The organism is Campylobacter concisus (genome assembly GCF_002913745.1).
Classification (GTDB): domain Bacteria; phylum Campylobacterota; class Campylobacteria; order Campylobacterales; family Campylobacteraceae; genus Campylobacter_A; species Campylobacter_A concisus_R.
Window position 1 is genome coordinate 1 of the sequence record NZ_PPCG01000080.1, and the last position, 51,673, is coordinate 51,673.

General features: G+C 40.6%; 47 protein-coding genes and 1 pseudogene. 41 read left to right on the forward strand and 7 right to left on the reverse strand.

What is annotated here, in order from left to right; translation table 11 throughout:
- Positions 1 to 1,795: biotin/lipoyl-containing protein (locus CYO90_RS09825; protein ID WP_103579366.1), on the forward strand; the 1,795-nt coding region annotated here is incomplete at its 5' end.
- 106 nt (positions 1,796 to 1,901) lie between these two features.
- Positions 1,902 to 3,476 (forward strand): phosphoenolpyruvate carboxykinase (ATP), encoded by a 1,575-nt coding sequence (pckA, locus tag CYO90_RS09830; protein ID WP_181000248.1) that lies wholly within the window; start codon positions 1,902 to 1,904, stop codon positions 3,474 to 3,476.
- Between the two features lie 381 nt (positions 3,477 to 3,857).
- Here pckA and CYO90_RS09835 read toward each other — a convergent pair whose 3' ends face one another.
- From CYO90_RS09835 to CYO90_RS09850, 4 genes are all read right to left on the reverse strand, one after another.
- Complete coding sequence (locus tag CYO90_RS09835) at positions 3,858 to 4,550, reverse strand: aspartate/glutamate racemase family protein (protein ID WP_103579368.1); 693 nt, start codon at positions 4,548 to 4,550, stop codon at positions 3,858 to 3,860.
- 164 nt (positions 4,551 to 4,714) lie between these two features.
- The gene (locus CYO90_RS09840) at positions 4,715 to 6,070 is read right to left on the reverse strand and encodes a cation:dicarboxylate symporter family transporter (RefSeq protein WP_021084182.1); all 1,356 of its coding nucleotides are present in this window, start codon (positions 6,068 to 6,070) and stop codon (positions 4,715 to 4,717) included.
- A gap of 11 nt (positions 6,071 to 6,081) precedes the next feature.
- Positions 6,082 to 6,576: a peptidylprolyl isomerase gene (locus tag CYO90_RS09845; protein ID WP_021085768.1), complete on the reverse strand. Its 495-nt coding sequence runs from the start codon at positions 6,574 to 6,576 to the stop codon at positions 6,082 to 6,084.
- An 11-nt stretch (positions 6,577 to 6,587) separates the two neighbouring features.
- Entirely contained in the window at positions 6,588 to 7,295 is a 708-nt protein-coding gene (locus tag CYO90_RS09850) for a YebC/PmpR family DNA-binding transcriptional regulator (protein WP_021093135.1), read from the reverse strand.
- Between the two features lie 149 nt (positions 7,296 to 7,444).
- Here CYO90_RS09850 and CYO90_RS09855 point away from each other — a divergent pair, with 149 nt between their 5' ends.
- From CYO90_RS09855 to CYO90_RS09870, 4 genes are read left to right on the forward strand one after another with little or no spacing between them, the layout of a single operon-like run.
- Complete coding sequence (locus tag CYO90_RS09855; RefSeq protein ID WP_103579369.1) at positions 7,445 to 7,999, forward strand: GNAT family N-acetyltransferase; 555 nt, start codon at positions 7,445 to 7,447, stop codon at positions 7,997 to 7,999.
- The gene (locus CYO90_RS09860) at positions 7,996 to 8,199 is read left to right on the forward strand and encodes a heavy-metal-associated domain-containing protein (RefSeq protein WP_021085807.1); all 204 of its coding nucleotides are present in this window, start codon (positions 7,996 to 7,998) and stop codon (positions 8,197 to 8,199) included. Before CYO90_RS09855 ends, CYO90_RS09860 begins: the two co-directional genes overlap by 4 nt.
- Position 8,200: 1 nt before the next feature.
- Positions 8,201 to 10,378, forward strand: coding sequence for a heavy metal translocating P-type ATPase (locus CYO90_RS09865; protein ID WP_103579370.1), 2,178 nt, complete (start codon positions 8,201 to 8,203; stop codon positions 10,376 to 10,378).
- 2 nt (positions 10,379 to 10,380) lie between these two features.
- Positions 10,381 to 10,920 (forward strand): oxidoreductase, encoded by a 540-nt coding sequence (locus CYO90_RS09870; RefSeq protein ID WP_103579371.1) that lies wholly within the window; start codon positions 10,381 to 10,383, stop codon positions 10,918 to 10,920.
- Between the two features lie 2 nt (positions 10,921 to 10,922).
- Here the strand turns inward: CYO90_RS09870 and CYO90_RS09875 are convergent, their stop codons facing one another.
- A complete protein-coding gene (locus CYO90_RS09875) occupies positions 10,923 to 11,312 on the reverse strand; it encodes a hypothetical protein (protein ID WP_103579372.1) in 390 nt (129 codons plus the stop codon).
- A gap of 193 nt (positions 11,313 to 11,505) precedes the next feature.
- Here CYO90_RS09875 and argH point away from each other — a divergent pair, with 193 nt between their 5' ends.
- From argH to CYO90_RS10825, 3 genes and pseudogenes are all read left to right on the forward strand, one after another.
- Positions 11,506 to 12,906, forward strand: coding sequence for an argininosuccinate lyase (gene argH / locus CYO90_RS09880; RefSeq protein ID WP_103579373.1), 1,401 nt, complete (start codon positions 11,506 to 11,508; stop codon positions 12,904 to 12,906).
- Between the two features lie 457 nt (positions 12,907 to 13,363).
- A pseudogene (locus tag CYO90_RS10820) lies at positions 13,364 to 13,669 on the forward strand (methyl-accepting chemotaxis protein); the annotation flags it as partial.
- A 57-nt stretch (positions 13,670 to 13,726) separates the two neighbouring features.
- Positions 13,727 to 14,035: a CZB domain-containing protein gene (locus CYO90_RS10825; RefSeq protein WP_375338548.1), complete on the forward strand. Its 309-nt coding sequence runs from the start codon at positions 13,727 to 13,729 to the stop codon at positions 14,033 to 14,035.
- A 78-nt stretch (positions 14,036 to 14,113) separates the two neighbouring features.
- Here the strand turns inward: CYO90_RS10825 and CYO90_RS09890 are convergent, their stop codons facing one another.
- Positions 14,114 to 14,467 carry a histidine triad nucleotide-binding protein gene (locus CYO90_RS09890; RefSeq protein ID WP_004317216.1) on the reverse strand — a complete coding sequence of 118 codons (354 nt, stop codon included), beginning with the start codon at positions 14,465 to 14,467 and terminating at the stop codon, positions 14,114 to 14,116.
- A 118-nt stretch (positions 14,468 to 14,585) separates the two neighbouring features.
- On the opposite strand from CYO90_RS09890, the gene pheS reads away from it, so the two are divergent.
- From pheS to CYO90_RS09935, 9 genes are all read left to right on the forward strand, one after another.
- Positions 14,586 to 15,581 (forward strand): phenylalanine--tRNA ligase subunit alpha, encoded by a 996-nt coding sequence (gene pheS, locus CYO90_RS09895; protein ID WP_103579374.1) that lies wholly within the window; start codon positions 14,586 to 14,588, stop codon positions 15,579 to 15,581.
- Entirely contained in the window at positions 15,578 to 17,914 is a 2,337-nt protein-coding gene (pheT, locus tag CYO90_RS09900; RefSeq protein ID WP_103579375.1) for a phenylalanine--tRNA ligase subunit beta, read from the forward strand. Before pheS ends, pheT begins: the two co-directional genes overlap by 4 nt.
- Positions 17,911 to 19,197 carry a 3-phosphoshikimate 1-carboxyvinyltransferase gene (gene aroA, locus CYO90_RS09905; protein ID WP_103579376.1) on the forward strand — a complete coding sequence of 429 codons (1,287 nt, stop codon included), beginning with the start codon at positions 17,911 to 17,913 and terminating at the stop codon, positions 19,195 to 19,197. Before pheT ends, aroA begins: the two co-directional genes overlap by 4 nt.
- Positions 19,178 to 20,002, forward strand: coding sequence for a 4-hydroxy-3-methylbut-2-enyl diphosphate reductase (locus tag CYO90_RS09910; RefSeq protein ID WP_021093116.1), 825 nt, complete (start codon positions 19,178 to 19,180; stop codon positions 20,000 to 20,002). Before aroA ends, CYO90_RS09910 begins: the two co-directional genes overlap by 20 nt.
- Positions 20,003 to 20,082: 80 nt before the next feature.
- Positions 20,083 to 21,759: a 30S ribosomal protein S1 gene (locus tag CYO90_RS09915; protein ID WP_103579377.1), complete on the forward strand. Its 1,677-nt coding sequence runs from the start codon at positions 20,083 to 20,085 to the stop codon at positions 21,757 to 21,759.
- A gap of 5 nt (positions 21,760 to 21,764) precedes the next feature.
- Positions 21,765 to 22,247 (forward strand): hypothetical protein, encoded by a 483-nt coding sequence (locus CYO90_RS09920; protein WP_103558816.1) that lies wholly within the window; start codon positions 21,765 to 21,767, stop codon positions 22,245 to 22,247.
- Complete coding sequence (serA, locus tag CYO90_RS09925) at positions 22,241 to 23,821, forward strand: phosphoglycerate dehydrogenase (RefSeq protein ID WP_223227349.1); 1,581 nt, start codon at positions 22,241 to 22,243, stop codon at positions 23,819 to 23,821. The genes CYO90_RS09920 and serA overlap by 7 nt, the downstream gene beginning before the upstream one ends.
- Positions 23,822 to 23,842: 21 nt before the next feature.
- Complete coding sequence (efp, locus tag CYO90_RS09930; protein WP_004317246.1) at positions 23,843 to 24,409, forward strand: elongation factor P; 567 nt, start codon at positions 23,843 to 23,845, stop codon at positions 24,407 to 24,409.
- Between the two features lie 24 nt (positions 24,410 to 24,433).
- A complete protein-coding gene (locus tag CYO90_RS09935; protein ID WP_103579378.1) occupies positions 24,434 to 25,045 on the forward strand; it encodes a DUF4304 domain-containing protein in 612 nt (203 codons plus the stop codon).
- Between the two features lie 78 nt (positions 25,046 to 25,123).
- Here the strand turns inward: CYO90_RS09935 and CYO90_RS09940 are convergent, their stop codons facing one another.
- Complete coding sequence (locus tag CYO90_RS09940; protein WP_103579379.1) at positions 25,124 to 26,230, reverse strand: FtsW/RodA/SpoVE family cell cycle protein; 1,107 nt, start codon at positions 26,228 to 26,230, stop codon at positions 25,124 to 25,126.
- Between the two features lie 52 nt (positions 26,231 to 26,282).
- Between CYO90_RS09940 and CYO90_RS09945 the strand changes: the two genes are divergently transcribed.
- The 23 genes from CYO90_RS09945 to CYO90_RS10055 all read left to right on the forward strand — a co-directional run bounded on the left by CYO90_RS09945 (position 26,283) and on the right by CYO90_RS10055 (position 51,532).
- A complete protein-coding gene (locus CYO90_RS09945) occupies positions 26,283 to 27,254 on the forward strand; it encodes an RluA family pseudouridine synthase (protein ID WP_103579380.1) in 972 nt (323 codons plus the stop codon).
- Positions 27,187 to 27,861, forward strand: a complete 675-nt coding sequence (locus CYO90_RS09950) for a fibronectin type III domain-containing protein (protein ID WP_181000247.1) — start codon at positions 27,187 to 27,189, stop codon at positions 27,859 to 27,861. Before CYO90_RS09945 ends, CYO90_RS09950 begins: the two co-directional genes overlap by 68 nt.
- A 202-nt stretch (positions 27,862 to 28,063) precedes the next feature.
- Complete coding sequence (locus tag CYO90_RS09955) at positions 28,064 to 28,393, forward strand: hypothetical protein (protein WP_223227429.1); 330 nt, start codon at positions 28,064 to 28,066, stop codon at positions 28,391 to 28,393.
- Complete coding sequence (trmB, locus tag CYO90_RS09960) at positions 28,393 to 29,580, forward strand: tRNA (guanosine(46)-N7)-methyltransferase TrmB (protein WP_103579382.1); 1,188 nt, start codon at positions 28,393 to 28,395, stop codon at positions 29,578 to 29,580. The genes CYO90_RS09955 and trmB overlap by 1 nt, the downstream gene beginning before the upstream one ends.
- Complete coding sequence (locus tag CYO90_RS09965; protein WP_103579383.1) at positions 29,564 to 30,235, forward strand: cell division ATP-binding protein FtsE; 672 nt, start codon at positions 29,564 to 29,566, stop codon at positions 30,233 to 30,235. The genes trmB and CYO90_RS09965 overlap by 17 nt, the downstream gene beginning before the upstream one ends.
- The gene (locus tag CYO90_RS09970) at positions 30,222 to 31,037 is read left to right on the forward strand and encodes a cell division protein FtsX (RefSeq protein ID WP_103579384.1); all 816 of its coding nucleotides are present in this window, start codon (positions 30,222 to 30,224) and stop codon (positions 31,035 to 31,037) included. The genes CYO90_RS09965 and CYO90_RS09970 overlap by 14 nt, the downstream gene beginning before the upstream one ends.
- On the forward strand, positions 31,034 to 32,251 hold the full coding sequence (locus CYO90_RS09975; RefSeq protein ID WP_103579385.1) for a murein hydrolase activator EnvC family protein: 1,218 nt from the start codon (positions 31,034 to 31,036) through the stop codon (positions 32,249 to 32,251). The genes CYO90_RS09970 and CYO90_RS09975 overlap by 4 nt, the downstream gene beginning before the upstream one ends.
- A 73-nt stretch (positions 32,252 to 32,324) precedes the next feature.
- Positions 32,325 to 33,041, forward strand: coding sequence for a UMP kinase (gene pyrH / locus CYO90_RS09980; RefSeq protein WP_009294284.1), 717 nt, complete (start codon positions 32,325 to 32,327; stop codon positions 33,039 to 33,041).
- A gap of 18 nt (positions 33,042 to 33,059) precedes the next feature.
- A complete protein-coding gene (locus CYO90_RS09985; protein ID WP_004317259.1) occupies positions 33,060 to 33,275 on the forward strand; it encodes a DNA-directed RNA polymerase subunit omega in 216 nt (71 codons plus the stop codon).
- Positions 33,262 to 35,451 carry a RelA/SpoT family protein gene (locus CYO90_RS09990; RefSeq protein WP_103579386.1) on the forward strand — a complete coding sequence of 730 codons (2,190 nt, stop codon included), beginning with the start codon at positions 33,262 to 33,264 and terminating at the stop codon, positions 35,449 to 35,451. Before CYO90_RS09985 ends, CYO90_RS09990 begins: the two co-directional genes overlap by 14 nt.
- A gap of 9 nt (positions 35,452 to 35,460) precedes the next feature.
- Positions 35,461 to 36,669 carry a tyrosine--tRNA ligase gene (tyrS, locus tag CYO90_RS09995; RefSeq protein WP_004317207.1) on the forward strand — a complete coding sequence of 403 codons (1,209 nt, stop codon included), beginning with the start codon at positions 35,461 to 35,463 and terminating at the stop codon, positions 36,667 to 36,669.
- Positions 36,670 to 37,761, forward strand: coding sequence for a nitronate monooxygenase (locus tag CYO90_RS10000; protein WP_004317256.1), 1,092 nt, complete (start codon positions 36,670 to 36,672; stop codon positions 37,759 to 37,761).
- Positions 37,758 to 39,203, forward strand: coding sequence for an N-acetylmuramoyl-L-alanine amidase family protein (locus CYO90_RS10005; RefSeq protein WP_103579387.1), 1,446 nt, complete (start codon positions 37,758 to 37,760; stop codon positions 39,201 to 39,203). Before CYO90_RS10000 ends, CYO90_RS10005 begins: the two co-directional genes overlap by 4 nt.
- Positions 39,200 to 41,065 carry a bifunctional tRNA (5-methylaminomethyl-2-thiouridine)(34)-methyltransferase MnmD/FAD-dependent 5-carboxymethylaminomethyl-2-thiouridine(34) oxidoreductase MnmC gene (gene mnmC / locus CYO90_RS10010; protein WP_103579388.1) on the forward strand — a complete coding sequence of 622 codons (1,866 nt, stop codon included), beginning with the start codon at positions 39,200 to 39,202 and terminating at the stop codon, positions 41,063 to 41,065. Before CYO90_RS10005 ends, mnmC begins: the two co-directional genes overlap by 4 nt.
- Positions 41,066 to 41,138: 73 nt before the next feature.
- Positions 41,139 to 41,783, forward strand: coding sequence for a cupin domain-containing protein (locus CYO90_RS10015; RefSeq protein WP_012140225.1), 645 nt, complete (start codon positions 41,139 to 41,141; stop codon positions 41,781 to 41,783).
- Positions 41,784 to 41,893: 110 nt separating this feature from the next.
- Positions 41,894 to 43,054 carry a multidrug effflux MFS transporter gene (locus CYO90_RS10020; RefSeq protein ID WP_021084153.1) on the forward strand — a complete coding sequence of 387 codons (1,161 nt, stop codon included), beginning with the start codon at positions 41,894 to 41,896 and terminating at the stop codon, positions 43,052 to 43,054.
- A complete protein-coding gene (locus CYO90_RS10025; RefSeq protein ID WP_103579389.1) occupies positions 43,047 to 43,685 on the forward strand; it encodes a uroporphyrinogen-III synthase in 639 nt (212 codons plus the stop codon). Before CYO90_RS10020 ends, CYO90_RS10025 begins: the two co-directional genes overlap by 8 nt.
- 232 nt (positions 43,686 to 43,917) lie before the next feature.
- Positions 43,918 to 45,162 carry a phosphoribosylamine--glycine ligase gene (purD, locus tag CYO90_RS10030; RefSeq protein ID WP_103579390.1) on the forward strand — a complete coding sequence of 415 codons (1,245 nt, stop codon included), beginning with the start codon at positions 43,918 to 43,920 and terminating at the stop codon, positions 45,160 to 45,162.
- Positions 45,159 to 45,608, forward strand: coding sequence for an RDD family protein (locus CYO90_RS10035; protein WP_002941696.1), 450 nt, complete (start codon positions 45,159 to 45,161; stop codon positions 45,606 to 45,608). The genes purD and CYO90_RS10035 overlap by 4 nt, the downstream gene beginning before the upstream one ends.
- Positions 45,601 to 47,763, forward strand: coding sequence for an LPS-assembly protein LptD (locus CYO90_RS10040; RefSeq protein ID WP_103579391.1), 2,163 nt, complete (start codon positions 45,601 to 45,603; stop codon positions 47,761 to 47,763). Before CYO90_RS10035 ends, CYO90_RS10040 begins: the two co-directional genes overlap by 8 nt.
- Before the next feature lie 12 nt (positions 47,764 to 47,775).
- Positions 47,776 to 48,474, forward strand: a complete 699-nt coding sequence (locus CYO90_RS10045) for a sodium:proton antiporter (protein WP_002941705.1) — start codon at positions 47,776 to 47,778, stop codon at positions 48,472 to 48,474.
- Entirely contained in the window at positions 48,464 to 50,662 is a 2,199-nt protein-coding gene (locus tag CYO90_RS10050) for a polyribonucleotide nucleotidyltransferase (protein ID WP_103579392.1), read from the forward strand. The genes CYO90_RS10045 and CYO90_RS10050 overlap by 11 nt, the downstream gene beginning before the upstream one ends.
- Before the next feature lie 18 nt (positions 50,663 to 50,680).
- Entirely contained in the window at positions 50,681 to 51,532 is an 852-nt protein-coding gene (locus CYO90_RS10055) for a universal stress protein (RefSeq protein ID WP_103579393.1), read from the forward strand.
- The last annotated feature ends 141 nt before the right edge of the window (positions 51,533 to 51,673 follow it).

Here is a 51,673-nt window from a genome sequence, read left to right on the forward strand (position 1 = left end):
GAAATTTATCGATGTTATGGATACGACCTTTAGAGATGGCTTTCAGTCGGTTTATGGCGCTAGAGTGCTTATGAACGACTTTTTGCCCGCGCTTGAAGCAGCCAAAGAGGCTGGCATAGAACATTTTGAATTTGGCGGAGGAGCGAGATTTCAAAGCCTTTATTTTTACCTAAATGAAGATGCTTTTGCGATGATGGATAAATTTAGAAGCATCGTAGGACCAAAAGCAAACCTTCAAACCCTAAGCAGGGGCGTAAATACCGTCACACTTGACACCGGTAGCCGCGAGCTAATCGACCTTCACGCAAAACTTTTCAAAAAACACGGAACAACTACTATTAGAAATTTTGACGCACTAAATGATGTTGAAAATTTAAAATATTCAGGCGAGAGGATCGCTCATCACGGGCTAAAACACGAAGTCGTCGTTACTATGATGGATCTGCCTAGTGGCTGTGTGGGAGCTCATGACGTTAAATTTTATGAGAAAATTTTAAGAGAAATTTTAGATGCAAATATCCCTTATCACAGCGTTTGCTTTAAAGATGCAAGTGGTACAAGCAGCCCACAAAAGGTCTATGAAACCATAAAAATGGCTAGAAAGCTACTCCCAGAAAAAACTCATATCAGACTTCACACGCATGAAACTGCAGGCGTAAGTGTCGCTTGCTATCTTGCAGCGCTTGAGGCTGGTGTTGATGGTATAGATCTAGCCGCAAGTCCAGTAAGTGGTGGTACAAGCCAGCCAGATATCCTAACCATGCTTCACGCAGTAAAAGGTAAAAACTACGATCTTGGCGGCCTTGACGTGGAGAAAATTTTAAAATACGAGAGCGTTTTGAATGATTGTTTAAAAGAGTATTTCTTGCCGCCTGAAGCTGTGCAAGTAAGCCCTCTAATACCATTTTCACCGATGCCTGGTGGTGCGCTCACCGCAAATACTCAGATGATGAGAGATAACAACATCTTAGATAAATTCCCAGAGGTCATCCTTGCTATGCGCGAAGTGGTGCAAAAGGGCGGATACGGCACTTCAGTAACTCCTGTTAGCCAGTTTTACTTCCAACAAGCATTTAATAATGTAATGTTTGGCAAGTGGAAAAAGATCGCTGAAGGATACGGCAAAATGGTGCTTGGCTACTTTGGCAAGACCCCAGTTACGCCTGATAAAGAGATCATTAAGCTTGCTAGCGAGCAGCTAGGACTAAAACCAACCACAAAACACGCAGTTGATATAGCTGATAAAGATGAGAGCAAGTCACTTGCGCATGTAAAAGAAATTTTAAAACAAAATAAGATCAAAGTTACCGAAGAAAACGTCTTTATAGCAGCGGCTTGTAAAGAAAAGGGCATCGCGTTCTTAAAAGGCGAAGCTAAAGTAAATGTAAGAAAAATCGATCCAAATGCCAAAGTAAACGAGGACAGACAAACTCAAAGTGGCAGATATAGCGTCGTCGTAAATGGTAGCCGCTACAATGTCGAAGTAAGCGAAGGTTTTAACGACAGCATCCAAGTAAAATCAATCACTGAAGTTGAAGGCAAGAGCGTAAAAAATGCCAAAAGTGCAGTAGCAGGCGCAACAGAAAATGACATCGTTGCAAGCTTACCAGGCGCTGTACATAAAATTTTAGTAAGCGCAGGAGATCATGTCAAAAAAGGACAAGCTGTCGTCGTGCTTGAAGCGATGAAGATGGAGATAGAGGTCAAAGCCCCAAAAGACGGCATCATAGGCTCTATCGAGGTTAGCAAAGGTCAAAGTGTCGCAAACAATCAAGTGGTGGCTAAATTTAAATAAATTTGCCCATTTTAAAAAGATAGTGTTAAGCGAAATTTGATTAACATTTTGATGACTTTTAGGTCAGAATTTATAAAGAAACGAAAATTTAAAAGGAAACAACATGATAAATAAACTAGACGAGCTAGGTCTAAAAGAGATCAAAAAGATAAATCATAATCTAAGCTACGACGAGCTTTTTGAGCTTGAAAAGGCAAACAACGAGGGCAGAGTCTCAAGTAACGGCACATTTATGGTTGATACCGGCATTTTTACAGGTAGAAGCCCAAAAGATAAGTACTTTGTCAAGCAAGATCCAAGCCAAAAATACATCGCTTGGGGTAAGATAAATCAGCCTATCACAAAAGAGCTCTTTGACAAGCTTCTTAAAAAAGCAAAAGAGCAGCTAAGTGGTAAAGAAATTTTTATCCAAGACGCATTTTGTGGAGCTAGCAAAAAGAGCCAAAAATCAGTCCGTTTTGTCACTGAAGTAGCGTGGCAAGCGCACTTTGTAAAAAATATGTTCATCCGTCCAAGTGAAGCGGAGCTAGCTAAATTTGAGCCTGATTTTGTAGTATATAACGCTTGCAAGACAAAAAATGAGGACTACAAAGCTGACGGGTTACATTCAGAGGTCTTTGTCATCTTTAACGTCGAGGAAAATGTCGCGGTGATCGGTGGCACATGGTATGGCGGCGAGATGAAAAAGGGCATTTTTTCTATGATGAACTACTGGTTGCCACTTGAGGGCAAGCTAAGCATGCACTGCTCTGCAAACGTAGGCGAGAAGGGTGATACTGCGCTATTTTTTGGCCTATCTGGCACTGGTAAAACGACACTTTCAACCGATCCAAAACGCAAACTAATAGGCGATGACGAGCACGGCTGGGACGATGATGGGGTGTTTAACTTTGAGGGTGGCTGCTATGCAAAATGCATCAACCTTGATCCAAACAGCGAGCCAGAAATTTACGCAGCGATCAGGCGTGATGCACTACTTGAAAACGTCGTGGCTGACGAAAACGGCGTGGTTGATTATAAAGATGGCTCAAAGACTGAAAACACACGCGTGAGCTATCCGATCTATCACATCGACAACTACGAGCCAAGCTCAAGCGCTGGCCATCCAAAAAATATCATCTTTTTAAGCGCTGACGCTTTTGGCGTGCTTCCTCCAGTTGCAAAGCTGACAAAAGAGCAGGCGATGTATTATTTCTTAAGTGGCTACACAGCAAAAGTTGCTGGCACAGAGCGCGGTATCACCGAGCCAGTCGCTACTTTTAGTGCTTGCTTTGGCGAGCCATTTATGCCACTTCACCCAACTGTCTATGCAAAACTGCTTGGCGAGAAGATCGATAAACATGGCGTTAATGTCTATCTTGTAAATACAGGCTGGAGTGGCGGTGCTTACGGCGTTGGCAAGCGTATGAGCATAAAAGCAACACGTGCTTGCATAAATGCGATCCTTGATGGTAGCATCACAAAATGCGAATTTGAAAATTTTGATAAATTTAACTTCGCTATCCCAAAAGAGCTAGATGGTATCGAGACAAAACTGCTAAATCCTATAAACACATGGGCAAATTCAGATGAGTACAACGCTTCACGCGACAAGCTTGCTAAAATGTTTGTTGAAAATTTCAAACGCTACGAAGATGTAAAAGAGGGCGTTGAATACGCCAAAGCTGGTCCAAAAGCTTAAAATTTATAGCCTTGTAGGTAAATCCCCACAAGGCTTTTTTAAATTTAAACAATCAAGTAGTAAAAATTTTAGAGCTGTGAAATATAGCTCTTTTTCAAATTTCTAATATAAAATTTAAAACATTTTTCGAAATAGCTCGATCAAATTTAAATAGATTTTCTAAAATTTTCTCACCAAAAAAATTACTCTTTATAAGCTTGAAAAATTTAATCGCCCGACATCAGAAATTTTAATATAAGTAATCTTTGCAGTTAGAGCTAAAATTTAACCAGAACACTCCAGCTAAATTTGATATCAAATTTCTACTATAAAAGTCGCTGTTGTATTTAGTGTAAGTTGCAGTTAAAACGAAAATTTAGCCAGGTGTCTGGCTAAATTTAATCAAAATACTCTCTTTTCTAGTCCAAATTCTACGCCAGCTTTTGCTAGCTCAAATGTCGCATCTATAAATTTATACTCGCTGCTGATAAATGGTAAAAACATCGGTATCTCGGTGCAGCCTGCGATATAAACGTCAGCTTCAATGTTTGAAAGCACTTCGTAAAACACTGGCACATACTCTTCTAGCTTGCCAGCTTTGACGCCCTTATAGATGCACTCCATGATGACATCTTGCGTCTCTTTGCTAAAACCCACGCTTTTTAGCCCGCGCTCTTTTAAAATTTGATCATAAACGCCAGCCTTTTTTGTGCCACTTGTTGCGATGACAGCGATATTTTTAGCGTGTGGATATTTCTTTTGCAAGGCATCTACTGTAACTTTTGCAATGTGTAAAATTTTCACTCCAGCCTCTTTTTCGATGCTTGGGGCAAAGTAGTGAGCTGTGTTACAAGCCATTAGCATCGCCTCGCATCCTGCATTTTTTAAAAGTTTAGCGCTTTGAATTAGCTTTGGAAGCGGACTTTCTCCCTCGCCCATGATAAATTTCGTCCTATCTTCTATCTGTGCGTATGAGTCGATAACGATGTGTAGGTGCTCTTGATCGCAAGTTGCTGGGGTTATATCGATGATCTTCTTGTATAAATCAGCCGTGGCAAGTGGTCCCATGCCGCCTATGATGCCTAATGTCTTCATAACTCCTCCAAATTAAAATTTTCAATAATTATAATATTAGTTTCTATATTTAAAAATAAAATTTCTAAATTTTCATTGGGTATTGTAAAAATAGGAAGTAAGCACTTTAAGTTTTGAAGTAAATTTTAAGATAAAAAGGGGCGATTTGCCCCTTAAAAATTCTATTATGAGTGGAAGTGAAATTCGTCTGGATGATCTAGCGCGTATCTAAATTTCTCCATATCGACCTTTTTATCCCAGATAGATACGATCATGCAGCCAACGGCATTGCCGCAAAGGTTACCAACAGCACGCATCTCTGACATAAATTTATCAACACCAAGTAGCACAGCCACGGTAACAACTGGTATGCCAGTGCTTGGAAGTGCGCTTAGTGTGCCAGCAAGGACGACAAAGCCAGATCCTGTAACGCCAACAGCGCCTTTGCTTGTGATCATTAGCACGATTAGTATGCTTATTAGATGTTCAAAGCTTAGCGGGATGTTGAAAGCTTGTGCTAAGAAGATAACGCTTAGGCTTAGATAGATGTTGGTGCAGTCAAGGTTAAATGAGTAGCCAGTTGGGATGATAAGGCCAACTGCGCCTCTATTTATGCCAGCTGCTTCTAGCTTTTGCATAAGTGGCGCAAGGGCTGTCTCGCTCGAGCTTGTCGCAAAAACGACCAAGACCTCTTTTGAGATAAAGCGCATAAATTTAAAGACATTGACCTTGGCAAAGTAGCAAATGACGCCAAGTACGACAAAGATGAAAAAGCAGCTTGCAAGCGCCATAACGACAAGAAGCTCCATCATACCAAGAAGCGTTCCGATGCCAAATTTACCGATCAAGTAAGCCATCGCTGAAAAGGCAGCCACTGGGCTAAATAACATAAGCCAAGTAAGTAGTTTTAAGACGTAGTGCTGGATAAATTCAAGCGGTTTTAGGCAAGCTTGCTTTTTATCATGAGCAAGTAGCGAAAGCACGATAGCAACGACTATCGCCATGAAAAGCACTTGAAGTGTGTTTGACTTTATAAATGGATCAAGTATGTGCACGTAAGGGAAGATGTCATCTACTGGCACAGCGCCTCTTAAAAGATGAAGCGTGTGTGCTAAAAAGCCGCTATTTGCGTCCATATTTCCAGCTTGAGATGTAAATTTAGCCACGCTTGAGGCATCAAGCTGAGTGTAGTCAAGGTTCATGCCGTGTCCTGGACGAAGCGTCTCGCCAAAGATGATACCAACAGCAAGAGCGAGCGTGCTAACTATCTCAAAGTAGATAAACGCCTTAAGTCCGATGGTGCCAAGATCTTTTAAGCTCTCAAGTCCGACAATGCCTGAGACGATCGTTAAAAAGATGATAGGGCCGATTAAAATTTTAAGGGCTTTTATAAAATAATCAATGCCTGGTTTGCTCGCTATGCCAAGCTCAGGTGCGACCATACCGACGATAACACCGCCAACTATACCTATCACAACCCAAATGGCGAGATTGGTAAATAGTCTCACAAAGAGACTTTTTTGCGTTTTTGCACTCTCCATAAATTCCCCTTTTATAGGCTCTCTTTGATCTCTGCTGAGAGGATCTTGTCGCCTTGTCTGATAGCATCAAGCACCTTTAAACTCTCGTCATCAACGCACTTTCCAAAGACTGTATGCACGCCGTCAAGATGAGGTTGCTTGCTGTGGCAGATGAAAAACTGCGATCCGCCAGTGTCGCGACCTGCGTGAGCCATGCTAAGGCTACCACGCTCGTGTTTTACCTTTTGGTTGTCGCATTCGCACTTTATCCTCCAGCCAGGACCGCCTGTGCCTGTGCCATTTGGGCAGCCGCCTTGGATGACGAAATTTGGTATAACTCTGTGGAAATTTAGGCCATTATAAAAGCCTGTTTTTATCAAATGGACAAAATTTGCAACAGCTTGCGGTGCATCCTCGGCAAAAAGCTCAAGTTTGATATCGCCTTTTTCTGTCTTTAAAACTGCAAATTTATCTTTTTTTAGCTCGTCTAAATTTATATCATAAACTTTTAACTCATCAAAACGCATGTTGCTCCTTTTTACTCGATATTTGTATAAACTGCTTGGACGTCATCGTCGTCTTCTAGCTTGTCAAGAAGCCTCTCAACCTCAAGCATTTGCTCTTCATCTAGGCTCACGGTTTGATTTGGCAAGTACTGAAGTGAAGCTTTTTTAACTACTAAATTTAGCTTCTCTATGCCTTCATGAAGTGTGCCAAAATTTGCGTAGTCGCCATAAACAAATAGTGCGTTTTCATCTTCTTCGATGTCACTTAGTCCATAATCAATGAGCTCAAGCTCGATCTCTTCGATATCTGCACTTGGTTTTTCAAGCTCAAAAACGCTCTTTCTTGTAAACATAAAGCTAAGGCTGCCGCTTGGCAAAATTTCTCCGCCATTTTTGCTAAATATCGCTTTTACATTTGCAACTGTTCTTGTTGGGTTGTCAGTAGCGCACTCAACGATGATTTGCACGCCGTGAGCTGCTTTGCCGTCATAAAAGATAGTCTTGATATCAGCGCTATCTTTGCCATTTGCTCTTTTTATAGCCGCATCGATGTTATCTTTTGGCATATTTTCAGCTTTTGCTGCTGCAATGGCTGCACGAAGTTTTGGGTTCATATCTGGATCACATCCGCCATCTTTTGCCGCTACTGTTATAGCCTTTGCAAGTTTTGGAAATACCTTGCTCATCTTATCCCATCTAGCTTCTTTTGCCGCTCTTCGGTACTCAAATGCTCGTCCCATAAATATCCTTAAATAAATTTTTTACGGATTATAACTAAAAAAATTTTATACTTTTTTAAAACATTTTTAGTTTGCCTGCTAAAGCGCTTATTTTGTAAATTTGAAAAAATATTTGGTAAAAATTTAAGCTAAAGGTATATAATCATGCCATGATAAAAAATGCTCAAAAACAAGATGCAAAAATCTGCATAAAACTACTAAATTTGGCGATGGAGGATATCGCCTACAAGCTAAGTGGCTACGACGATCCTGCAAAAAGCGATGAAATTTTAGAGAAATTTTTTCAAAGCGAGACAAACAGACTTAGCTATAAAAATGTTTATGTCTATAAGCGTGATGAGCAGATCATCGCTGCTATGTGTGCTTATTTTGGTGGCGATGTAGAGCAGTTTGATAGAGAAATTTCACAGCATCTAAAGGCACTTGGCAAAGACGCCAAGGTAGAAAAAGAGTGCTTTGATGATGAGTTTTATATAGATAGCATCGCTGTGGATGAGAAATTTAGAGGCCAAGGTCTTGCAAAAGAGCTTATCTTGCACTCATTTGCCAAAGCAAAAGAGCTAGGACATAAAAAGGTTTCGCTGATAGTTGATGTAAATAAGCCAAAAGTTCGTAAATTTTACGAGAGCCTTGGCTTTAAATTTAACACCAAAAAGATCATAAATTTACACGAATACGACCACATGATAAAGGAGATAATATGAAAACATTTGAGGTAAATAACGTGCATTGCCAAAACTGCGCAAATACTATAAAAAACGCACTAGAAGATGACTTTGGCGAGATAAAAGTCGATCTTAGCAAAGAGCCAAGGCAAGTAAGCCTTGATATAAAAGATAGCGATGTAGAGAAATTTAAATCAGAAATGGCTGATCTGGGATTTGACGTTATAAAGGAGCTTTGATATGCCTTTAAAAGTCAAGCTAAATATAGCGGGAATGAGCTGCGTAAATTGCTCAAACGCTATCGAGAAGGTTTCTAAAAAGATAGATGGGGTGCTTGAAGCAAATGTAAATTTCGCAAACGCAAGCGGTGAGTTTGTCCTAAAAGACGCTAGCGTGCGTGAAGTTTTAGAGCAAAAGATAAAGAAGCTTGGCTACTTTGTGGCGACAAATATTGATGAATTTGAAGCCAAAAGAGACGAGCATATAACCTCGATAAGAAATAAATTTATATTTGCATTTATCACAAGCATCGTGATAATGGCGCTTGAGATGTTCGCGCCTCATAACTTGCTAGTAAATTTACTCATGCTAGTTTTAGCGTTTTTGGTGCTAGCTTTTAGTGGCAAAGACTTCTTTGTTCACGCCATAGAGGCTGTTAAAAACAAAAACTACGATATGAACGTGCTTGTAGCTCTTGGAAGCGGCAGTGCATTTTTATACTCGCTTTTTGTTGTGATCTTTTCAAATTTCATCCCAGATGATCTAAAAAACGTCTATATCTCGGGCGCAGCGATGATAATAGCCTTTGTTTTGCTAGGTAAGTATCTTGAAGAGCGCTCAAAGGCAAAAGCAGGCGACTACCTAAAGACGCTACTTAAAATTTCGCCAAAGACCGCCTTTTTGGTCATGCCAGATGGACATAGTAAAGAGGTAAATGTAAATGAGCTAAAAGTAGGCGACATCGTCATCGTAAAAAATGGCTACAACATCCCAAGTGATGGCGTGATAGTTCAAGGTGGCGCTGAGATAGATGCTTCTATGCTTACAGGAGAGAGCTTGCCAGTTTATAAAGAGGTGGGAGATAGCGTATTTGCCGGCACTCTAAACACAAATGGCTACATAAGCGTCAAGGTGACAAAGAGTTCTTTTGAAAGCTTACTATCTCAAATTTTAAGCCTACTAAGCGACGCTAGCTCTAAAAAGATGCCTATCGGACGGCTGGCTGACAAGATAGCAAACATCTTTGTGCCAAGTGTCGTGGCGATCTCAGTTCTTACATTTTTGATATGGATAATTTTTAGTGGAAATTTCGCCTATGCGATCTCTAGCGCGATCTGCGTGCTTATCATCTCATGCCCATGCGCACTGGGGCTTGCCACGCCAATAGCAATCGTAAGCTCGCTCGCGCGTGGTGCAAAAGCTGGGATTTTGGTGAAAAATCCAGAGGTTTTGGAGCTTATAAAAGATGCTAAATTTGTAGCATTTGACAAAACTGGCACGCTAAGTAAGGGGCTAATCAGCGTCAAAAGTTCAAATTTGAGCGAAAAAGAGCTAGAGCTAGTGGCATCTGCTGAAAATTTAAGCGAGCATCCGATCTCAAAAGCGATCGTAAGATACGCAAAACAAAATTACATAAATTTACAAAAGCTAAATGGCAAATTCCAAAACGTAGTTGGTCAAGGCATCGTCTATGAAGACGAGAGTAACAAGATAATAATAGGTAACGAAAAGCTGCTCGCAGCAAACGATATCTTGCTAAATGAAGCTGATAGTTTGGCGATAAAAGAGGCTACAAATGATGGCAGTGGCGTCATACTTTGTGCGCTAAATCAAAAATTTAGCGGCTTTTTAACGTTAAGTGATGAGCTAAAAAATGAAGCAAATGACGTTATAAACGAGCTTTCAAGGCTAAATTTACAAAGCGTGATCCTCTCAGGCGATGATAAAAAAGTAGTGGCAAATATCGCTAGCAAGCTAAATGTTAGCGAATACTACGCAAATATGCTGCCAGAGGACAAATTTAACAAGGTAAAAGAGCTCATGGGACGTGGCGGCGTCATTTTTGTAGGGGACGGCATAAACGACTCACCATCGCTTAAAGAAGCAAGTGTTGGCATCGCTATGAACTCAGGCTCAGACATCGCTAAAGGCGCTGGTGATATCGTGCTTGTAAAAAACGATCTGCGCGGCGTAAGTGGGCTTGTAAAGCTTGCGAATGCGACTATTGCTAACATAAAAGAGAATTTGTTTTGGGCATTTATGTATAACGCCATTTGCATACCGGTGGCTGCTGGCGTGCTTTATCCGGTATTTGGACTGCTTTTAAGTCCAGTTTATGGCTCGATGGCGATGTGCTTAAGCTCGGTCACTGTCGTGCTAAATGCGCTTAGACTTAGATATTTGCAACTTAAGGATTAAATTTGAGACTTGGAGAGCTTTACAGTGTCGTAGCGGCTGCACTTGCTACAAATTTTAATGGCATCTTAGGTGTCTCATCTTTTATGCGTATCAAAAAGACAAGTGCGTGGATAACGCAGACAAAGAGCGATGCTAATGTAAAAGGAAATGAGCTTTACACTAAATTTATCAAAGGTGAGAGTAGCGCGACTCTGTGTGATGATTTTGTCATTTTGAAGGCAAAATTTGAAGCAAGTTACTATTTCTCAAATGCAAAAGATGATTTGGCACAATTTTATAAGGCTATAAATTTTGAGCCAAAAATGGGAGAGGTTGATAGCATCTCAAATCAGCTCATTTTGATAGCAAATATCTTAAAAAAAGAGGCGACAAAAGAGTCTATGCAGCTTCTTGCTGCTTTTAGTCTCTCATTTTTCTTACCTTATGCAGAACAACTTGCAAAAGAGCTTGAACAAAATGCTAGTAGTAACTTCTATAAATCAATGGGATATTTTTTAGAGGATTTTTGTTTGGTTTTAAAAACTATTATCGGTAAGGCTTAGTCTTAAGCCTGTGCCATTTCGGTCATTTGAGTTTTAATACTTAAAATGTTATTTTGAATGCTTGATTGCTCTAAATTTAGATGATGAAGCATCTGCATAGAATCACGATCTTTCAGGTGTTGGATGCTTGAAATTTGATCAGCTATATCGCTTCTTTGATCTTGTAATTTTTCTAAATTTTTTTGTAACTCTGTGACATCTTCTTTTCTAATAATTGTAGGTTTTTGCCTAACTTCTTCTCTTTGTTCGACATGCACATCATTACTTCTAACGATATCTTTTGTACCATAGCCAGAAGATACTAATATGCTGGTTTTAGCGCTACCTGATGATAAAGACGCAAAACCATCATGATAAAAAATATTTGAACTTATATTAGCATCTATTTGCATATTATTTTTCCTTAAGCTATTAAACTTTTATTTATTGCTTTATATAAAATTTAATATAACTTTTTATCTTGATTTATATCATAATCTTATAAAAATAAAGTCAATTCAAAGCATTTATATTACTTTTAAAGCTAATTGAGCGCCTTAAGCACTATTTTGTTAAAATCGCGCAAAACTAATCAAAGGCAAAGCTATGAAAAAAGATGAAAATGCACATAAAAAGATGTGGGAGGGTAGATTTAGTGAGGCTAGCTCGAAGTTACTTGAGGAATTTAACGCTTCTATAAATTTTGATAAAAATCTTTTTGAAGAGGATATCGCTGGCAGTAAGGCGCACGCTAAAATGCTAGGAAATTGCGGAATTTTGAAAAAAGACGAGTCAGAGGCGATCATCAAGGGGCTTGATGAGGTTTTGGCTGAGATAAGGGCTGGTAAATTTGCTTTTAAGATAGAGGACGAGGATATCCACATGGCAGTTGAAAAGCGTCTTAGTGAGATCATTGGCGCCGAGCTTGGCGGCAGGCTTCACACAGCTAGAAGTAGAAATGACCAAGTTGCACTTGATTTTAAATTTTATGTTTTGAAGAAAAATTTAGAAATTTCTTCACTCATTAAAGAGCTCATCGCCACGCTTGCAAATTTAGCCAAAAATCACAAAGATACGCTAATGCCAGGCTACACGCACCTTCAGCATGCCCAGCCAGTAAGCCTTAGCTACCATTTACTAGCCTACGCGTTTATGTTTAAGAGGGATTTTGAGCGATTTGTCAGCTCGTATGAGCGAAACAACCTAAGTCCGCTTGGCTCAGCAGCCCTTGCTGGCACGCCGCACAAGATAGATAGAACTATCGTTGTAAGCGAGCTTGGCTTTGCAGGTTGCACGCAAAATGCGATGGATAGCGTGAGCGACCGCGACTTTGCGCTTGAAATTTTATTTAACATTAGCGTTTTTATGACGCACGCTTCTAGGCTTTGTGAGGAGCTCATACTCTGGAGCTCGCAAGAATTTGGCTTTGTAAGCATTAGTGATGCTTATAGCACGGGTAGCTCCATCATGCCCCAAAAGAAAAATCCAGACGTCGCCGAGCTCATACGCGGCAAAACTGGGCGTGTAAATGGAAATTTAGTAGCGCTGCTAACGACTATGAAGGGCTTGCCACTTGCTTACAATAAAGATATGCAAGAAGATAAAGAGGGCGTTTTTGATAGTGTTTCGACCATTTTAAGCTCAGCTACTATCCTAAATGAGATGATAAAAACGGCTAAATTTAATGAAAAAAATATGTTAAAAGCGACAAAAACAGGGCATCTAAGTGCTACTGATCTAGCGGACTATCTAGTGCGTGAGAAAAATATCCCATTTAGAACGGCGCACTTTATCACCGGCAAGGCTGTCGCAAAGGCTGAAAGCTTGGGGCTTGATCTAAGTGAGCTAAACAAAGAGCAGCTAAAAAGTGTCGATGAAAATTTAGATGAAAATGCCATAAAATTTCTAGATCTGCACGCTTCAAAAGAGGCTCGCACTTCAAAAGGCGGCACGGCAAATAAAAGCGTTGAAGAGCAAATTCAAATTTTAGACGACTGGCTTAAGTAAAAAGAGTTATAATTACGCAAAATTTACAAATTTTAAAGGACGAAAAATGTTTTTTGACAGCAAAAGCAAAGAGCTTGGTAGTAAAAATGAGGCCTTAGAAAGAGAAAATGAAGCTTTAAAAGCTGAAATTTTAGCACTTAAAAATGAGCTAAAAAATGCCAAAACTTGCGAGCCAAAAGAGCAAGCTAAGGATAAGCAAGAGGCTGTAAATTTGCTACTTACTAGCTATCAAGATGGTATGAATTTCTTACAATCAACCATCGAAGAAAACCTAAAAATGCTTGAAAATATAAACCATTTAAATGAAAAAACCTTCAAAGAAACAGGCGAGCTAAAGTCTCAAACGGCTGAAATTTTAAGCTCGATCGAGCAAGTGAGCCAGATGAGCGGCGATCTCTCAAACGACGCCTCTTCGCTTGATGGAAGCGTAAATTCTATCGTTGAGATCATAAATCTCATAAAAGACATCTCAGATCAGACAAATTTGCTAGCGCTAAATGCTGCTATAGAGGCGGCTCGTGCTGGTGAGCATGGACGAGGCTTTGCTGTCGTTGCAGATGAGGTTAGAAAGCTTGCTGAGCGCACGCAAAAGGCTACACTTGAGGTTGAAGTAAATATAAATGGCCTTAAGCAAAGTGCAAACACAATGATCGAAATGAGTGAGAGTTTCTCTAAAATTTCAGCAAATGCGATGCAAATTTTAGGCGGTTTTGAGGGCAACATCTCAAGCGTAAATGCCAACACGCAAAACATCCTAAATCAAGCCCTAAACGTAACAAACGAGGTCAATGTAAGTAACGGCAAGATAGATCACATCAACATGAAGCTAAATGGCTACCGAGGCGTCTTGCTTGGCGAGATAAATAAAATTCAAGACGTGCATGAGTGTAGATTTGGCAAGTGGTATGAAAAAGATGTGAAAAATACCATCATAAAAGATCCAAGAACTCTCTCAAGCATAGCTGCGCACCACGAAAATGTCCATCACGGACTAGATAAGGCTATGGCGATTTTCGCTGATAAAGATAAGGGACATTTAGCAGGTGTCGAGATACTAAAAGATGTCGAGCACTCAAGTAAGGCAGGCTTTGAAGAGTTACTTGAGGCGGTAAAAGCTGCTAGGAAATAAATTTATTTAAATTTATGATGTTTTAAAAGTAAAAATTTGAAGTGAAATTTAGACTCAAAAAGAGTCTAACTTTTATTTTTAAAATGTGCTTTGTGGATCAGCTACGCCTTCGCTCCAGCCAAGTTTTGCGCCAGCAAGTAGGTGAAAGTGTAGGTGCATAACCTCTTGACCGCCGTTTTCGCCGCAGTTTGTTATGAGGCGGTATCCGCTCTTATCAACGCCCATTAAGCTCGCCACTTCTTGGATAAATTTAGTCATCTCACCCATCAAAACTGGATCCATCTCTTGGAAGTTTTTGTAGTGCTTTTTAGGGATGATTAGGATGTGGATCGGTGCTTTTGGGTTGATGTCGTTAAAAGCTAGAAATTTCTCGCTTTCAAGCACTTTGTTGCAAGGAATTTCACCAGCAACGATCTTTTCAAATATGGTCATTTTAGCTCCTTTGAAAGTTTGAGAAATTATATCAAAGTGTGCTTAAATTTCGCGCTTTTTATCTTGATTTTAACTCTTTTTCTATAAAATCGATGCAAAAATTCATAAAGGTAAAAAATTGCAAGATTTCATTAACAAAATCAAAAATGAAATTTCAACTCTTGATGATCTTGAGAAGGTCAGGGTAGAAATTTTTGGCAAAAAGGGCATCTTGGCGCAAGGCTTTGCAAAGCTAAAAGAGCTTGGCGAGGATGAGAAAAAGGAATTTGCAGCAAATTTAAACAAGCAAAGAGATGAGCTAAGTGCGCTTATAGAAGCCAAAAAGGCCGAGCTTAGCGAGCAAGAGATAGATAGTAAGATGAAAAAAGAGGCCGCTGATATCACGCTCTTTAACGAGCCTGTTGCTAGCGGGGCGCTGCACCCTGTGATGGCCACGATGGATAAGATAATTGAGTATTTTTTAGCTCTAAATTTCTCGCTCGAGACTGGGCCGCTTATAGAAGATGATTTTCACAACTTTGAGGCGCTAAATTTACCAAAATACCACCCAGCAAGGGATATGCAAGATACATTTTACCTAGATGATTTTAGACTTTTAAGGACGCATACGAGCCCAGTTCAGGTGCGAACTATGTTAAATCAAAAGCCGCCTATTCGCATGATAGCGCCAGGCACGGTCTTTAGACGTGATATGGACTTAACGCATACACCGATGTTTCACCAGGTCGAGGGCCTTGTGGTGGAGGATGCCGAGAAAGTTAGCTTTGCAAATTTAAAATCAATGTTAGAGGGCTTTTTAAAGCACATGTTTGGCAACGTTGAAGTGCGTTTTCGCCCTAGCTTTTTCCCATTTACGGAGCCTAGCGCAGAGGTTGATATTAGTTGTATATTCTGTCATGGCAAGGGCTGCAGGGTGTGCAAGCAGACTACTTGGCTTGAGGTGCTTGGATGTGGCGTCGTTGATCCAAATGTATTTAAGGCGGTTGGCTATAAAAATGTAAGTGGATATGCCTTTGGCCTTGGCGTTGAGAGATTTGCGATGTTGCTTCATAGAGTGCCTGATCTAAGGTCACTTTTTGAGGGAGATTTAAGATTGTTGGAGCAGTTTAAATGATAATTTCAAAGCATTGGTTAAACGAGTGGGTCGACCTTAGCGAGGTTAGCGGCGAGACACTTTCAAAGACATTAAATTCAATCGGTTTAGAAGTTGATAGCTATAAAGAGATAAATTTACCAAAGAGCATCGTAGTTGGCTACGTAAAAAGTAGAGAAAAGCACCCAGACGCCGATAAGCTAAGCGTTTGTCAGGTTGATGTTGGCAGCGAAACGCTTCAGATCGTGTGTGGGGCTAAAAACGTCGAGGCTGGTCAGTTTGTGCCAGTCGCGCTCATTGGCACGACTATGCCAAATGGTCTTGAGATCAAAAAGGCAAAGCTGCGAGGCATCGAGTCATGTGGTATGATCTGCTCTTCAACTGAGCTAGGACTACCTAAGACAAATGACGGTATCTTGCCACTTGATGAGAGTATCGGCAAACTAAAACTTGGCACAAGTCTTGGCGAATTTGAAGCGTTTAAAGATGTGATCATCGAGGTTGATGTCACAGCAAATAGGGGCGACTGCCAAAATTTACACGGCATCGCAAGAGAAATTTGCACCGCACTTGATCTAAATATGAAAGATAGCCACGAAAATGAAGATAGCGAAAATTTACTAGGCATCGGCAGGATCGCGTCTGTGCGAACTGAAGATAAGGTAAATGGCTCGTTTTTGTATAAAGCCTTTGAGCTAAAAAATGCATTAAGTGAAAATTTATTAACTAGGTTGAGACTAGCTCTAATTGATTGCCAAAAGACAAATTTAGTAGAAAGACTGCTTGAATACGCGACATTTTGCACGGGCGTCTTGTTTAGAGCTTATGATCACGCTAAGCTTGTGGGCGAGGGTGAAAAAGCAGTTTTTGACATCAAAAATGGCGAAAATGGCGAGTGCGTGGTCTTTTGTGAGGATAAAAATTTAGGCGTTGCTGGAATTTACCAAAGCGATGAAGCTAGAGTTGATGAGGGCTCAAAGGTGATCTTGGTAGAGGCTAGCTATGTAAAACCAGATGTTGTCTCAAAGGCCATTTTTGAAAATAAAAATTTACCAAAAGGCGATCAAGTTTATCGCTCAAGCCGCGGCAGCGAGCCAAATTTAGCTTACGGGGCGGACTATCTTTTTAAAAGGCTAGCTAGCTTTAAAGATAGCCTAAGTCTTTTTGCTGGCTCACAGCAATCACTTCTAAATACCGAACCTATCACGCTTAGCATCTCGCTTGGCGAGCTTAAAAATATGATCGGTCAAGAGGTTGCAAGAAACGATGTCGTTAAAATTTTAAAGAAACTTGGCTTTGAGATCGCGGTAAATGTCGAGCAAGAGAGCTTTAATGTAAAAGTGCCGTTATTTCGCCATGATATCGTAAATTCGCATGATATCTGCGAGGAGATCGTAAGGATAATAGGTATCGACAATATCGCCTCAACGCCACTAAATTTCTCTGAGAAAAATAGGCTAAATAAGACATATTTTGACTATAAAAATGCTTTAAATTTAAGGCACCGTGCAGCTGACAATGGCTTTTTTGAAAGCGTGCACTACGTATTTGACAGCCTTGATGAGTTAAGTGAGCTAAATTTCAAACCTTGCAAGATCAAGATACTAAATCCTATAAATAACGAGCTAAACACGCTTAGACCAGCACTTGTTAATCACCTTCTAAGCTCAAGCGAGAAAAACATCAAAAACTCAAAACGCTCAGTTAGACTTTTTGAGCTTGGCGAAGTTTTTGACGAAAATGCAAACCAAGGCTTAAATTTAGGCTTTGTCGTATCTGGGCTTTTAAAAGAGCCAACACTTATAAACGGCGCAAAGGGCGAAGAGGCAAATTTCTACGCATTTGCAGCGATGGTTCAAAATGTCATAGGCAAATTTGAGCTAAAACCTTACCGCGAAATATCGTATCTTAGCCCATACGAGCAAGCGCGTATCTATCAAAATGGCGAAAAGATCGGCTATATCGGCAGAGTCGATGCAAGAGTAGAGGCAAAAAGGGATCTGCCTAAAACTTATGTTTGTGAGATTGATTTTTCAAAGCTTAAATTTGAGCCGGTCTTAGCAGTGCCTTACTCAAAATTCCAAAGCACTACAAGGGATCTTAGCCTCATCGTGCCTGAAAATTTCGAGGCTGGACGAATTTATGAGTGCATAAGAGGGCTAAATTTAAAAGAGCTAAAAGAGTTCTTGCCGGTTGATATCTATAAAGATGCGAAACTAAACGGTGCGATTAGCCTTAGCCTTAAATTTACATTCCAAGATATGGAAAAAACGCTTGAAGATGACGATATAAACGCACTTATGGATAAAATTTTAAGCGAGCTAAAAGAGAAACTAAATATCGGAATAAGATGAGAATTTATCCATTAGAAAAAAGTCTAAATTTAACCATCGATGACATCGCAGCAGACAAGTCTATCTCGCATAGATGCGCGATGTTTTCGCTTTTAAGCGACAAACCATCTCGCGTTAGAAACTACCTAAGAGCAGGCGACACGCTAAATACCTTAAAAATAGTCGAGCTCCTTGGTGCAAAGATCGAAGATAACGGCGCTGAAATAACGATCACTCCGCCGCAAAAGATAAAAGAGCCAAAAGAAATTTTGGAGTGTGGCAACTCAGGCACGGCGATGAGGCTTTTTATGGGGCTACTAGCCGCACAGGACGGCTTTTTCGTGCTAAGTGGCGATAAATACTTAAATTCTCGTCCGATGGCAAGGATAGCAAAGCCTCTAAATGATATAGGCGCAAAGATAGATGGTACAAACAATGCAAACAACGCTCCTCTTTGCATAAGAGGGACTAAATTTGAAAGATTTAGTTTTGAGAGCAAGATCGCTTCAGCTCAGGTAAAAAGTGCGCTTTTGCTAGCGGCTCTTTGTTCAAATGGCTGCAAATTTAGCGAGCCAGAGCTAAGCAGAGACCACACTGAGCGCATGCTTGCTGGTATGGGAGCTGATATAAAGCGTGACGGTCTAGAGATCACTCTAGAGCCGATGAAAGGCCCACTTGCGCCACTTGACATAGACGTGCCAAATGACCCAAGCTCGGCATTTTTCTTCGCGGTCGCAGCTCTAATTATCCCAAATTCGCATATTATTTTAAAAAATATCTTGCTAAATAAAACTCGCATCGAAGCTTACAGGGTTTTAGAAAAAATGGGCGCTGAGATAAAATTTCATAAAACCTCAAGCAAATACGAAGATATCGGCGATATTGAAGTTAGATACTCGCCAAATTTAAAAGGTGTAGAGGTTAGCGAAAATATCTCGTGGCTCATCGACGAAGCCCCAGCTTTAGCCATCGCATTTGCCTGCGCTAAGGGTCAAAGCAAGCTAACAAATGCAAAAGAGCTTCGCGTAAAAGAGAGCGACAGGATAGCTGTCACGATAAATGCACTAAAGCAGTGTGGTGTCGATGCTAGCGAGCTTGAAGACGGCTTTATCATAAATGGCTCTGAGGCTAAATTTGCCACGATAGATAGCCACGGAGATCATAGGATCGCCATGAGCTTTGCCATACTTGGACTAAAATGTGGCATGCAGATAGAAAAGAGCGAATTTATCGCCACTTCTTTTCCAAATTTTGCTGAAATTTTAAAGAAAATGGGAGCTAGAGTTGAAGATCGAGCTTGCTAGTAGTTATGGATTTTGCTTTGGCGTAAAAAGAGCGATAAAGATAGCTGAAAACGCTGGAGATGCCGCAACTATCGGTCCGCTCATACATAATAACGAAGAGATAAATAGGCTTGAGAAAAACTACAATGTAAAGACGCTTGAGGGCATAGATGAGCTAAAAGATGAGAAAAAGGCGATCATCCGCACTCATGGCATCACTAAAAACGACCTTGCAGAGCTAAAAAAAACTGATATAAAAGTGATCGACGCAACTTGCCCGTTTGTGACAAAGCCACAACAAATTTGCGAAAAAATGAGCGAAGAGGGCTATGATGTGGTGATCTTTGGCGACATGCATCACCCAGAGGTAAAAGGTGTAAAGTCGTATGCCAAGGGCAATGTCTATGTCGTGCTTGAAGAGAGCGAGCTAGAGGGCATTAAATTTAAGCAAAAGGTTGCGCTCGTTAGCCAAACTACTAGAAAAGTTGAGAAATTTATGCAGATCGCAAACTATCTCATGCTTCATGTAAAAGAGCTACGCGTTTTTAATACGATCTGCAACGCGACATTTGAAAACCAAGAGGCTGCTAAAAATTTAGCAAAAAGGGCTGACGTGATGATAATAATCGGCGGCAAAAACAGCTCAAACACAAAACAACTCTACCTAATATCTAAAAATTTCTGCGAAGATAGCTATCTCATTGAAAGCGAAGAAGAGCTTGAAAGATCATGGTTTGATGGCAAAAATTTGTGTGGTATAAGTGCGGGTGCTAGCACACCTGACTGGATCATACAAAAAGTCGTTGACAGAATCAAAAAAGTATAAAATTTATCCTAGCTAAAGCCACAATTAACTATAATAAGCCAATTTGCCTATACTGGCATAATAAAATTTAAAGGATCAAGATGGCTGTGAACAAAAGTGTTCAATTAGGAAAAGCAAAATACGAAGATATCGAAGATATCGATTTTGCTGCGATGTTAGAGGAGTCTTTTAAAAAGACTGAAGAAGATAGTGACGCAAAGATCGTCAGTATCAATGGCGATGAGGTTTTAATCGACGTTGGCAAGAAGTCAGAAGGCATTTTAAATGTTTCTGAGATCACTGACGCAAACGGCAACCTGACGCATAAAGTTGGCGATACGATCAAAGTTGTAATAACTGGATCAAGAAATGGAAGACCTATAGTGTCGCACAAAAAAGCACTTAGAAAAGAGAAAGTTAAAGCTTTCATCGAAGCTTACGATCCTGAAAATTCTGGCGAAATCGACGTAAAAGTAGTTGGAAAAAATAAAGGTGGTTTTATCACTCAAGACGCAAATGGCGTAGAATTTTTCTTACCAAGAACGCACAGTGGATTTAAAAACGCTGAGGGTGTAGTTGGAAAATCATACAAAGTAAGAGTTATAAAAGTTGATAAAGAAGAGAATAGCATCGTTGTCTCAAGAAAGAAAATTTTAGATGACGACCGCAAAAAACGCAAAGAAGCTCTATCAAATATAGTAGAAAACGATAGTGTTATAGAGGGCACAGTTAAGAAAATCACAACTTATGGTATGTTTGTTGATGTTGGCGGCGTAGACGGACTTGTGCATTACAGCGAGATAAGCTATAAAGGCCCAGTAAATCCTAGCTCTTTATACAAAGAAGGCGATAAAGTTTTAGTTAAAGTTATCAGCTATGACAACGAAAAGCGCCATCTATCTCTATCTATCAAGGCTGCTACTCCAGATCCTTGGGAAGAGATCATAAATGATGGTCTAGAAGTTGGCGACACCATCAAAGTAACAGTTAGCAATATCGAGCCTTATGGCGCATTTGTCGATCTTGGAAATGATATTGAAGGATTTTTACATATATCTGAAATTTCATGGGATAAAAATATCAAAAATCCAAAAGATCACATCAGTGAAGGTCAAGAGATCGATGTTGAGGTTATCGAAATAGACGCAAAAGGACACCGCTTAAGAGTGAGCCTTAAAAATTTACTTCCAAAGCCATTTGATGAATTTAAAGCTAAATTTAAAGAGGGTGACGTAGTAAAAGGCGTTGTGACAACTATTACAAATTTTGGTGCATTTGTTAGAGTAGGTTGCGTTGAGGGCTTGCTACACAACGAAGATGCATCTTGGGATAGAAATGACAAGTGCAAAGATATGTTTAAAGCTGGCGACGAGCTTGAAGTAAAGATCATCAAAATAGACAGTGCTGAGCAAAAAATTTCTCTAAGCCTAAAAGATCTAAAACAAAGCCCAGTTCAGGCATTTGCTAATAAATTTAGTGTAGGCGACATCGTAAAAGGAACGATCCGTGACATTAAAGAGTTTGGTGTATTTGTTGAGCTTGGCGATAATGTCGATGCGTTAATCCGCAAAGAAGATCTAGGTAGTGTAGATGCTAGCACGTTAAAGATCGGCGATGAGATCGAAGCCGCTATCGCATTTATCGATGAGAAGAAAAATAGAATTCGCCTAAGCATACGCCGTTTAGCAAAACAAAAAGAGCGTGAAGTGTTAAATGAGATCAACGACAACGACGACAAAGTAACACTTGGCGACATCATAAAAGAACAATTACGCTAGTATAAATGGGCAGACGCACGCTTTTATTAGTAGTTGTTCTGCTCTTTGTGATGTTAGGTTTGGTTGGAGTTTATCTTGTTAAATTTGCAAGCGTAAATTTCAGCCAAACTACTGAAAAAAATATTACAAGTGAGCAAAATATAACCAAAAATACAGCCGGCAGTGAAAACTGGATCAACGAGCTGGCAACTATTAAGAAAAAAGATTACGTATTGCCCGTAAATGAAATTTTTATAGAATACAACCGACCTAAGATAGAAAAGCCAAAGATCACAGCATATGAACTTATGATAGATAAAAATGACATCTACTCTATGTTCTGCTTGATGCAGACTTTAAGAAATAGCGAGGTTGATTTTACTGTAGTAAGAGATGGCGCTAAGAGTCAGATCTTTTTAAATACCCAAGACTCAAGGCTTTTGCAAAATATCATTTTGCAGCTAAGGGTTTACGATATTCACTCAAGTGTGAGAGAGGTAAAATTATGAAAACTATCATTGTTTGCGATGCGATACACCCAGTAGGTTTTGAACTTTTAAAAAAAGAACAAGACATAAATGTAATAGATGCAGTTAATACCCCCAAAGATGAGCTTTTAAAAATTTTAGGCGAGGCTGATGTAGCGATCACTAGAAGCTCGACTGAGGTAAATGAGGCGTTTTTAGAAGCTGGTAAAAAACTAAAAGCTATCGTTAGAGCTGGTGTTGGCGTGGATAACGTTGATATAGATGGCTGTTCAAGAAGAGGCATCATCGCTATGAATGTCCCAACTGCAAATACTATCGCAGCAGTTGAGCTAACTATGGCACACATGCTAGCAGCTGCAAGATCACTTGAATACGCTCACAACGACCTAAAGCTAGATAGAATTTGGAAACGCGAGAAGTGGTACGGAGTTGAGCTTTTTAAGAAAAAGCTGGGCGTTATTGGCTTTGGCAACATCGGCTCAAGAGTAGCAGCTCGCGCAAAAGCTTTTGGCATGGATATCATCGCATACGACCCATATATAGATCCATCTAAAGTCATCGATATGGGCGGCACTTATACTAAAAATTTTGATGACATCTTGGCATGCGACTTCATCACGATCCACACTCCAAAGACCAAAGAGACAACCGATATGATCGGTGCTAAAGAGATAGCGAAGATGAAAGATGGCGTAAGGCTTATAAACTGCGCTAGAGGTGGTCTTTATAACGAAGAGGCACTTTATGAAGGGCTAAAAAGTGGCAAGATAGCATTTGCAGGTATTGACGTCTTTACAAAAGAGCCAGCGACAAGCCATCCGCTTCTTGATCTAAATAATGTAAGCGTCACACCGCACCTTGGGGCAAATACCCTTGAGTCGCAGCGAAATATCGCAGTAGAGGCAGTCGAGCAGGCTATCTTGGCAGCACGCGGTATAAGCTATCCAAACGCTTTAAATTTACCTATAAAAACAGAAGATCTACCGCCATTTGTTGAGCCTTATATCGATCTTACAAGCAAGATGGCATTTCTTGCAGCTCAGATAAACAAAAGTGCCATCAAGGCTATCCGTATAGAGACCCACGGGCAGATTGGTGAATATGCAAATTCAATGCTAACTTTTGCGATCGTGGGTGCTTTAAAAGAGAGTCTTGGCGATGCGATAAACTACGTAAATGCTAAATTTTTATGCGACGAAAAAGGCATAACTACCGAAACTAGCACAGGTGGAGACAGTATCTTTAAAAACAAGATCACAGTTCGTCTTACGACTGAAAATGGCATCGTAAGCGTTGGTGGCACGGTGTTTGGTGAAAATCAACAACGCATAGTAACCGTAAATGGCTTTAAGACTGACTTCAAGCCAAAAGGTAAGATGATCATCTTTAAAAACCACGACGTACCAGGTGTTATCGCTCAGATCAGTAAAATTTTAGCTGATGAGAAGATAAACATCGCAGACTTCCGCCTTGGTAGAGATGAGCACGGCATGGCGCTTGCGGTCATCTTGGTTGATGAACATATAAAAACAGAAACGCTAGAGAGATTAAACGCACTTGAAGCTTGTGTTTGGGCTCAATACGCAGTTATATAACAAATTACGAAAGGATAAAAAATGGCTTCATATTCAATGGGCGATCTAAAAAAGGGACTAAAGATCGAGATCGACGGCGTTCCTTATAAAATCGTAGAATATCAACACGTTAAACCGGGCAAGGGCGCAGCTTTTGTTCGTGCAAAGATCAAATCTTTTGTCGATGGAAAGGTTCTTGAAAAGACTTTTCACGCAGGTGACAAGTGCGAGCAGCCGCATCTTGAAGAAAAAGAGATGCAATACCTCTATGATGATGGTGAGTTTTGCCAGTTTATGGACACGACTACTTACGAGCAAGTTGCGATCAGCGACGAGGATGTGGGCGATGTTAAAAAATGGATGATCGATGGTATGATGGTTGAAATTTTATTTCACAACGGCAACGCAATCGGCGTAGAAGTGCCACAAGTAGTCGAGCTCAAGATAGTTGAAACTCCACCAAATTTCAAGGGCGACACACAAGGCGGCAAAAAGCCAGCTACTCTTGAGAGTGGTGCGGTAGTTCAGATACCATTTCACGTACTAGAAGGCGAGGTCATCCGCGTTGATACCGTTCGTGGTGAGTACATCGAGCGCGCAAATAAATAATCATACATCTGGCGCGTTAAATTTATGAAAGAGAAATTTGACGAGCTTATCGCTCTGCTAAAGCCGCTATTTAAGGATAATGGCTTTAGCAAGAGCGCTTTAAATTTCTACAAAAATACTCCAAATTTTATCTATGTTTTAAATTTTCAAAAAAGTAGTGGCAATAGCTCAGAGCGCACGAGATTTTATATAAATTGCGGCATTTATGCTCCTTTTATAGAGGCTACTCTTGGCAAAGAAGCGCTTAGCAAGCCAAAAGAGTATGAGTGCCACTTTAGAGCCAGAGTACATGAAATCACTCGCACAGCTGCTGCATACTACGAGCTAGAGCCAGATAGTGACATGTCTAAAATTTATGAAAATGTGGCAAACGACCTTGGTTTTGTTTTTGAATTTTTTGAGCAAAATAGCTCTGAAGAAAATTTAATAGAGCTAATGCTCGAACAAAATGGCCTTGCAGCGATAAATCAGCTCTACGAATATCTTTTGATAAAAGATAAAAGTGAAATTTTGATCTCTCATGCCAAAAGGCTCTTCGCAAAGCATGGCAGTGAAGCAAGATGGGCTAAATTTGACAACCAAATAAATGAGCTACTTAGAAAATATAAAAAAGACGAGATAAATTTTAAATGGTAAAAAACGAGCTTTGGAAAAATAATTCAATCCAAGCTCAATTAGAACTTCAGAAATATGTACTCTTTACTATGTAAAATTTTAAAATTTAAATTTAACCAGTCGATATGTCTTATCAAATCTAAACGTTAGTAGATTTTGCAGTATCCCAAAAAGTACCATGAAGGTGACAAAGCTGCTTCCGCCGTAGCTAAAAAACGGCAGTGGCACGCCCACAACCGGCGCAAAACCGATCGTCATCGAGACATTTACCCCCACATAAACAAAGATGAGCGCGGCTATTCCAGTGGCGGTCACCTGCGTGAAATAATCATTCTTAAGCCCGTAGTTTAGGCTAAGTAAGTGCGTTATAAGCGCTCCATAAAGCCCCAGCAAAAGAAGCGCGCCGTAAAAGCCAAAACGCTCGATATTATAAGCAAAGATAAAGTCGCTAGTGGCGATTGGCAAAAATTTAAAGTGCGTTTGCGTCGCCTCGTCCTTTGGCTTGCCTTTTAGCCCGCCGCTACCTATGGCGATGATACTTTGTTTGACGTGATAGCTTGGCTCTTCTGCGATGAAGTCGTGGATCCTCTTTTTTTGATAATCATGTAAATTTTCATACAAAACTGGCGCCGAAAATCCTATGGCAAGGATGATGCAGATCCAAATTTTCTTATTTACGCCGATGACAAAAAGGATTGTGTAGCCAACTATCAAAAGTATGAGTGCGGTGCCAAGATCAGGCTCTTTCATGATGAGCGCAAAAGGTAAAAGTATGTAAAAACTAAGCCTTAAAAAGTCTTTTAGCCCATACCCATCGACCTCTGGCGGGCGCTGCTTAACTAGATAGGCTAGCATCAGCAAAAAGGCTGGCTTCATGAGCTCTGAGGGCTGAAGCGTGAAGTGAACGAAGGGAATTTCCAGCCAGCGCCTAGCTCCAAGCTTGCTAATGCCAAAGATATCGACGCTTAAAAGCAGCACGATGCAGACCCAGTAAAATATCGGGATGATCCAGTCAATGCGTCTAATAGGCAGCAAAAATGCGATGCAAAATGAGACAAATCCGATGCCAAAATATACAAGCTGTTTGTTTGCCAAAATGTCGTTTGCTTCGGAGACTAGGATGTATGAGATGGCTATGATTGGGATGATTAAAAACGGCTGAATAAAATCAAAATGTGTTAAAATACGCCGATCTAGTTTTATCAAGAAGCAAACCTTAATTTTTGGGCTAGATTATATCACAAACAAGGCTTTGATTTTGGTTAAATTTAATGTTTTAAATAGCTCAAGACTCGACGTTGCAGTGGCCAAAGAGCTTCAAATTTCACGTAATCAAGCTTTAAATTTGATAAAAGACTCCCTTGTAAGCGTGAATTTAAAACCAGTTTCAAAACCAAGCTTTTTACTGAGTGAAAACGATGAAGTTTGCGTAAATTTTGCCCCAAAAAAAGAGGTGCAAAACGAATACGAAGTAAATTTTGACATCCCGATAATCTACGAGGACGACGATCTCATAGTGCTAAACAAGCCCCCGCAAATCGTCGTTCACCAAGCCCCAAGCGTCAAAGAGGCGACACTTGTTGAGTGGCTTAACAAAAAAGGCTTTATGCTCTCAAATTTAAACGGTGACGTTAGAGCTGGCATCGTCCACCGCCTAGATAAGGGCACGAGTGGCGCTATCGTCGTTGCTAAAAACAACTTCGCCCACGCAAAACTAAGCGAGCAGTTAAGCGATAAGAGCATGGGACGAATTTATCTAGCGCTCACTGACCTGCCTCTAAAAGAGGACGTCATCATCGACAAGCCAATCGGCAGAAATCCAAACAACCGCCTAAAAAAAGCGATCGTTGCAGACGCTAAATTTGCAAAAAGCGCCTTTGTAAATTTGCTAAGCGAAGGCGGAGTAAATTTGATAGCGGCAAAGCTTTTTACAGGCAGGACGCACCAGATAAGAGTGCATCTTGCTAGCATAAATCGCCACATTTTAGGCGATGATTTATACGGATTTAAGAGCCAAGGCGATAAAATAAGCAGGGTTATGCTTCACGCTTATATGCTCTATTTTATCCATCCGCGAACTGGCAAAAGGGTAGAATTTACCGCAAAAACGTATGATGACTTTAACCAAATAATTTACAAAAAAATTCCCAAGGAGATTTTTGATGAAAAAATTTGCCATACGCATATTGACACCATTTTTAGTAGCTTTCTTAGCGGGATGCGGCTCTAGCGTACCAACTCAGCAAAGCACGTCACTACCAACGATTACAAGCTTAAAAACTATTTCAGATATGACAGAAGTTGGCTTCGAGTGGAACCCAGTGACCGATGAGAGCGTCGTTGGCTACTACCTTTACCGCTCAAATCCAAACGATGCAAACTCAAAAATGCAACTAGTTGCAAACATAAAAGACCGCTTTGCTACGCACTATGTGGATCGTGACCTAGCGCCAGAGACCACTTACTCATACCAAATGAGAACCTACTCAAGCAACGCCATCTCTCAACCAGGTGCGATCGCAACTGCGACAACTAAGCCACTACTTGACTCTGTGCCATTTGCGCAAGCTATCACAGGGCTTCCAGGCCGTGTAAAAGTGATCTGGAGACCACATCCTGATAGCACAGTAGCAAGCTATATCATCCAAAGAAGCGATGCAGGAGCTAATAAATTTAGCCAGATCGCAGAGGTAAATGGCAGACTAAACGCCGAGTATATCGATACTGAGGTAAAACCTGGCAGGTCTTATGAGTATAGGATATTAGTTAAAACTTCTTCTGGCGTCATCTCAAAACCAAGCCAAAACATAAGCGCCACAACAAAGGAGTTACCCTAAATCAGTAACAAACGTTCAAGCGACCAAAAATGCGCCAAAAAAGATCATCTTAACGTGGGATTACGCGCCAGCTGAGGATTTTGCTTATTTTAAGGTTTATAGAACGACAAGTAAAATTTTACCTTACACATATCTAGCAAAAACGACTAGCAACACCTACGAAGACCTCATAAATACAAACGCAGCGACAAGGTACTATAGAGTGACGGCTGTCGATAAAGACGGTCTTGAGAGCTTAAAGCAAGAAGAGCCGATCGTTGGTAGCACACTTGGCGCACCAAAAACTCCAAGCATAAGCGCTAGCTACGATGGCAGCGGCGTAAATGTAAGCTGGAACGCAGTTGATAGAGCTAGCTCATACACAGTTTATCGAAGCGGTGCTAGCGAGAAAGTATTTAGCGGTATAAGTGATACTGGACTTAGAGATGACAGCGTTCAAAAAGGAGCTAGCTACTCTTACAGCGTCGTAGCAGTCGATGAGTACGGCATCGCCTCTGATAAGTCATCAAAAGCAGAAGTTAGCATAAAATAATGCCAAATTTCATCGCTTCGTCCTTAAAAGAGCTCTCGTTTCCATTTGGTAACGACAAGATCAAATTTCTTTGGCAAGCAAATGGCCGAAACGAGAGGCTCATCTACACAAAAAATGAAGATGAAGGCTTTTTTCTAGTCGCAAAAGGCGGCAAAAATGGCGTCGTCGTAAAGGGAGAAAAGCTTACAAAGCCAGCTAAAGTTGGTCTTTTGCAAGAGGCACTTGAGCTTTTTAAAGAGCAAAGTTGTAACGACATCATCAGTCAAGCATTTGCTGTAAAAAAGACAAATTTGACCAAAAAAGTGAGTGAAATTTTAAGCCTTGAAGAGTTTGTGCCAGCTTTTTGTGAGCTAAAAGATAAATTTAAAGAGATTTTTATCGAGATCGGCTTTGGCTCTGGCAGACACTTGCTCTATCAGGCTAAAAACAACCCAAATGCCCTAGTTATCGGCATAGAGGTCTATAAGCCAAGCATCGAGCAAGTAGCAAAGCTAGCTAAGGTAAATGCCCTAGAAAACGTGCGTCTAATAAATACCGACGCAAGGCTCTTACTCTCGCTTGTTGGATCAAATTTGGTTGATAGAGTATTTTTACACTTTCCAGTGCCGTGGGACAAGGCCGAGCATAGACGCGTGGTCTCATCGGCATTTGCACTTGAGTGCGAGAGGATACTAAAAGTTGGCGGTAAATTTGAGTTAAGGACTGATAGTAAGGAGTATTGCGACTTTAGTTTGAGTAAATTTTTAGAGCCCACAAACTCAAAGATAGAGGCTTTTAAAAATAGAAATTTAGAAGTAACTAGCAAGTATGAAGACCGCTGGAGACGCCAAGATAAGGACATTTACGATGTTATTTATACTTGTGAGGTTGAAAGTGGTGAGAGCGTTTTGGCTGGGGATTTTAGTTTTAAAGAAAAGACAAGCGTAAAAAATATCATTAAAAATTTTAAAAATTTCATCATAAAAAAAGAGGATCATTTTTTACATTTTGAGGAAATTTATACTATAAACGAGAGTGAAATTTTGCTAAAAGTCGCCTTTGGAGCGTTTAACAAACCAGAGCAGTGTTTCATCAAAATAAGCGATGAAAAAAGCGAATATTTTATAAAAAAACCGATCTTAATACGTGAAAATTTAGCAGCACACGAGCTTTTGAAGGAGTATTTAGCTGATGCAAGAGATAATTAGCGCAAGAAATTTAAGCCTAGCTTATGAGCGCAACGAGGTTGTGATCAATAGCGTAAATTTAGACATCTACGCAAATGACTTTGTCTTTATCACAGGCAAGAGTGGAAGCGGAAAGAGCACGCTTTTAAAGTCATTTTACGGAGAAATTTCACCACTTGCAGGCGAGCTAAATGTCTGCATGACGCAAATGGACGATATCGATGACAAAAGACTTTACGAGCTTAGGCAGCGAGTTGGCATTATATTTCAAAACTATCGCTTGATAAATGAGTGGAATGTCGAAAAAAACGTCATGCTGCCCCTCATCATCAAAGGCGTCAATCAAAATGTGAGTAAAAAGCAGGTGGCTAAACTTTTAAAACATGTAAATATGCTTCACAAAGCCGATAAATACCCTCGCGAGCTAAGTGGCGGCGAGCAGCAAAGAGTTGCCATGGCAAGAGCACTCGCGCACAATCCAAATTTGCTCTTATGTGACGAGCCAACGGGAAATTTAGACGAATACTCAAGCGACGTCATCTGGTCGCTTCTAAAATCAGCCAGAGAATTTCTAGGCACAAGCGTCGTCGTGGTGACGCATCACATCCCATCAACGCTTCGCATCCCATACCGCCACTTCGTCATAGAAAATGGAGGCGTGCATGAGATCGCTTAAAAACCATCTTGGATTTATACTGCCGTTAATCGCGCTTTTATTTTCAGTGCAGTTTAGCCTCACAGCGGACAAGATCGTAAGAGAGTATGAGAGGCTTATGGGAAATGACTACAACATCGTGGTGGTCTCAAACAAAGAGCTAAGCGAGCCAGTGCTAAAGCCAGTGGTTAGCACGCTGGCAAATGTCGAGCCACTAAGCCCACAAAAGATAATAGATCGCCTATCAAACGACATCTCGGCTAAAAATTTATCCATCCTTCAAAATGCCTTGCCTAAATTTTACTCGCTAAGATTAAGCGAATTTCCATCGCCAGAATATATGGAGGAGATAAAACAAAAGCTTTTGAAATTTGATGGTATAAGCAAGGTCGAGACGTTTTCAAAGACCCATGATAAGGTCTTTAAGATGCTAAATTTAGCCAAAAGCATATCTTATGCATTTATGGCGATACTTTGTGTCGTTGGGCTTATGCTTATGCTAAAGCAAGCTAAAATTTGGCTATTTGAGCATAGAGAGCGCATCGAGATCATGACGCTTTTTGGCGCGCCATTTTGGCTAAAATCTGCCATGCTCTATAAATCAGCCATGGTTGATAGCATAGTTGCGACCATTGTTGTTGGTACGTTTTTCTTTTTCTTGCCTAGCATTGAAATTTTTAGAGAAAATGCCGCAAGCATCGATGTAGTCTTGCCTAGCCTTGATCTTTCAAGAGATATTTTTATCTTATTTGGCGTGGCTGTGGTTTTAAGCATTTTTGCTGTTAGTTTAGTGATGAGTAAGGCTAGAAAAAGCACGATATGAAAAAAGGAATTTTTACACTTTTGCTAGCTTTTAGTCTAGCTTTTGCATCAAATACTAAAGAGAAGATAAAAGACTCCAAAAACTCGCTAAGATCGACGCAGGCTATGAGCGAGCAGCTTAGTAAAAAGCTTGATGACTTGGCTGGCGATATCGTAAATGGCGAGAAAAAACTTCGCGGCATAAGCGGCGATATCACAAATTTAAAAGGTCAAATTTCAGTTCTTGAGACAAATGCTTCAAAAGCGCTTCTTGAGCTTGATGATCTAACAAAGCAAAACAAAGAGCTAGAACGCACCCAAAAAGAGCTAGAGCAAAACATGATAAGGATCATCGCAGAAGACCTTTCATTTGATCTTATGATGTCAGCAAGCGAGGGCAAACAAAGCGAAGAGAGCATCATCTCATCTCAAATTTTAACCAAGCTAAATGCCATAGCAAAAGAGGACTTTAAAAGGCTTAGTGAGAACTACGAAGACACGATAGAAAAGATAAAAAATAAATCAAGTAAGATAAATGAGATAAACTCAAGCATAAAAAACTATAGGCGCAAGCAAAATGATCTACAAAGCCTAGAGAGCACGCAGAAAAATACAATAAACGGGCTAAAACGTGATAAAGAAATTTACAGCAAAAAGCTAGCCAAACTTCAAGCCCAACAAGACGAGCTAAGAAAGACACTAGAGCAGCTTGCTATCATGCAAAAGCAAGAGGATGAAGCAGCCAGAGCTGCTAGAGAAAAGCAAGAAAGAGCAGCTAGTAAAGGTGGCAAAAAGGGCGAAAAGAGCCAGCCAATGGGTGGGGGCTATCAGACAAGCTCAGTTAAAAGATACTCAGGCGCAAGGACGATCGCTCCGCTTGATAGCTACTCTGTAAAGCAAAAATTTGGCAATTACGTAGATCCGATATATAACATCAAAATTTTCAACGAATCAGTCATACTTCGCTCAAGCACGCCAGATGCGAAGGTTAAAAGCGTTTTAAATGGCAAGGTCGTCTTTGCAAAAGCGACCCCTATGCTTGAAAATGTCGTCATCATCGAAAACGAAAATGGCATCCACACGATCTACGCCCACCTAAGCCAGATCGCGCCAACTGTAAAAGTAGGCTCTATCGTGCAAAAAGGCTACGTCATAGGCCGAGTTAGAAACGATCTAACCTTTGAAGTAACGCAAAGAAACTACCATATCGACCCGCTTGAAATGATCTCAAAATAGTCACTTTGTAAGCGTTATTAGCTAAATTTAAAGCCTTTTTGGCTAAAATGCGTGAATTTCAAGGAGCATGACAATGAGTAAGAGAAAACGCGTATTGGTCAAATTTTCAGGCGAGGCCTTGGCTGGAGAAAATGGTTTTGGTATAGACACAGCTGTGCTTAAATTTATAGCAAGCGAGATAAAAGAGCTTATCGAAAATGATATCGAAGTTGGCATCGTCATCGGCGGTGGTAACATAGTGCGCGGTGTGAGCGCTGCAAAAGATGGTATCATCAAACGAACAAGTGGCGATCACATGGGCATGCTAGCAACTGTCATCAACTCGATCGCGATGCGTGAAGCTTTAGAGAGAAGCGGGCTTGAAGTAAGAGTGCAAAGCGCGATCAAGATGGAAGCGATCTGTGAGACATTTATCGTGGGACGTGCGCAGCGCCATTTAGAAAAGGGCAGAGTTGTTATCTTTGCAGCAGGCACTGGTAATCCATTCTTCACAACAGATACAGCAGCTACGCTAAGAGCTATTGAGATTGGCTCAGATATGATCATAAAAGCGACAAAAGTTGATGGCGTTTATGACAAAGATCCTAAAAAATTCAAAGATGCAAAACTTCTAAAATCACTAAACTACGAAAAGGCGATGAGCGATGATATCAAGGTTATGGACGACACTGCCATAGCTTTAGCAAAGGACAACGCACTGCCGATCTTAGTTTGTAATATGTTTAAGGCTGGAAATTTATTAAAAATAATAAATGAAGAAGAAGCAGCCCTATACTCAGTTGTAAAATAAATTTCAAAAAGGATAAAAATGAGAACAGAACAAATCACAGCAAGAGCGCTAAAACAAGTAGGAGATGACAGATATAAGCTTTCACTTATCGTTGCAAAGCGCGCAGAAGCGCTAGCAAATGGCGCCATAGCTTTAGTTGATGCTGATACTTCAAAGATGAAATTCGCCGACATAGCACTACTTGAAGTGGCTGAGGGCAAAATAGGCTTAGAGGCAATAGTTGAAGGAAAATAGTCTTTTTTTAGAGCAGTTGATAGAGCAAATTTTAGCTTGTAAAAACGTTTCAGAAGCGATAAAACTGCTCTTTTCTCTTTGTGAGAGAAGTGAAATTTTAGACAAAGCCGTAGATAGCTGCGTCACATCTCACGCTGGACAATACCGCAAAAGTGGCGAACCATACGCCATCCACCCCATCTTAGTAGCCTCTATCGTAGCAAATATGGGCGGCGATGAGAGCATGGTTATAGCTGCACTTCTTCATGACGTGGTCGAAGATACCGACGTAACGTTAGGTGAGCTTCAGGCCGAATTTGGCGATGAGGTAGCAAAGCTGGTTGAAGGGCTTACAAAGATAGTTGCCATTAGAGAAAACAAGCTCGCAAGCTCAGATAGTAACGAAAAACTAGCAAGCTCGGCGCTAACTTTTAGAAAGATGCTCTTAATCTCCATAGAAGACATCAGAGTCCTTGTCGTAAAGCTTTGCGACAGACTTCACAACATGCTAACTCTTGAGGCACTAAGGCCTGAAAAGCAAAAACGCATAGCCGAAGAGACGCTTATGGTCTATGCTCCGATCGCTCATAGGCTGGGAATTTCATCGATCAAAAATATGCTTGAAGATCTAAGCTTTAAGTATGCGATGCCAGAAGAGTACGCAAAGATCGATAGCTACCTAAACAAAAACAAGCAGCAGCTTAGCCTAAAGCTAAATGCTTTTCACGAAAAAGTAAGTCAAATTTTGCTTGAAAATGGCTTTATCGAGGGCACTTTTGAGATACAAAAACGTATAAAACACTACTACTCGATCTATCTAAAGATGCAAAGAAAGGGCATTTCTATCGAAGAGGTGCTTGACTTGCTTGCCATTAGGATCATCGTGCAAAAGCCGCTTGATTGCTACCTTGCACTTGGAAATTTGCATATAAATTTTAACCCTCTCATCTCAAGATTTAAAGACTATATCGCGCTTCCAAAGCAAAATGGCTATCAAACGATACACACAACCATTTTTGATAACAAAAGCATATTTGAGGCGCAAGTTCGCACTTATGATATGCATAAAACCGCTGAATACGGCGTTGCCGCTCACTGGAAATATAAAAATGGTGAGGGCAGCCTCTTAAATCCAAAGCTTGAATGGCTAAATGACATCAGCATGCAAAATAGCGAGAACGAGAGCAACGTCGAAGAGCTATATGAATATGCAAAAGATAGCCTTTATATCGAAGATATCGCAGTTTATTCTCCAAAGGGCGAGGTCTTTACATTGCCACGTGGTGCTACGGCGCTTGATTACGCTTATGAGATTCACTCAGAGATCGGACTTTACGCAAAAGAAGCTTATATAAACCGCGTTAGGATGCCACTTCTAACGGAGCTAAAAAATGGCGACATCGTTAGGATAGTAACTGGCGAAGAGGCTAAATTTCGCTGTTCGTGGATAAATAGCGTGCGAACAGGCAAGGCAAAGGCGACGATAAGGTCATTTTGTAAGCAAAAGATAAGAGATATAAACTACAAAATGGCGATAGATATTTTAAAATCAGTATTTAACGTCTCAAAAGATAGAATTTTAGAGTGGGTAGAGAGTGAAAATTTAGGCAAAAAGGTATTTCGCGCAGCAACTGATAGCGAGTATCTGCAAGAAGTGGCAAATATGCTTAAAAAATACATCAGAAAAGAGCGTCCATTTATGATCTCTTTGGGCGACAAATACCAGATCAAAAAGCAGAAATTTGAAAACATAGTGATCTACTCAAACCATAAAATTTCAAATGTCGAGTTTGATTATTGTTGCAATCCAAAAAGGGGCGATAGCATAGTTGGCTTTAAAAATGGTCACACAGTGACAGTGCATCACAAGCTTTGCGAGCGTGCTGGCAAGCTAATGGATAAAGGCGATGAGATCATCTTTGTCAAATGGACGAGAAATGCCCCGCATAGGTATAAAATTTTATTAAATTTAGAAAACAGAAAAGGTGCGTTGGCTGAATTTTTAACATATCTTGCTAGACTTGATATAAATTTAGCTACAATCTCGCTAAACGAAGCAAATGATCTTAGCGGAGATACGTTTGAAATAAGCGTCGAAATAGCAGAAAATATCGATGCAAACGAGATCAAAGAGAAGATCAAAGATAGATATAAGATTATTGATTTTGTTTCGCAAAGCGACCCATATCATAATTAGGAGAGAAAAATGGTTCAAGATATAGACGATATTTTACAAGAGATAAACCGCGGCGTTGCCGAGATGATCGATGCTGAGAGAGTTGAAAATTTGGTTAAAAATTATTATGAAAAAGGCGAAAATTTCTACGTAAAAGCAGGCTTTGACCCAACCGCTCCAGACCTTCACCTAGGTCACACAGTCGTTTTAAACAAGATGGCTCTGCTTCAAAAACACGGCGCGATCGTGCAGTTTTTGATAGGCGATTTTACCGCTCAAATAGGTGATCCAACAGGCAAGTCAGCCACTAGAAAAAAGCTAGATCAAGAGACCGTTTTAAAAAATGCAAAAACTTACGAAGAGCAAGTTTTTAAAATTTTAGATCCTAAAAAAACGGTGATAATGTTTAACTCAAAATGGTCAAATGAGCTAGGAGCTGCTGGGATGATTGAGCTAACTAGCACATTTTCAGTAGCTAGGATGCTAGAGCGAGATGACTTTGAAAAAAGGATAAAAGCGGGCAATCCTATATCAATCTCTGAGTTTATGTATCCTTTGCTTCAAGGCTATGATAGCGTTGCTATGAAGTGCGACATCGAGATGGGCGGCACAGATCAGAAATTTAACCTTCTAATGGGCAGAACTTTGCAGCGAACATATAATATCGGCAAAGAGCAAGCTGTCATCATGATGCCACTTCTTGAGGGGCTTGATGGCGTAAATAAAATGAGCAAGAGCCTTGGCAACTACATAGGCGTAACTGAAAATGCAAATGATATGTTTGCAAAAACGCTTAGCATAAGTGACGAGCTTATGTGGCGCTGGTACGAGCTACTAAGCACAAAAACACTTGGCGAGATAGAAGAGCTGATGAACGACGTAAATAGTGGCAAATATCATCCAAAAAAGGCAAAAGAGGATCTTGCTTATGAGATAACAGCGAGGTATCACGGCGAGGAGGCTGCTAAGGCTGCTATGGCTGAATTTAACAGCGTTCACTCTCAAAATCAGCTCCCAACTGATATGAAAGAATTTAGCTTAAAAGCGCCGATTTGGATAGTCGAAGCCTTATCTCAGTGCGGGCTAAGTGAGTCAAACTCTCAGGCAAGGCGAGATATAAAAGCAAACGCAGTTAGCATCAATCAAGAAAAAATTAGTGATGAGCAGTTAAAATTAGGAGCAGGCGAGTATATCTTGCAGGTTGGTAAGCGTAAATTTGCGAAGATAAAGGTTGAATAAATGGAGTTAAAGCCATTAAAAATAGGTAAATACGAGATAAAATACCCGATATTTCAAGGCGGTATGGGGCTTGGCATCAGCTGGGACAAACTAGCTGGCAATGTGAGCTTAGAAGGCGGTCTTGGCATAATTAGCTCAGTTGGCACAGGCTACTATGAAAACCGCAAATTTATAGATAAAGAGTTAAACGCAAAGCCTTTTGGAAGCGAAAATTTCTACTCTACAAGAGGCCTTCGAGCGGTCATAGAAAATGCACGTAAAATTTGTGGCGACTTGCCACTTGGCGTAAATATAATGTATGCAGCAAATGACTATGCAAGGGTTGTAAAAGATGCTTGCGAGGCTGGTATAAATATCATCGTATCAGGTGCAGGCTTGCCTACAAATTTACCTGAATTTACACAAAATTTTAAAGAGATAGCACTAGTGCCGATCGTCTCAAGCGCAAAAGCACTAAAGATCATCTGTAAGCGCTGGCTTCAAAGATATGAGCGCTTGCCAGATGCTGTCGTGCTTGAAGGACCGCTAAGTGGCGGCCATCAAGGCTTTACATACGAGCAGTGCCTTGATCCTGAGTTTTCACTATTTAACCTTATCCCACAGGTAAAAGCAGAGATCAAAGAGTGGGGCGACTTTCCTCTCATCGCAGCTGGTGGAATTTGGGATAAAAACGACATCGAAAAGGCGATATCGCTTGGAGCAAATGGCGTTCAGATGGGCACACGCTTTATCGGCACTCACGAGTGCGACGCAGACATCGGCTTTAAAGAGGTCTTGCTAGCAGCTGAAGAGAAAGACATCGAGCTTATAAAGAGCCCAGTTGGCTACCCAGCTCGCGGGATAAGAACAAATTTGATAAATTTAGTCGATAAAAGAATGGGTCCAAAGATCCAGTGCATAAGCAACTGCGTAAGCCCTTGCCAAAGAGGCAAAGAGGCAAAGCAGGTGGGATACTGCATCGCGGATAGGCTATTTGACGCATATAGCGGCAAAAAAGAGAGCGGGCTATTTTTCACGGGAGCAAATGGCTATAAACTAAAAGAGCTAATAAGCGTAAAAGAGCTAATGCATAAGCTGGTACATGGTGAATGAAACGGGTTTTAATATCTCTTTTTCTGGCATTTAGTTTTCTTTTTGCGGCGACAAATTCGGAGACTTTTGCCAAATTTGATAGAAATTTTATGGCTCTAAACAGAAGCGCTAAGATCAAGCTTCACAACGATATAAAAAATATCTACGTTGATGCGATCATTAAAAACGACAAAAACACGAAAAAGCAGGCACTTACTAGGCTAATAACAAGCTCAAAGGCGCTTGGCTTTGACTCAAGCGCATATATAAGAGACCTAAATGCGATAAATGGCGTAAAAGGTGCCAGTGCGCAAGCGGTTTTGCCAGCTTTAACGCTACTAAGTGCCACAAAGGTAAATGACACCTTGGTGCTTAAATTTAACACAAAGCTAGATACCGCAAGGCTAAAAACATCGTTTGCCAAACAGCAAAATGCCTACAAAAATATCATGGATATTGATGGCAGGCTAAATGGCAACCCACTAACTTATAAAAATTTCATCTCAGACTACATCCACATCTCGCAGTATGACAAAAACACCGTCAGGATCATCTTTTCTGACAAGGTGCAAAAGACTATAAAAGCAAATGCGACTGGGGATTTGCTAATAATCAGCGCTCAAAATTTCATCTCAAATGAAAATGTAAGAGCACCACTTCATAAGCTTAAAAATAAAAATGAAAAGCCAGCACAAAGCGTAGTAGAGCCAAATTTAAAGTCTGAGCCAGCACAGAGTGAGCCAGTAGAAGAGCCTTTGCCTCCAGTTGCTGCGGGTAAATTTTCACGCAACAAAACGATCGTCATCGACCCAGGGCATGGCGGCACGGACCCAGGTGCGGTAAATGGCAGTTTAAAAGAAAAAACAGCCGTTTTAGGTGTAGCCAAAAAGCTTGGCGAGATACTAAAATCTCATGGCTACAAGGTCTATTTCACCAGATCAACTGATGTTTTTATAAATTTAAGAACAAGAACGAAATTTGCAAACGACAAGATGGCTGATCTTTTCGTCTCCATCCACGCAAACGCCGCTCCAAACGCTACTAAAGCAAAGAGCATGCACGGCATCGAAACCTTTTTCTTATCGCCTGCAAGGAGCGAGCGTAGCAAAAACGCAGCCGCACTCGAAAACAAATCAGACATCGAAGAGATGAACTATTTTTCGCAGCAGACATTTTTAAACGTGCTAAACCGCGAGAAGATCATCGCCTCAAACAAGCTTGGTATCGACATCCAAAAAGAAATTTTAGCAAGTGCTAGAAAGGTCTATGCAGCCAGCGACGGCAGCGTGCGAGAAGCGCCATTTTGGGTGCTCGTGGGCGCTCTTATGCCGGCGGTTCTTGTCGAGATCGGCTACATCACGCATCCAGTCGAGGGCGAAAAACTCTTTGACGAGGCCTATCAAAAAGCCCTTGCAAACGGCATCGCAAACGGCATAGATGGATATTTCGCAAAAAATAGATGAAAAATGCAAATTTGAGCTTTAAAGGGCAAATTCCATTTAACGAAGAGTTTGGCGATATCTACTTTAATACCGACAAGCCCTGGCTTGAGAGCGAATTTGTCTTTGCAAGCGCACTTGAAGAAATTTGGCAGAGCAAAGATAGCTTTATAGTCGCTGAGACTGGCTTTGGCGCTGGACTAAATTTCTTCACACTTTGCAAGAAATTTAAAAATAGCTCTAAAAAACTTCACTTTGTTAGCATCGAAAAAAGTCCTATAAAAAAAGATGATTTTTTAAAAATTTATGAAAATTTAGGCATTTTTAAAGCTTATGCTAAAAAGCTAGTTTCGCTCTATCCACCGCCAATCTCAGGCATACACCGCATAAATTTCGCTCCAAATATCACCCTTGATCTTTGCTACGGCGAGGCAGATCAAATTTTGTCTGAGCTTGAATTTAGCGCTGATATCTGGTTTTTAGACGGCTTTGCCCCAAGTAAAAATGGCTCGATCTGGAGCGAGGACGTCTTTAAACAGATCGCAAGGCTAAGCAGGGTTGGCACCATAGTTAGAACTTACTCGTGCGCAAAAATGGTGAAAGTTGGGCTAAAAAATGCTGGCTTTTTGCTGAGCCTAAAAGAGGGCTACGCTAGAAAACGCCAGATGAGTAGCGCCGTGCTAGAGAAAAAGGATGAAAATTTAAAGGACGCTTGGTTTGCGAGGTGCGAGCCTGTTGGTAGTCCAAAGGGCAAAACTGCGCTTGTCATAGGCGCAGGAGTGGCTGGGCTTGCAACAGCCAGCGAGCTAGCTAAAAATGGCTTTAAAGTGGTGATCGCCGAGGCAAAGAGTGAGGTCGCGACAAATGGCTCAGGTAATCACTGCGGCGCCTTGATGCCATTAGTTACGAAGCCTGGGGTAAATTTAGGCCGCATGCACATAAATGCGTTTTTGCAAGCAGTGAGATTTTACAAGGCAAATTTGCCAAAAAGCCTCATCAAATTTAATGGCTGCATCGACTATGCATTTGATGATGAGCTCGTTAAAAGATACGCTTCATGGCAGGATCAAAGTGCGGAGGATCTTTTTAAATTTGATGAGAGTTTAAAGCCATATCCTGGGATATTTATAAAAGAGGCGGCTTATGCTAGACCAAGAGAAATTTGTAAATTTCTATCAAGTAACTTTGAAATTTTATTTAACCACGAGTACGAGAGTAGGACGCACCTGCAAAATGGCAAGATAAGCGTTAAATTTAAAAATAAAAAAAGCTTGGAGGCTGATATCTTAGTCTTTTGCACAGGTAGCAAAAGTAGTGAAATTTTTAAAAACTATGACATGCAAATAAGTAGTGTCAGAGGTCAAGTTACGTACCTAAAACCGGTTCTAAAAAATGAGCTGCCACTAAGCGCAAAAGGCTACATCTGCCCAGCCGTAAAAGGGGTGCAAGTCATCGGCGCAACCTACGCTAGAAATGAAATTTGTGACATGCCTAAAGACGAGGATAACGCTAAAAATTTAAGCGACGTGAGCGAGTTTTTTGACACGTCAAAAGCCACCATCATCGGCTCACGTGTGGGATATAGAAGTTATAGCGGAGATAGATTTCCGATAATTGGCGCTTTACACGACGAGGAGTTTTACAAGCAAAACTACAAAGGGCTATTTTGGAGTAAAAATAAAGATAATAATCCAAAAGCAAGCTACGAAAGAAATGTCTTTGTAAATTTCGCTCACGGCTCGCGCGGCCTTGGTACAGCGATACTTGGAGCAAATTTGATAACCAATCTTGTGCTTGATCGCCCACTTTGCATAGAAAGATCGCTATTTTACGAGCTTCATCCTGCTAGATTTTTGATAAGAAAGCTAAAAAAAGGACTAAAATAGTCAAATTCCTTAACATAAGTTAAGAACTGTTATCAAAACTTGCATTATAATCCTTCACAAAAAAGGATAAAAAATGAGTCAAATTTACAATCTCGATAAAGACACAAAGATAGTTGAAAAAAGCGTCGTTAGCAAAAGGCTCTTTCAAAACAAAAACGCAAGCGTAGATATATACGCATTTGACGAGGGCGAGGAGCTTGATCACGAGATGCTTTTTATAGATAGCCTTGCCTTTGTCATTGACGGCGAAGCACAGCTTGAGTATGGCGAAAAGCAGATGAAGCTTGGGCGTGATGAGGCCTGCCTTATCGAGGCAAAAACCTGGCGAAAACTCAAATTTACAAAGAAAACAAAATATTTACTAATAGATTTTAAGGAGAATGTTATGATAGATCATTTAGACAAAGCGAGTGTCTTTAGCCTCGCAGATGCCGTTAGCTACGAGAGTGGCAAGATAGTTAGCAAGACGCTTGTCAAAAACGAAAATGGCTCGATGTCGCTACTTAGTTTTGACAAAGACCAAGAGCTCTCGACCCACGCTGCCCCTGGCGATGCGCTACTTATCGCGCTTGATGGCGAGCTTGATTTAAAGATAGCTGACGAGAGTTTTCATTTAGTAAAAGGCGATAGTATCGTGCTTCCAGGCAAGATCCCACACGGCCTAAAAGTGAAAGACAAATTCAAAATGCTTCTAATCGTCACAAAAGACAAAATGTAAAAAAAGCCCTATTTTAGGGCTTTTTTCTTTTATAAATCACATTAAATTTACCCTTAATAACCCAAAAAGCAAAGTCATAATATAATCCCTTTAAAATTTAAAGAAGAGCTATGAAAAAAGAAAATTCCAAACTATTTTTACTGCTATTTTTGGGCGCGCTTTCGGCATTTGGTCCATTTGTCACAGATCTTTACCTGCCAGCACTTCCAGCCATAACTGAGTGGTTTGGCACAAGCGTTTCAGCAACCCAGCTAACTCTTACAACCTCGATGGCAGGCCTTGCGATCGGTCAGCTAATAGTTGGTCCAATCAGCGATAAATTTGGGCGAAAAACACCACTTACCATCTCGCTCATCATCTACACGATAAGCACGATTTTTATATTTTTTGCGCAAAATATCCAGTTTTTTATCTTTATGCGCATCATCCAAGGGCTTGCAAGTGCGGGCAGTCTGGTTATCTCAAGAGCCGTTGTGAGCGACCTTTACAAGGGTCACGAGATGACTAAATTTTTTAGTCTTATGATGGTTGTAAATGGTCTTGCCCCGATATTTTCACCAATAGGCGGTAGCTTACTACTTAAATTTACCGACTGGCGCGGCATCTTTATGGCGCTAACGATTATCGGTATTTTGCTATTTATCGCAAATTTTTACTTCAAAGAGAGCCTAAGCCCTGCTAACCGCCTAAAAGTGCCTTTGCTAGAGACTTACAGCGTCTTTGGCAAAATTTTAAGAAAAAAGAAATTTATGCTATTTATTGCGATCCAGACATTTACGATGGCTGCGATGTTTGCCTATATCGCGGCATCTTCTTTTATCTTACAAGAGTTTTACCTACTAAGCCCAGTAAGTTATAGCTTTTGCTTTGCGGCAAATGGCCTAGCCATCGTCATAGGTGCTAGGCTTGCAAGCTTGCTAAATGAACGAAAAGCACTAAAAACTGGGCTTTTTGGCACCTTGTTTGCTAGCATTTTTATAGCGTTTATGCTTTGCTTTAAATTTGAAGTGATCGGCGTTATCATCGCATTTTTCTTGCTTTTACTCTTTACTGGCTTTATCTTGCCAACAGCCTCATCACTTGCGATGAATGAGGGCAGAGAGTACGCTGGCTCGGCCTCAGCAGTGCTTGGATTTTGCCCATTTTTCTTAGGTGGCATCATCTCGCCACTAGTTGGGCTTGGCGACATTTTTTACTCGACGTCAATAGCTATTTTAGCTTGCAGCGTGCTTGCCTTTATCTCATTTTTAGGGCTAAAAAGAGTTGCGTAAAATTTATCTTGTTTCAAATACAAAGACGACTGATGAGAGCGTTGTAAATTTAAGCGTTAGCAAGATAGAGTTTTTGAAATTTGAGATAAATTTAAGCGAATTTGACGCGCTTGTGGCAACTTCAAAAAATGCCTTTAAGGCTTTAAAATTTAATAGCATTTTGCCTATAAATTTGCCAGTTTTTGCTATCGCAAATAGTTGCGCAGCGGCTGCAAGAGAGTTTGGTTTTAGTAAAATTTACACTGGGCAAAATGCTCATGGAGATGACTTTGCAAGAGAAATTTTGCCACTTTTAAAAGGCAAAAAGGTTCTTTATCTAAAAGGCAAAGATAGCGCTTCAAATTTCTTAGAAATTTTACAAAAGAGTGGCGTAAATATAAAGGTGGTCATCGCTTATGAAAATGTCTTAAATCCTTGCAAAATGGAGCTAAAACCACCAAAAAATAGCATTTTAATATTTGCTTCTCCGATAAATGTGAGAAATTTCCTTGCTAATTTTGGCTGGGACGAGAGCTATCAGACGATAAGCATCGGTAAGGTCACTGCAAAAGAGCTAAAATTTAGCACGCCACTTGTTAGTCAAAGTCAAGATATAAACGCTTGTATCGCACTTGCCAAAACGTTACTTTAAGCAAAGAATTTATATAATTTTATTGCCTGAGTGAAGCGAGTCAGCATTTTATGGGGTCCAACACTTTTTTGTTAGCGAAAAGGTATGGGTGCCTTGCGATGTGGCTTCGTTTGAGCCTTAAACAGCGAGAAGTTGCAACCTTTTGGTATCCATCTATTTGCAAGATTGGCTTTGTTTATGGGCCACTCTTCTATGCGACGCCCACTTGGGTTTTTAAATTTACGGAGATAATATGAACATTCTCATAATAGGAAGTGGCGGCCGCGAATACGCCATTGCTCTAAAACTAAAAAGCGAAAAAAATATAAATTTATACTTTGCTCCTGGAAATGGTGCGACCTCACGCCTTGGTGAGAATTTAAACATAAAAGACTTTCATGAGCTAGCTGAATTTGCTAAAAAAAATAGTATCGAGCTAACTATCGTGGGACCTGAAGCGCCTCTTAGCGAAGGCGTAGTGGATATCTTTAAAAAAGAGGGTTTACTCATCTTTGGACCAAGCAAAGCAGCTGCTAGACTTGAGGCTAGCAAGGCCTATATGAAGGACTTTTTAGCTAGAAATAATATAAAAACTGCAAAATATTTAAACACAGACGATAAAGAAAAAGCATTTAAATTTATTGATACCCTAAGTGCTCCGATGGTTGTAAAGGCTGACGGACTTTGCGCTGGAAAAGGCGTGATCATCGCAAATTCCAAAGAAGAAGCCAAAGAGGCAGTTAGCGACATGCTAAGTGGGGCTAGCTTTGGTGATGCTGGTAAATTTGTTGTGGTTGAAGAGTTTTTAGACGGCTTTGAGTTAAGCTTTTTTGCCATTTGTGACGGCGAAAATTTTGTAAGCTTGCCAGTGGCACAAGACCACAAACGCCTACTTGATAACGACGAGGGTCCAAATACTGGCGGCATGGGCGCTTATGCTCCAAGTCCGCTTGCTTCAAAAGAGCTTATAAAAAGAGTCGAAGAAGAGGTTGTAAAACCTACGTTAAAAGGGATGAAAAAAGAGGGCAGTCCGTTTTGTGGAGTGCTTTTTGTGGGGCTGATGATCGTGAAAAATGAGCCTTATGTGCTTGAGTTTAACGTGAGATTTGGCGATCCTGAGTGCGAGGTCTTGATGCCATTAATCGACGGAAATTTGAGTGAAATTTTACTAAACGCTGCAAGGGGTGAGTTAAAGCCTATTAGTTTAAAAGATGAATTTGCTGTTGGCGTCGTGATGTCTAGCAAAAATTATCCTTATAAAAGTAGCCCAAAGGCTAAAATTTCTGTTTTAAATGATGTAAAAGATGCCCATATAGCTTACGCAGGCGTGAGCAAAGAGGGCGATGAAATTTATGCAGATGGGGGCAGAGTGCTAGTCTGCGTAGCGACTGCAAAGAGCATAAAAGAGGCACGTGATAAGGCCTATGAGCTTTGCGAAAATGTCAAATTTGACGGAGCACACTTTAGAAAAGATATCGCGTGGCAGGCTCTAAAATGAGTATGCAGATAGAAGAGAAGCTTCAAAACGAAGAAATTTCACTTGCTCCTTTTGCTAAAAGGATCATGGCGTTTTCTATCGACGAGATCATAGTTTCGTTTCTTTTTATGATCATCTATTGGGAACCTCTTTCTACTAGCACTAACTATGATGATGCTAGAAATTTAGTATTAAATTTATTTTGGCAAGTGGTCGCTTTAAAAGTCATCTATCACACATTTTTTGTTTGGTATTATGGCGCTAGTTTAGGGCAGATGATAACAAAGACGATGTGTATAAATGTAGAAATTTTAGATAAGCCAAATTTAACTCAAAGTCTTGTTAGGGCGATATTTAGGATAGTTAGTGAAGCTTGTTTTTATCTTGGCTTTGCTTGGGCACTTTCAAACCCTGCAAGGCAGACGTGGCAAGACAAAATAGCAAAAACAGTGGTGATAAATGCGTAAAATTTTATTTTTGATTCCAATTTGTGTTTTTAGTTTAAGTGCAGCAGTGCAAGATGTGCAGCTATTGGCTGATGATGTGAAGCAAGATAAGGGCATCGTAACGGCAAACAAAAACGTCGTTGTATATTCGCAAGAGTATCTTGTGACGGCTGATTGTGCTGTTTATGATCAAAACAACTCAGTCATTGAGCTCTTTGGTAATGTCAATATGATGAAGGGCAAAGATGAGGTCTCTCGCTCAAACTACGCTAAGCTAAATTTAAAAAACAACAACGCTGCTTTTGAGTCGCTCTTTATGATGAACAAAGACATGGAAGTGTGGATGAGAAGCGATGAGAGCAGCTCTGATAGTGAGTACTACAGAGTAAGAAAGGCGATGGTTTCAAGCTGCAACGTCCAAGATCCTGACTGGAGCATCACCTCAAGCTCAGCCATGCTAAACAAACAGAGCAAATTTTTGCACCTTTTTAACCCAGTCTTTCGCATAGCAAATGTGCCAGTCTTTTACCTGCCATACTTTGGTTTCTCAACTGATACTACAAGAAGGACAGGCCTTTTGCCACCAGAGCTTGGATATGGTAAGTCAGAGGGCTTTTACTATAAGCAGCCAGTCTATTTTGCACCCTATAATGAGTGGGATCTGGAGTTTGATCCGCAGATAAGAACAAACAGGGGCGCTGGAATTTACGGTGCTTTTAGATTTACTGATTCACCTGATTCAAGAGGTGAGATCAGCTTTGGTTCATTTACTGATAAAAACAGCTACCGAGCCAAGCAAAAAAGCGAGACTTCAAACAGAGCTGAGCTAAAAAACAAAACCCATAAAGGTGTCGGGCTAAAATATGAAAGAGATAAACTCATAAAATACCTTAGCGAGGCCGATCTGCAAGAGGGCATGTGGATAGATGCAACCAAGCTAAATGACATAGACTATCTAAATTTAAAGGGCAGAGATGATGACTACGACTCGCTTGTGACCTCTAAATTTAACTACTTCATAGCAAATGACGATCACTACTTTGGCGCCTATGCAAAATACTACATAGATACCGAAAAGATCGGCTCAAAGAATGAAAACAAAGATACGCTTCAAGAGCTTCCATCGCTTCAGTATCATAAATTTACAGACGATATAGTCTTGCCAAATATCTTATATTCAATCGATCTTCAATCACATAGATATGATAGAAAGATAGGCGTTAGAGCAACTCAGTATGAATTTACTCTACCAGCTTCAGTGCATGTGCCACTATTTGATGATAGCCTAACGTTTTCATTTTACGAGTACCTTTACGCTTCAAGGATAAACTACGAAAACAAGATAAATTCATTTGATGACAAAAGAGAAGATAAGCACGCAAATTTTGTAAATAACTACCACAAATTTGCCTTTCACACAGACCTTGCAAAGGCGTATGAGAGCTTTTATCACACTTTAAATTTTGGTGCTGAGTATTTGCTACCAGGCTACAGAAAAGGAAATTTAGACGACGAGTTTATCTATGACAAAGATCTAAATGAGTATGAAAATTTCTTAGCTCAAGATCAGAGCAAAGAAGAGGTTTCTGGCTATTTGACGCAGTATTTCTTTAACGGCAGTGGCAGAAAAGTCGTAAAACACAGCATCTCACAAGGCTACTACACAAAAGATGATGAGTATTCAAATTTAAAAAATGCCATCTACCTATATCCGTTTGAGAATTTTAGCGTTTATAACAAGCTTGAGTACTCACACAAAGATAGAGAGCTTAAAAAGGTGCAAAACGGACTTTACTATACGCACGATCTATTTTGGATAAATATGCTCCATACGATGAAAAAGAGCGATAGCAAGGCTAAAAATAGTGCAACAAAAGATAGCTACTTTACCAGCAGTGCTGGTGTGAAGCTCCCTCATCAATATAGCTTAATTGGCGGCTGGCAATACGACCTTGAAAGGAGCTACACAAAGAGCTGGAGAGTTGGCGTGCTTCATCAAAGGAAGTGCTGGAACTATGGCCTGATTTACCAACACGATGTCGAGCCAACAACAACGACAAATGGCTCAGCCTCAACTAAGAAAAGCGGCATCTACTTTACTATAAATTTCTATCCGATGGGCGGCTTGCACTATGACTTTTCACAAAGCAGCACCACTTCATCAAGTAGCAAATAAGATGGCTAAATAATGGCAAGCGTTAAATTTAAAGATCAACTAGATGCAGCTAACAAGCTCATCGAGATCTTGCCAAAAAAGGAGCTAAATGACGCTAAGACGATAGTTCTTTGCATGTCGCTTGAGTCAGTTATCCTGACTGATGTGGTTTGCAGGGGGCTAAATTTAAGCTATGAGATGCTCTTTAGCGAGCCAATCCCTGCGCCAAACAACAGCGAATGCGACGTAGCGATAGTTAGCGAAACTGAGGATATCGTGCTAAATGATCCTCTCATAAAAGCTTTTAACATAAGCTATGACTACATCTACGGCGAGGCGCATAGAAAATATGAAGAGAAAATTTTAAAAAATGTCTATAAATACAGAAAAGGAAATTTGATAGGAGAGCTAAAGGGCAAGAATATTTTACTGATCGATGAGGGGTGTGAGACTGGCATGACGGCACTCATCTGCATAAAGACGCTGCTTGATGTGAAGGTAAAATCTATCTCATATGCAACGCCGATGATAGCCACTGATGTCTTTGCAAATTTAAATGATATGGTTGATGAAATTTACACGATAAACAAGATCGTTGATTTTATCGATGTGGATTCGTATTACGAGAAAAAGATCGAGGCTACGAGCGAGCGCATCATGTCGATATTAGAAGAGAGCCCTCACTATTTACCGTTACAAAAACAACAAGGAGATAAAAATAATGCAATATAGTATAGAAGTCAATAATCAGGTCGAAATTTTTGACCTTAATAAAGTAGCTAAACAAGCTAGTGGGGCAGTGCTTTTAAGGGTGAAAAACACCGTAGTTTTAGCAACTGTGGCAAGAGAAGATGTGCAAGTTGAAGAGGACTTTTTGCCTCTAACCGTGCAATACATCGAAAAGGCTTACGCTGCTGGTAAAATCCCAGGCGGTTACGTCAAGCGCGAGACCAAGCCAGGCGACTTTGAGACGCTAACGGCTCGCATCATAGATAGATCGCTTCGCCCACTTTTTCCAAAAGGCTACGCATATCCAACGCAGATCGTTGTCATGGTACTTTCAGCTGATCCTGAGGTTGATTTACAAGTTGTGAGCCTAAATGCGGCTTCAGTTGCACTGTATCTTAGTGACATCCCTGTAAATCGCCCAGTTTGTGGTGTAAGAGTTGGCTACATAGATGATAAATTTGTTATAAATCCAAGCAACTCTGAGCTAAAACAAAGCGCGATCGATCTTTATGTTGCTGGCACAAAAGATGAGCTTTTGATGATCGAGATGAGAAGCTTGCCTCAGCAAACTACGCAGCTCATACCGATGGTAGCGATAGAGCCGATGATAGATCCTAGCCTAAGCGATAGCATGGCGCAAAAGCAAGTGATGAATGAATTTAGCGAAGATAAGATGGTTGAGGCGATCGACTTTGCTGGCAAGGCTATACTAAGAGCTAGCAGCGCTTATGAAGAGGCGTTTAAAGAGCATAAAAAAGAGGACGCTGCACTTGAGCTAAAACCAGAGATAGAAAACGAAAATATCGCTATTTACATCGATAAATTTTATAAAGCAGAGGTTAAAAACGCGATCAATCAAATGGCAAAGAGCGAGCGTGCAAGCGAGCTTGGCAAGATCGCTAAACAAATTTCAAGCGATGAGGTAGCTCAAAAAGAGGGCTGGGACGAGGCTGTCATCTCAAATGTCCTTGGTAAATATAAAAAGAAAATAGTAAGAGAGCAGATCATAAACGAGGGCGTTAGAGCCGACGGACGCGGACTTGAAGAGGTTAGGCCTATTAGCATTGAGACAAATGTCCTTCCAAACGCTCACGGCTCATGCCTCTTTACAAGAGGTCAAACCCAAGCTCTAGTTGTCGCTACTCTTGGCACAGATAGCGATGCTCAGATGTATGACATCCTAACTGAAAAAGCTCCTTTGGTTGAGAAATTTATGTTTAACTACAACTTCCCAGGCTTTAGCGTCGGCGAAGCAAGCCCACTTAAAGCTCCAGGCAGACGTGAGCTTGGACATGGAAATTTAGCCAAACGTGCCCTTGCACCAAGCATCGATCTAGCTTCTCCGTATACGATAAGAGTCGTTTCAGAAATTTTAGAGAGCAACGGCTCAAGCTCAATGGCTAGCGTTTGCGGTGGTTCGCTCGCACTTAGAGCAGCTGGGGTCAATACTCAAAAACTAGTCGCTGGTGTTGCGATGGGTCTTATATTTGAAGGCGATAAGCACGCTGTTTTAACCGACATCATGGGTCTTGAGGATCACGACGGAGATATGGACTTCAAAGTTGCTGGCACAAGTGATGGCATCACAGCGCTTCAGATGGACATCAAGCTTGGAGGCATCAGCCTAGAAGTGCTAAAAGAGGCGCTTTATCAAGCAAAACGCGGCAGAGAGCACATCCTTACTCTAATGACACAGGCTGATAAAAATATAGAGATAAACGAGGATGTATTGCCAAAACTTGAGCTATTTAACGTCGATCCAAGCAAGATCGTAGATATCATCGGTCAAGCTGGCAAGACTATAAAAGAGATCATCGAGAAATTTGAGGTTTCGATCGACCTGGATAGAGAAAAAGGCGAGGTTAAAATCGCAGGCGGCGCTAAGAAAAACGTCGATGCAGCAAAAGACTACATCATCTCCATCACTTCAAAAGAGAACTCTCGCTCATTTGGCAAAAAGCCGTTTAAACACGACAAAGACCGTGTAAAACCGACATTTAATATCGGAGATGAGTTTGTTGGAAGTGTAAAAAGCGTGGTTGATTTTGGAGTATTTATAGAGCTAAAAGACGGTGTTGATGGTCTGCTTCATATCTCAAAGATAAAAAGCCCATTAAACGTAGGCGATCAGGTAAAAGTGTGTGTGAGCGAGCAAAAAGGAAACAAAATTTCGCTCTCTTTGGTTGAATAAATTTTTAAAGGATAGATGATGAAATACAAAAAGTTGCTTTTTCCAATAGGAGCAGGGGACGATATCGAGCCAAGAATTTACGGTGCTTTAAAGGTTGCACAATGGTTTAAAGCTCACATGGAGATCCTCACTTGCCAACTAGATCCAAGCGTGGTTTATAATATGAAAATGACGCTTCGTGGTGGAGTGCTTTTTGAGGAATTTTTAAAATCAGCCAAGTCTGAGCTTGCAGTTGAGCACGAAGAGAATGAAAAGCTTTTTAATAAAATTTGTGCAGATCTTGGCATAAAGGTGAGTGATGAGATCATTGAAGATGTCTGCACTGCAAATTTCACGATCCATAATGGAAAAAGAAGCGCCATAGTCGAGCAAGAGAGTAAATTTTGCGATCTAGTCGTAGCTGCAGTGCCACTTGATGGCAAGATCACTGGCACATTTGAGTCAGCTGTTTTAAAAAGCGGCAAAAATGCGATCGTTATACCTAGAAAGATGCGTGAATTTAAGGCTGATAATATCCTTGTGAGCTGGACAGGAACTACTCAAAGCTCAAGAGCCCTAACTGGCGCGATCGATCTTTTAAAGAGCGCCAAAAAGGTTCAGTGCATCACTTCAAAAGCAAGCCTTGGCGATAACGCTGAGCTAAATCTTAAAAAGCTTGAAGAGTATTTTAAAATCCACGGCATTAGCGCGTCTTTTGAGATTATAGCAACTACAATGATACCTGGCGAGGCACTTTTAAAAGCTGCAAATGATAGAAATGCAGACCTCATCGTAGCTAGCAGATACGGCGAAAACGGACTAATGGAGATGGTCCTTGGCGGAACATCAAGATTTTTCTTAGAACATACAAATATCCCAGTTTATCTATAATGGATTGCGGCTTGGTCCGCGATCTAATTTATTATTTTACAAATTTTTAAATTCCATTCACCCCTAAGAATCGACTACTAAAATTTGGCTTCGCTTACAGCTTAGCTTAAATTTTAGAGCCAAAATTACTCGCTCATGAAA

What these genes read in the sequence shown, in the direction of transcription:
- aroA (WP_103579376.1), top strand. Translation starts at nt 17,911, where the DNA reads ATGAGAATTTATCCATTAGAAAAAAGTCTAAATTTAACCATCGATGAC.
- CYO90_RS10055 (WP_103579393.1), top strand. Translation starts at nt 50,681, where the DNA reads ATGAAATACAAAAAGTTGCTTTTTCCAATAGGAGCAGGGGACGATATC.
- CYO90_RS10045 (WP_002941705.1), top strand. Translation starts at nt 47,776, where the DNA reads ATGGCAAGCGTTAAATTTAAAGATCAACTAGATGCAGCTAACAAGCTC.
- CYO90_RS09850 (WP_021093135.1), bottom strand. Translation starts at nt 7,295, where the DNA reads ATGGGACGAGCATTTGAGTACCGAAGAGCGGCAAAAGAAGCTAGATGG.
- CYO90_RS10005 (WP_103579387.1), top strand. Translation starts at nt 37,758, where the DNA reads ATGAAACGGGTTTTAATATCTCTTTTTCTGGCATTTAGTTTTCTTTTT.
- CYO90_RS09860 (WP_021085807.1), top strand. Translation starts at nt 7,996, where the DNA reads ATGAAAACATTTGAGGTAAATAACGTGCATTGCCAAAACTGCGCAAAT.
- CYO90_RS09875 (WP_103579372.1), bottom strand. Translation starts at nt 11,312, where the DNA reads ATGCAAATAGATGCTAATATAAGTTCAAATATTTTTTATCATGATGGT.
- CYO90_RS09865 (WP_103579370.1), top strand. Translation starts at nt 8,201, where the DNA reads ATGCCTTTAAAAGTCAAGCTAAATATAGCGGGAATGAGCTGCGTAAAT.
- argH (WP_103579373.1), top strand. Translation starts at nt 11,506, where the DNA reads ATGAAAAAAGATGAAAATGCACATAAAAAGATGTGGGAGGGTAGATTT.
- efp (WP_004317246.1), top strand. Translation starts at nt 23,843, where the DNA reads ATGGCTTCATATTCAATGGGCGATCTAAAAAAGGGACTAAAGATCGAG.
- CYO90_RS09985 (WP_004317259.1), top strand. Translation starts at nt 33,060, where the DNA reads ATGAGAACAGAACAAATCACAGCAAGAGCGCTAAAACAAGTAGGAGAT.
- CYO90_RS10000 (WP_004317256.1), top strand. Translation starts at nt 36,670, where the DNA reads ATGGAGTTAAAGCCATTAAAAATAGGTAAATACGAGATAAAATACCCG.
- CYO90_RS09970 (WP_103579384.1), top strand. Translation starts at nt 30,222, where the DNA reads ATGAGATCGCTTAAAAACCATCTTGGATTTATACTGCCGTTAATCGCG.
- purD (WP_103579390.1), top strand. Translation starts at nt 43,918, where the DNA reads ATGAACATTCTCATAATAGGAAGTGGCGGCCGCGAATACGCCATTGCT.
- CYO90_RS09935 (WP_103579378.1), top strand. Translation starts at nt 24,434, where the DNA reads ATGAAAGAGAAATTTGACGAGCTTATCGCTCTGCTAAAGCCGCTATTT.
- CYO90_RS09840 (WP_021084182.1), bottom strand. Translation starts at nt 6,070, where the DNA reads ATGGAGAGTGCAAAAACGCAAAAAAGTCTCTTTGTGAGACTATTTACC.
- CYO90_RS09890 (WP_004317216.1), bottom strand. Translation starts at nt 14,467, where the DNA reads ATGACCATATTTGAAAAGATCGTTGCTGGTGAAATTCCTTGCAACAAA.
- CYO90_RS10035 (WP_002941696.1), top strand. Translation starts at nt 45,159, where the DNA reads ATGAGTATGCAGATAGAAGAGAAGCTTCAAAACGAAGAAATTTCACTT.
- CYO90_RS09835 (WP_103579368.1), bottom strand. Translation starts at nt 4,550, where the DNA reads ATGAAGACATTAGGCATCATAGGCGGCATGGGACCACTTGCCACGGCT.
- CYO90_RS10040 (WP_103579391.1), top strand. Translation starts at nt 45,601, where the DNA reads ATGCGTAAAATTTTATTTTTGATTCCAATTTGTGTTTTTAGTTTAAGT.
- pheT (WP_103579375.1), top strand. Translation starts at nt 15,578, where the DNA reads ATGATAATTTCAAAGCATTGGTTAAACGAGTGGGTCGACCTTAGCGAG.
- trmB (WP_103579382.1), top strand. Translation starts at nt 28,393, where the DNA reads ATGCCAAATTTCATCGCTTCGTCCTTAAAAGAGCTCTCGTTTCCATTT.
- CYO90_RS10825 (WP_375338548.1), top strand. Translation starts at nt 13,727, where the DNA reads ATGAAGCTAAATGGCTACCGAGGCGTCTTGCTTGGCGAGATAAATAAA.
- CYO90_RS09845 (WP_021085768.1), bottom strand. Translation starts at nt 6,576, where the DNA reads ATGCGTTTTGATGAGTTAAAAGTTTATGATATAAATTTAGACGAGCTA.
- CYO90_RS09975 (WP_103579385.1), top strand. Translation starts at nt 31,034, where the DNA reads ATGAAAAAAGGAATTTTTACACTTTTGCTAGCTTTTAGTCTAGCTTTT.
- CYO90_RS09855 (WP_103579369.1), top strand. Translation starts at nt 7,445, where the DNA reads ATGATAAAAAATGCTCAAAAACAAGATGCAAAAATCTGCATAAAACTA.
- mnmC (WP_103579388.1), top strand. Translation starts at nt 39,200, where the DNA reads ATGAAAAATGCAAATTTGAGCTTTAAAGGGCAAATTCCATTTAACGAA.
- CYO90_RS10050 (WP_103579392.1), top strand. Translation starts at nt 48,464, where the DNA reads ATGCAATATAGTATAGAAGTCAATAATCAGGTCGAAATTTTTGACCTT.
- pyrH (WP_009294284.1), top strand. Translation starts at nt 32,325, where the DNA reads ATGAGTAAGAGAAAACGCGTATTGGTCAAATTTTCAGGCGAGGCCTTG.
- CYO90_RS09950 (WP_181000247.1), top strand. Translation starts at nt 27,187, where the DNA reads ATGAAAAAATTTGCCATACGCATATTGACACCATTTTTAGTAGCTTTC.
- CYO90_RS10020 (WP_021084153.1), top strand. Translation starts at nt 41,894, where the DNA reads ATGAAAAAAGAAAATTCCAAACTATTTTTACTGCTATTTTTGGGCGCG.
- CYO90_RS10015 (WP_012140225.1), top strand. Translation starts at nt 41,139, where the DNA reads ATGAGTCAAATTTACAATCTCGATAAAGACACAAAGATAGTTGAAAAA.
- tyrS (WP_004317207.1), top strand. Translation starts at nt 35,461, where the DNA reads ATGGTTCAAGATATAGACGATATTTTACAAGAGATAAACCGCGGCGTT.
- CYO90_RS09920 (WP_103558816.1), top strand. Translation starts at nt 21,765, where the DNA reads ATGGGCAGACGCACGCTTTTATTAGTAGTTGTTCTGCTCTTTGTGATG.
- CYO90_RS09915 (WP_103579377.1), top strand. Translation starts at nt 20,083, where the DNA reads ATGGCTGTGAACAAAAGTGTTCAATTAGGAAAAGCAAAATACGAAGAT.
- CYO90_RS09965 (WP_103579383.1), top strand. Translation starts at nt 29,564, where the DNA reads ATGCAAGAGATAATTAGCGCAAGAAATTTAAGCCTAGCTTATGAGCGC.